General features: G+C 60.8%; 50 protein-coding genes and 3 pseudogenes (2 of these 53 cut by a window edge). 29 read left to right on the top strand and 24 right to left on the bottom strand.

The annotated features are described in order from the left end of the window. The 12 genes and pseudogenes from DNK50_RS05670 to DNK50_RS28755 all read right to left on the bottom strand — a co-directional run. Nucleotides 1-78, bottom strand: the 5' portion of a protein-coding gene (locus DNK50_RS05670; protein ID WP_099583781.1) for a cytochrome b/b6 domain-containing protein. It extends 501 nt beyond the left edge of the window; 78 of the gene's 579 nt are visible here — the first part of the coding sequence; the start codon lies at nt 76-78; the stop codon falls past the left edge of the window. A 195-nt stretch (nt 79-273) separates the two neighbouring features. Continuing rightward, entirely contained in the window at nt 274-1,341 is a 1,068-nt protein-coding gene (gene hemE / locus DNK50_RS05665; RefSeq protein WP_112193061.1) for a uroporphyrinogen decarboxylase, read from the bottom strand. A gap of 241 nt (nt 1,342-1,582) precedes the next feature. Next, entirely contained in the window at nt 1,583-3,001 is a 1,419-nt protein-coding gene (locus DNK50_RS05660; RefSeq protein ID WP_016979195.1) for an FAD-dependent oxidoreductase, read from the bottom strand. A gap of 32 nt (nt 3,002-3,033) precedes the next feature. Next, nucleotides 3,034-7,479 carry a glutamate synthase large subunit gene (gene gltB / locus DNK50_RS05655; RefSeq protein ID WP_112193060.1) on the bottom strand — a complete coding sequence of 1,482 codons (4,446 nt, stop codon included), beginning with the start codon at nt 7,477-7,479 and terminating at the stop codon, nt 3,034-3,036. 353 nt (nt 7,480-7,832) lie between these two features. Further along, entirely contained in the window at nt 7,833-9,395 is a 1,563-nt protein-coding gene (locus tag DNK50_RS05645) for an SPOR domain-containing protein (RefSeq protein WP_099583785.1), read from the bottom strand. 10 nt (nt 9,396-9,405) lie between these two features. Next, a complete protein-coding gene (gene aroB, locus DNK50_RS05640) occupies nt 9,406-10,506 on the bottom strand; it encodes a 3-dehydroquinate synthase (RefSeq protein WP_112193059.1) in 1,101 nt (366 codons plus the stop codon). A gap of 125 nt (nt 10,507-10,631) precedes the next feature. Then, complete coding sequence (gene aroK, locus DNK50_RS05635; protein WP_010213757.1) at nt 10,632-11,150, bottom strand: shikimate kinase AroK; 519 nt, start codon at nt 11,148-11,150, stop codon at nt 10,632-10,634. Between the two features lie 4 nt (nt 11,151-11,154). Further along, nucleotides 11,155-12,411 (bottom strand): annotated as a pseudogene (locus DNK50_RS05630) (type IV pilus secretin PilQ); the annotation flags it as partial. 138 nt (nt 12,412-12,549) lie between these two features. Further along, a complete protein-coding gene (locus DNK50_RS05625) occupies nt 12,550-13,521 on the bottom strand; it encodes a pilus assembly protein PilP (protein WP_112193057.1) in 972 nt (323 codons plus the stop codon). Further along, nucleotides 13,518-14,069 (bottom strand): PilN domain-containing protein, encoded by a 552-nt coding sequence (locus DNK50_RS05620; RefSeq protein WP_099583791.1) that lies wholly within the window; start codon nt 14,067-14,069, stop codon nt 13,518-13,520. The genes DNK50_RS05625 and DNK50_RS05620 overlap by 4 nt, the downstream gene beginning before the upstream one ends. Then, nucleotides 14,066-14,722, bottom strand: coding sequence for a type IV pilus biogenesis protein PilM (gene pilM, locus DNK50_RS05615; RefSeq protein ID WP_112196897.1), 657 nt, complete (start codon nt 14,720-14,722; stop codon nt 14,066-14,068). Before pilM ends, DNK50_RS05620 begins: the two co-directional genes overlap by 4 nt. Before the next feature lie 70 nt (nt 14,723-14,792). Beyond that, entirely contained in the window at nt 14,793-14,975 is a 183-nt protein-coding gene (locus DNK50_RS28755; protein ID WP_162633353.1) for a hypothetical protein, read from the bottom strand. Here DNK50_RS28755 and DNK50_RS05610 point away from each other — a divergent pair. Next, nucleotides 14,944-17,403: a penicillin-binding protein 1A gene (locus DNK50_RS05610; RefSeq protein ID WP_371929515.1), complete on the top strand. Its 2,460-nt coding sequence runs from the start codon at nt 14,944-14,946 to the stop codon at nt 17,401-17,403. The two genes, DNK50_RS28755 and DNK50_RS05610, sit on opposite strands and share 32 nt — an antisense overlap. Nucleotides 17,404-17,520: 117 nt before the next feature. On the opposite strand, the gene DNK50_RS05605 is transcribed toward DNK50_RS05610, so the two are convergent. The 3 genes from DNK50_RS05605 to rpmE all read right to left on the bottom strand — a co-directional run bounded on the left by DNK50_RS05605 (nt 17,521) and on the right by rpmE (nt 20,022). Continuing rightward, nucleotides 17,521-18,789, bottom strand: a complete 1,269-nt coding sequence (locus tag DNK50_RS05605; RefSeq protein WP_099583795.1) for a malic enzyme-like NAD(P)-binding protein — start codon at nt 18,787-18,789, stop codon at nt 17,521-17,523. A gap of 178 nt (nt 18,790-18,967) precedes the next feature. Continuing rightward, a complete protein-coding gene (locus DNK50_RS05600; protein WP_112193056.1) occupies nt 18,968-19,777 on the bottom strand; it encodes a thermonuclease family protein in 810 nt (269 codons plus the stop codon). Nucleotides 19,778-19,791: 14 nt separating this feature from the next. Then, entirely contained in the window at nt 19,792-20,022 is a 231-nt protein-coding gene (gene rpmE / locus DNK50_RS05595; RefSeq protein ID WP_049710411.1) for a 50S ribosomal protein L31, read from the bottom strand. A 223-nt stretch (nt 20,023-20,245) separates the two neighbouring features. Here rpmE and DNK50_RS05590 point away from each other — a divergent pair, with 223 nt between their 5' ends. From DNK50_RS05590 to DNK50_RS05545, 10 genes are all read left to right on the top strand, one after another. Continuing rightward, nucleotides 20,246-22,465 (top strand): primosomal protein N', encoded by a 2,220-nt coding sequence (locus DNK50_RS05590; RefSeq protein ID WP_112193055.1) that lies wholly within the window; start codon nt 20,246-20,248, stop codon nt 22,463-22,465. Between the two features lie 110 nt (nt 22,466-22,575). Beyond that, nucleotides 22,576-24,312 (top strand): arginine--tRNA ligase, encoded by a 1,737-nt coding sequence (gene argS / locus DNK50_RS05585; RefSeq protein ID WP_112193054.1) that lies wholly within the window; start codon nt 22,576-22,578, stop codon nt 24,310-24,312. Between the two features lies 1 nt (nt 24,313). Beyond that, nucleotides 24,314-25,015, top strand: coding sequence for an SPOR domain-containing protein (locus DNK50_RS05580; protein WP_112193053.1), 702 nt, complete (start codon nt 24,314-24,316; stop codon nt 25,013-25,015). A gap of 188 nt (nt 25,016-25,203) precedes the next feature. Continuing rightward, nucleotides 25,204-25,734 carry an ATP-dependent protease subunit HslV gene (gene hslV, locus DNK50_RS05575; protein WP_010563201.1) on the top strand — a complete coding sequence of 177 codons (531 nt, stop codon included), beginning with the start codon at nt 25,204-25,206 and terminating at the stop codon, nt 25,732-25,734. A gap of 37 nt (nt 25,735-25,771) precedes the next feature. Beyond that, nucleotides 25,772-27,109 (top strand): ATP-dependent protease ATPase subunit HslU, encoded by a 1,338-nt coding sequence (gene hslU / locus DNK50_RS05570; protein ID WP_112193052.1) that lies wholly within the window; start codon nt 25,772-25,774, stop codon nt 27,107-27,109. Nucleotides 27,110-27,257: 148 nt separating this feature from the next. Further along, nucleotides 27,258-27,635, top strand: a complete 378-nt coding sequence (locus DNK50_RS05565; protein ID WP_099583804.1) for a gamma-butyrobetaine hydroxylase-like domain-containing protein — start codon at nt 27,258-27,260, stop codon at nt 27,633-27,635. 248 nt (nt 27,636-27,883) lie between these two features. Then, the gene (gene phaC, locus DNK50_RS05560) at nt 27,884-29,563 is read left to right on the top strand and encodes a class II poly(R)-hydroxyalkanoic acid synthase (protein WP_112193051.1); all 1,680 of its coding nucleotides are present in this window, start codon (nt 27,884-27,886) and stop codon (nt 29,561-29,563) included. An 87-nt stretch (nt 29,564-29,650) separates the two neighbouring features. Continuing rightward, nucleotides 29,651-30,496 (top strand): poly(3-hydroxyalkanoate) depolymerase, encoded by an 846-nt coding sequence (gene phaZ, locus DNK50_RS05555; protein ID WP_017526534.1) that lies wholly within the window; start codon nt 29,651-29,653, stop codon nt 30,494-30,496. An 88-nt stretch (nt 30,497-30,584) separates the two neighbouring features. Beyond that, nucleotides 30,585-32,267 (top strand): class II poly(R)-hydroxyalkanoic acid synthase, encoded by a 1,683-nt coding sequence (phaC, locus tag DNK50_RS05550; RefSeq protein ID WP_112193050.1) that lies wholly within the window; start codon nt 30,585-30,587, stop codon nt 32,265-32,267. A gap of 27 nt (nt 32,268-32,294) precedes the next feature. Beyond that, on the top strand, nt 32,295-32,915 hold the full coding sequence (locus DNK50_RS05545; protein WP_112193049.1) for a TetR/AcrR family transcriptional regulator: 621 nt from the start codon (nt 32,295-32,297) through the stop codon (nt 32,913-32,915). Nucleotides 32,916-32,922: 7 nt separating this feature from the next. Here the strand turns inward: DNK50_RS05545 and DNK50_RS05540 are convergent, their stop codons facing one another. Then, nucleotides 32,923-33,585: a response regulator transcription factor gene (locus DNK50_RS05540; protein WP_112193048.1), complete on the bottom strand. Its 663-nt coding sequence runs from the start codon at nt 33,583-33,585 to the stop codon at nt 32,923-32,925. 370 nt (nt 33,586-33,955) lie between these two features. Here DNK50_RS05540 and DNK50_RS05535 point away from each other — a divergent pair, with 370 nt between their 5' ends. The 6 genes from DNK50_RS05535 (at nt 33,956) to DNK50_RS05510 (ending at nt 40,317) form a co-directional block, all read left to right on the top strand. After that, a complete protein-coding gene (locus tag DNK50_RS05535; protein WP_112193047.1) occupies nt 33,956-34,534 on the top strand; it encodes a fimbrial protein in 579 nt (192 codons plus the stop codon). A 52-nt stretch (nt 34,535-34,586) separates the two neighbouring features. Beyond that, nucleotides 34,587-35,357, top strand: coding sequence for a molecular chaperone (locus DNK50_RS05530; RefSeq protein ID WP_112193046.1), 771 nt, complete (start codon nt 34,587-34,589; stop codon nt 35,355-35,357). Nucleotides 35,358-35,365: 8 nt separating this feature from the next. Further along, nucleotides 35,366-36,133 (top strand): molecular chaperone, encoded by a 768-nt coding sequence (locus DNK50_RS05525; protein WP_112193045.1) that lies wholly within the window; start codon nt 35,366-35,368, stop codon nt 36,131-36,133. 159 nt (nt 36,134-36,292) lie between these two features. Continuing rightward, nucleotides 36,293-38,827, top strand: a complete 2,535-nt coding sequence (locus DNK50_RS05520; protein WP_112193044.1) for a fimbria/pilus outer membrane usher protein — start codon at nt 36,293-36,295, stop codon at nt 38,825-38,827. A gap of 2 nt (nt 38,828-38,829) precedes the next feature. Continuing rightward, nucleotides 38,830-39,771, top strand: coding sequence for a fimbrial protein (locus tag DNK50_RS05515; RefSeq protein WP_112193043.1), 942 nt, complete (start codon nt 38,830-38,832; stop codon nt 39,769-39,771). 18 nt (nt 39,772-39,789) lie between these two features. Then, nucleotides 39,790-40,317 (top strand): fimbrial protein, encoded by a 528-nt coding sequence (locus tag DNK50_RS05510; protein WP_112193042.1) that lies wholly within the window; start codon nt 39,790-39,792, stop codon nt 40,315-40,317. 70 nt (nt 40,318-40,387) lie between these two features. Here the strand turns inward: DNK50_RS05510 and DNK50_RS05505 are convergent, their stop codons facing one another. The 3 genes from DNK50_RS05505 to DNK50_RS05495 all read right to left on the bottom strand — a co-directional run bounded on the left by DNK50_RS05505 (nt 40,388) and on the right by DNK50_RS05495 (nt 42,132). Then, nucleotides 40,388-41,317, bottom strand: coding sequence for a phasin family protein (locus tag DNK50_RS05505; RefSeq protein ID WP_112193041.1), 930 nt, complete (start codon nt 41,315-41,317; stop codon nt 40,388-40,390). Between the two features lie 12 nt (nt 41,318-41,329). Further along, entirely contained in the window at nt 41,330-41,752 is a 423-nt protein-coding gene (locus tag DNK50_RS05500; RefSeq protein ID WP_099583819.1) for a phasin family protein, read from the bottom strand. A gap of 104 nt (nt 41,753-41,856) precedes the next feature. Further along, nucleotides 41,857-42,132: a polyhydroxyalkanoic acid system family protein gene (locus tag DNK50_RS05495; protein ID WP_099583821.1), complete on the bottom strand. Its 276-nt coding sequence runs from the start codon at nt 42,130-42,132 to the stop codon at nt 41,857-41,859. A gap of 144 nt (nt 42,133-42,276) precedes the next feature. On the opposite strand from DNK50_RS05495, the gene ubiE reads away from it, so the two are divergent. The 12 genes and pseudogenes from ubiE (at nt 42,277) to DNK50_RS05440 (ending at nt 52,365) form a co-directional block, all read left to right on the top strand. Next, complete coding sequence (gene ubiE / locus DNK50_RS05490) at nt 42,277-43,047, top strand: bifunctional demethylmenaquinone methyltransferase/2-methoxy-6-polyprenyl-1,4-benzoquinol methylase UbiE (RefSeq protein ID WP_003171186.1); 771 nt, start codon at nt 42,277-42,279, stop codon at nt 43,045-43,047. Beyond that, a complete protein-coding gene (locus DNK50_RS05485; protein ID WP_099583823.1) occupies nt 43,047-43,670 on the top strand; it encodes an SCP2 domain-containing protein in 624 nt (207 codons plus the stop codon). The genes ubiE and DNK50_RS05485 overlap by 1 nt, the downstream gene beginning before the upstream one ends. Then, nucleotides 43,667-45,271 carry a ubiquinone biosynthesis regulatory protein kinase UbiB gene (gene ubiB, locus DNK50_RS05480; protein ID WP_099583824.1) on the top strand — a complete coding sequence of 535 codons (1,605 nt, stop codon included), beginning with the start codon at nt 43,667-43,669 and terminating at the stop codon, nt 45,269-45,271. Before DNK50_RS05485 ends, ubiB begins: the two co-directional genes overlap by 4 nt. 41 nt (nt 45,272-45,312) lie before the next feature. Further along, nucleotides 45,313-45,705 carry a phosphoribosyl-AMP cyclohydrolase gene (hisI, locus tag DNK50_RS05475; RefSeq protein ID WP_012721796.1) on the top strand — a complete coding sequence of 131 codons (393 nt, stop codon included), beginning with the start codon at nt 45,313-45,315 and terminating at the stop codon, nt 45,703-45,705. A 2-nt stretch (nt 45,706-45,707) separates the two neighbouring features. Continuing rightward, on the top strand, nt 45,708-46,040 hold the full coding sequence (locus DNK50_RS05470; protein ID WP_003209299.1) for a phosphoribosyl-ATP diphosphatase: 333 nt from the start codon (nt 45,708-45,710) through the stop codon (nt 46,038-46,040). Nucleotides 46,041-46,066: 26 nt separating this feature from the next. Further along, complete coding sequence (locus tag DNK50_RS05465) at nt 46,067-46,345, top strand: twin-arginine translocase TatA/TatE family subunit (RefSeq protein ID WP_017738835.1); 279 nt, start codon at nt 46,067-46,069, stop codon at nt 46,343-46,345. Nucleotides 46,346-46,355: 10 nt separating this feature from the next. Beyond that, complete coding sequence (tatB, locus tag DNK50_RS05460; protein ID WP_099583826.1) at nt 46,356-46,766, top strand: Sec-independent protein translocase protein TatB; 411 nt, start codon at nt 46,356-46,358, stop codon at nt 46,764-46,766. After that, nucleotides 46,763-47,554 carry a twin-arginine translocase subunit TatC gene (tatC, locus tag DNK50_RS05455; RefSeq protein WP_049710428.1) on the top strand — a complete coding sequence of 264 codons (792 nt, stop codon included), beginning with the start codon at nt 46,763-46,765 and terminating at the stop codon, nt 47,552-47,554. The genes tatB and tatC overlap by 4 nt, the downstream gene beginning before the upstream one ends. Beyond that, a complete protein-coding gene (locus DNK50_RS05450) occupies nt 47,551-48,258 on the top strand; it encodes a 16S rRNA (uracil(1498)-N(3))-methyltransferase (RefSeq protein ID WP_099583827.1) in 708 nt (235 codons plus the stop codon). The genes tatC and DNK50_RS05450 overlap by 4 nt, the downstream gene beginning before the upstream one ends. 129 nt (nt 48,259-48,387) lie before the next feature. Next, nucleotides 48,388-49,398 (top strand): annotated as a pseudogene (locus DNK50_RS29415) (methyl-accepting chemotaxis protein); the annotation flags it as partial. Nucleotides 49,399-49,431: 33 nt separating this feature from the next. Further along, nucleotides 49,432-50,304, top strand: coding sequence for a methyl-accepting chemotaxis protein (locus tag DNK50_RS29410; RefSeq protein ID WP_371929514.1), 873 nt, complete (start codon nt 49,432-49,434; stop codon nt 50,302-50,304). Between the two features lie 153 nt (nt 50,305-50,457). Beyond that, a complete protein-coding gene (locus DNK50_RS05440; RefSeq protein ID WP_112193039.1) occupies nt 50,458-52,365 on the top strand; it encodes a methyl-accepting chemotaxis protein in 1,908 nt (635 codons plus the stop codon). An 11-nt stretch (nt 52,366-52,376) separates the two neighbouring features. On the opposite strand, the gene DNK50_RS05435 is transcribed toward DNK50_RS05440, so the two are convergent. From DNK50_RS05435 to mdoH, 5 genes and pseudogenes are all read right to left on the bottom strand, one after another. Continuing rightward, the gene (locus tag DNK50_RS05435; RefSeq protein ID WP_057724449.1) at nt 52,377-53,111 is read right to left on the bottom strand and encodes an amino acid ABC transporter ATP-binding protein; all 735 of its coding nucleotides are present in this window, start codon (nt 53,109-53,111) and stop codon (nt 52,377-52,379) included. Beyond that, nucleotides 53,104-54,063 carry an amino acid ABC transporter permease gene (locus tag DNK50_RS05430; protein ID WP_112193038.1) on the bottom strand — a complete coding sequence of 320 codons (960 nt, stop codon included), beginning with the start codon at nt 54,061-54,063 and terminating at the stop codon, nt 53,104-53,106. Before DNK50_RS05430 ends, DNK50_RS05435 begins: the two co-directional genes overlap by 8 nt. Before the next feature lie 146 nt (nt 54,064-54,209). Beyond that, nucleotides 54,210-55,007, bottom strand: coding sequence for a transporter substrate-binding domain-containing protein (locus DNK50_RS05425; RefSeq protein WP_053140467.1), 798 nt, complete (start codon nt 55,005-55,007; stop codon nt 54,210-54,212). Nucleotides 55,008-55,225: 218 nt separating this feature from the next. Beyond that, nucleotides 55,226-56,026 carry a transporter substrate-binding domain-containing protein gene (locus DNK50_RS05420; RefSeq protein WP_112193037.1) on the bottom strand — a complete coding sequence of 267 codons (801 nt, stop codon included), beginning with the start codon at nt 56,024-56,026 and terminating at the stop codon, nt 55,226-55,228. Between the two features lie 184 nt (nt 56,027-56,210). After that, nucleotides 56,211-57,671 (bottom strand): annotated as a pseudogene (gene mdoH / locus DNK50_RS05415) (glucans biosynthesis glucosyltransferase MdoH) (its annotated part continues 1,112 nt past the right edge of the window); the annotation flags it as partial.

Raw genomic sequence — 57,671 nt, 5'->3', positions numbered from 1 at the left:
CAACAACGCCCACAAAATGACGACGGCCGAGATCCAGTGCAGCAACTTCTGGCGTGTTGAGTAGGAAACGGTAGTCATCTGGAATCACCTGACAATTAACGCCAGTGGCTGGCGGGTGGAAGCGTCGGGTAGGATTTTTACCGAGACGAGTTACCGAGGCTGTAGGAAAAATCCCAAGTAACTCAAATTACCAAGACCGGGCTTAACGAACGCTGAAACGCAACGAGCCCCGCTTTGCCAGGCAAAACGGGGCTCGTTTTTCAGGAGGGAAGCTTACTCGTGGTATTGCGCGGACAGTTCATGCACCGCTCGCAGGAACGCGCCGGCATGCTCCGGGTTCACTTCCGGCGTAATGCCATGGCCGAGGTTGAACACGTGCCCGGTACCTTTGCCATAGCTGGCCAGGATGCGACCGACTTCGGCGCGGATCGCTTCCGGCTTGGCGTACAGCACGGTCGGGTCCATGTTGCCTTGCAGCGCGACGCGGTTGCCCACGCGCTGGCGGGCTTCGCCCAGGTCGCAGGTCCAGTCCAGGCCCAAAGCATCGGCACCGGCGTCGGCGATGCTTTCCAGCCATAGGCCGCCGCCTTTGGTGAACATGATCACCGGCACTTTGCGACCTTCGTGTTCGCGGATCAGGCCGCTGACGATTTTGCGCATATAGGCCAGGGAGAACTCCTGGTACGCCGCCGCCGACAGGTTGCCCCCCCAGGTATCGAAAATCTGTACCGCTTGCGCACCGGCCATGATCTGGCCATTGAGGTACGAGGTGACGGACTGTGCCAGCTTGTCCAGCAGCAGGTGCATGGCTTGCGGATTGTCGTAGAGCATGGCCTTGGTCTTGCGGAAGTCTTTCGACGAGCCGCCTTCGACCATATAGGTGGCCAGGGTCCATGGGCTGCCGGAGAAGCCGATCAGCGGCACGCGGCCGTTCAGCTCACGGCGGATGGTGCTCACGGCGTCCATCACGTAGCCGAGGTCTTTGTGTGGATCCGGGATCGGCAACGCTTCGATGTCGGCCAGGGTACTGACGACTTTCTTGAAGCGCGGGCCTTCGCCTGTCTCGAAGTACAGGCCTTGGCCCATGGCGTCGGGGATGGTGAGGATATCGGAGAAGAGGATGGCCGCATCCAGTTGTGGGTAGCGGTCCAGTGGCTGCATCGTGACTTCGCAGGCGAACTCCGGATTCATGCACAGGCTCATGAAATCGCCGGCTTGAGCGCGACTGGCGCGGTATTCCGGCAGGTAGCGACCGGCTTGACGCATCATCCACACAGGGGTGACGTCTACAGGTTGCTTGAGCAGGGCACGAAGGAAACGGTCGTTCTTGAGGGCAGTCATGTCGGCATCCGCAAAAAAAGTGCGGGCATTTTCTCAGAGCCAGACGCAAAAGGCACGGAGTGAGCCGTGCCTTTTGTCTATCGGGTCAATTTGTCGCGGACATGAAAGCGCTGCAAATCAAATGTGGGAGGGGGCTTGCCCCCGATTGCAGTGTGTCAGTCTCAGTATCTTTAACTGAACCACCGCTATCGGGGGCAAGCCCCCTCCCACACTTTGATCCCATTTCAACCTGGGATCGGGGTCAGACTTGCAGGTAATCCAGGATGCCTTCGGCGGCGTTGCGACCTTCGAAGATCGCGGTAACTACCAGGTCAGAGCCGCGCACCATATCGCCACCGGCGAAGATTTTCGGGTTACTGGTCTGGTGCTTGTACTGGCCTTGTTCCGGGGCCACAACGCGGCCCTGGCTGTCGGTCTGGATCTGGAACTGCTCGAACCACGGCGCCGGGCTTGGGCGGAACCCGAAGGCGATGACCACGGCGTCGGCCGGGATGATCTCTTCGGAACCAGGGATCGGCTCGGGGCTGCGACGGCCACGGGCGTCCGGCTCGCCGAGACGGGTCTCGACCACCTTCACGCCTTCGACGCGGTCTTCACCAACAATCGCGATCGGCTGGCGGTTGTAGAGGAATTTCACGCCTTCTTCCTTGGCGTTCTTCACCTCTTTGCGCGAGCCGGGCATGTTGGCTTCGTCACGACGATAGGCACAAGTCACCGATTTGGCGCCCTGGCGGATCGAGGTACGGTTGCAGTCCATCGCGGTGTCACCACCGCCCAGCACCACGACCTTCTTGCCTTTCATGTCGACGAAATCTTCCGGCGACTTTTCAAAGCCCAGGTTGCGGTTGACGTTGGCGATCAGGAAGTCGAGCGCGTCATACACGCCCGGCAGGTCCTCGCCGGCAAAGCCGCCCTTCATGTAGGTGTAGGTGCCCATGCCCATGAACACGGCATCGTATTCTTCGAGCAGTTGCTCCATGGTGATGTCTTTGCCGATTTCGGTATTGAGGCGGAACTCGATACCCATGCCGGTGAAGACTTCACGACGGTGGCTCAGCACGGTTTTTTCCAGCTTGAACTCCGGGATACCGAAGGTCAGCAGGCCACCGATTTCCGGGTTCTTGTCGAACACCACCGGGGTCACGCCGCCACGCACCAGCACGTCGGCACAGCCCAGGCCCGCCGGACCCGCACCGATGATGGCGACGCGCTTGCCGGTCGGCTTGACCTTGGACATGTCCGGACGCCAGCCCATGGCGAAGGCGGTGTCGGTGATGTACTTCTCCACCGAACCGATGGTCACCGCGCCGAAACCGTCGTTAAGGGTACACGCGCCCTCGCACAGACGGTCCTGCGGGCACACCCGGCCGCACACTTCCGGCAGGGTGTTGGTCTGGTGCGACAGCTCGGCGGCGGCGAGGATGTTGCCCTCGGCCACCAATTTCAGCCAGTTGGGAATGAAGTTGTGCACCGGGCACTTCCATTCGCAATACGGGTTACCGCACCCCAGGCAGCGGTGGGCCTGGTCGGCCGAGTGCTGGGGTTTGAAGGGTTCGTAGATTTCCACGAACTCTTTCTTGCGTTGACGCAACAGTTTCTTCTTCGGATCTTTGCGCCCGACATCGATGAACTGGAAGTCGTTATTCAGACGTTCAGCCATGTTAAAACCTCATCAAACTCTTCAGGCGCATATCACTGCGGATTGGCACGGATGCTGGAAAGCAACGATTTCAGGTTGGCAGCCTTGGGCTTGACCAGCCAGAAACGACGCAGGTAATCATCGAGGTTTTCGGCGAGGTTACGACCCCATTCGCTGCCGGTTTCCTCAACGTACTCGTCCAGCACGTGCTGCAAGTGGTTCCGGTAGGACTCCATGGCTTCGCCGCTGATCCGCTGGATCTCGACCAACTCGTGGTTGACCTTGTCGACGAAGGTGTTGTCCTGGTCGAGCACGTAGGCGAAACCGCCGGTCATGCCCGAACCGAAGTTGTAGCCGGTCTTGCCCAGTACCGCGACAAAGCCCCCGGTCATGTACTCGCAGCAGTGATCGCCAGTGCCTTCCACCACGGTGTGGGCACCGGAGTTACGCACGGCGAAACGCTCACCGGCAGTACCGGCGGCGAACAGCTTGCCACCCGTTGCGCCGTACAGGCAGGTGTTGCCGATGATGGCACTTTCCTGACTCTTGTAGACGCTGCCTTTTGGAGGAACGATCACCAGCTTACCGCCGGTCATGCCCTTGCCTACGTAGTCGTTGGCGTCGCCTTCCAGGTACATGTGCAGGCCGCCTGCGTTCCACACGCCAAAGCTCTGACCCGCAGTGCCCTTGAAGCGGAAGGTGATCGGCGCTTTAGCCATCCCTTGGTTGCCGTGCTTGCGTGCGATTTCGCCGGAGATGCGTGCGCCGATGGAACGGTCGCAGTTGCAGATATCCAGGGCGAACTCGCCACCGCTGGCGTCGCTGATCGAGGAACCGGCCATGTCGACCATCTTCTCGGCCAGCAGGCCTTTATCGAACGGCGGGTTGCGCTCTACGCCGCAGAACTGCGGTTTATCGGCCGGGATGTGATCGCTGCCCAACAGGGGCGTCAGGTCCAAGTGGTGCTGCTTGGCGGTCTGGCCCTGCAGGATTTCCAGCAGGTCGGTACGCCCGATCAGCTCTTCCAGCGAACGCACGCCCAGCTTGGCCAGCCACTCACGGGTCTCTTCGGCGACGTAGGTGAAGAAATTCACCACCATGTCGACGGTGCCGATGTAGTGATCCTTGCGCAGTTTCTCGTTCTGCGTAGCGACGCCGGTGGCGCAGTTGTTCAGGTGGCAGATGCGCAGGTATTTGCAACCCAGGGCAATCATCGGTGCAGTGCCGAAGCCGAAGCTTTCAGCGCCGAGGATTGCAGCCTTGATCACATCGAGACCGGTTTTCAGGCCGCCGTCGGTCTGGACACGGACCTTGCCGCGCAGGTCGTTGCCACGCAGGGTCTGGTGGGTTTCGGCCAGGCCGAGTTCCCATGGCGCGCCGGCGTACTTGATCGAGGTCAGCGGCGATGCGCCGGTACCGCCGTCGTAGCCGGAGATGGTGATCAGGTCGGCATAGGCCTTGGCCACACCGGCGGCAATGGTGCCCACGCCGGCTTCCGCTACCAGTTTCACCGACACCAGGGCCTTCGGGTTGACTTGCTTGAGGTCGAAAATCAGCTGCGACAAGTCTTCAATCGAATAGATGTCGTGGTGCGGCGGTGGCGAAATCAGGGTCACGCCTGGCACTGCATAACGCAGCTTGGCGATCAGACCGTTGACCTTGCCCCCTGGCAGTTGCCCGCCTTCACCGGGCTTGGCGCCCTGGGCAACCTTGATCTGCAGCACTTCTGCGTTAACCAGGTATTCCGGGGTCACACCGAAACGACCAGTGGCCACTTGCTTGATTTTCGAGCTCTTGATAGTGCCGTAGCGCGCCGGGTCTTCGCCGCCTTCGCCGGAGTTGGAACGCGCACCCAGGCGGTTCATGGCTTCGGCCAGGGCTTCGTGCGCCTCAGGCGACAAGGCGCCCAGGGAGATACCGGCGGAGTCGAAGCGCTTGAGGATCGATTCCAGCGGCTCGACTTCACTGATGTCCATCGGCGTGTCCAGGGTCTTCACCTTGAACAGGTCGCGAATCATCGACACCGGGCGGTTATCCACCAGCGAGGTGTATTCCTTGAACTTGGCGTAGTCGCCCTGCTGCACGGCGGCTTGCAGGGTGCTGACCACGTCCGGGTTGTACGCGTGGTATTCGCCACCGTGCACGAACTTTAGCAGGCCGCCTTGCTGGATCGGCTTGCGCGCGCTCCAGGCTTCGGCTGCCAGGGCTTTCTGTTCGGCTTCGATGTCGACGAAACGCGCACCCTTGATGCGGCTTGGCACGCCACGGAAGCTCAGGTCGCAGACTTCTTCGGACAGGCCGATGGCTTCGAACAATTGAGCGCCGCGATAAGACGTGACAGTGGAGATGCCCATCTTCGACAGGATCTTCAGCAGGCCTTTGGTGATGCCTTTACGGTAGTTCTTGAACACCTCATAGAGGTCGCCCAGTACTTCACCGGTACGGATCAGGTCGCCCAGCACTTCGTAAGCCAGGAACGGGTACACCGCCGAGGCGCCGAAGCCGATCAACACCGCGAAGTGATGCGGGTCGCGGGCGGTGGCGGTTTCCACGAGGATGTTGGAGTCGCAGCGCAGGCCTTTTTCGGTCAGCCGGTGGTGCACTGCACCGGTGGCCAGTGAAGCGTGGATCGGCAGCTTGCCCGGCGCGATATGGCGGTCGGTCAGCACGATCTGGGTACGACCGGCGCGCACGGCTTCTTCGGCCTGGTCGGCGACGTTGCGCACAGCGGCTTCAAGGCCGAGGGCTTCGTCGTAGTTCAGGTCGATGATCTGGCGGTCGAAGCCCGGGCGATCCAGGGTCATCAACGAACGCCACTTGGCCGGCGAAATCACAGGCGAGCTGAGGATCACGCGGGAGGCGTGCTCAGGCGATTCCTGGAAGATGTTGCGCTCGGCACCGAGGCACACTTCCAGGGACATCACGATGGCTTCGCGCAGCGGGTCGATCGGTGGGTTGGTCACCTGGGCGAACTGCTGGCGGAAATAGTCGTACGGCGTGCGCACGCGCTGGGACAGCACGGCCATCGGCGTGTCATCGCCCATGGAACCGACCGCCTCGTAGCCTTGCTCGCCGAGTGGACGCAGCACCTGGTCGCGCTCTTCGAACGTGACCTGGTACATCTTCATGTACTGCTTGAGCTGGTCGACGTCGTAGAAAGCCGAACCGTGATCGTTGTCTTCCATGGTCGCCTGGATGCGCAGGGCGTTCTTGCGCAGCCATTGCTTGTACGGGTGACGGGACTTCAAGCGGTTGTCGATGGCGTCGGTGTCGAGGATCTGCCCGGTTTCGGTGTCCACGGCCAGGATCTGGCCAGGGCCTACGCGGCCTTTGGCAATGACGTCTTGCGGCTTGTAGTTCCACACGCCAATTTCCGACGCGAGGGTAATGAAGCCGTTGGTGGTGGTGACCCAACGCGCCGGGCGCAGACCGTTACGGTCGAGCAGGCATACCGCGTAGCGGCCGTCGGTCATGACCACGCCGGCCGGGCCGTCCCACGGCTCCATGTGCATCGAGTTGTACTCGTAGAATGCACGCAGGTCCGGGTCCATGGTTTCGACGTTCTGCCACGCAGGCGGAATGATCATGCGCACGCCACGGAACAGGTCGATGCCGCCGGTGACCATCAGTTCGAGCATGTTGTCCATGCTGGAGGAGTCGGAACCGACGCGGTTGACCAGCGGGCCGAGTTCTTCCAGGTCCATCAGGTCATTGGCGAACTTGGTGCGACGGGCCACGGCCCAGTTGCGGTTGCCGGTGATGGTGTTGATCTCGCCGTTGTGGGCGAGGAAGCGGAACGGCTGGGCCAGCGGCCATTTCGGCAGGGTGTTGGTGGAGAAGCGCTGGTGGAACACGCAGATCGCGGTTTGCAGGCGCTCATCGCTCAGGTCTGGATAGAAGGCGGTCAAGTCCGCCGGCATCATCAGGCCTTTATAAATGATGGTCTTGTGGGAAAAGCTGCAGATGTAGTGGTCGGTATCGGCGGCGTTAAGCACCGACGAGCGGCGACGGGACGTGAACAGCTTGATCGCCATGTCCTGGTCGCTCAGGCCGTCACCTGCGATGAACACTTGTTCGATCTGCGGCAGGCGCTCCAGGGCCAGGCGGCCGAGCACGCTGGTGTCGATGGGCACTTTGCGCCAGCCGACAAGCTGCAGTCCGGCAGCGGCAATCTCGCGGTTCATGTTCTCGCGAGCAGCTTCGGCTTTGACCGGGTCCTGGTTGAAAAACACCATGCCCACGGCGTACTGCTTGGGCAGGTCGACCGCAAAATGCTCTTTGGCGACAGCGCGCAGGAATTGGTCGGGCTTTTGAATCAGCAAGCCGCAACCGTCACCGGTCTTGCCGTCAGCGTTGATCCCACCGCGGTGGGTCATGCAGGTCAGGGCCTCGATGGCCGTTTGCAAAAGGGTATGACTGGGCTCGCCCTGCATGTGGGCTATCAGGCCGAAACCGCAGTTATCCTTGAATTCATCGGGTTGGTACAGACCTGCTTTCATAGACACTTTCTCACCAGGCTGCCTCTTATACCGAGGCAAATTTCTTTTCAATTCAACCGGTTACCTTCCACGCCGAACGTACGCCGGCTTAGCGGGGGCAAAAGGGAGGTCATTGTACACACCGACACAGACGCTCACAAATTTAGCGACGAAATGTCGCAAATCTATGTCGCATTTATGAAAGGTTTAAAGCGATATGCTGTGCTAGTCAAAACTTTTTTAATTCTGACCGCTACGACTCAAAAGCCACTGTGACGCAGACACCACAAAGCGCGCGGCCTTGAGGGCAGCACGCACTTGCGGTTTTAATTTTGAGGTGCCGGGAGGGCGGCCTGGGTAAGGCCGCCGGATCTTCAGCGAGTTGTTGCGAGTTCTTGTTGAACGCTGGCAACAGTGCGAGGCCAAGGTTTACCAGCCTGAACCTTCGCTGGCAAGGTTTTGATCGCAGAATCAGCTGCGGCACGGCTTGCGAAGTTGCCGTAGGTGATCACGTAGAGAGGCTTGCCGTTGAGCACTTTCTTGAAATAACGGTACTCGCCGCCCTGCTCTTTCACGAACGCCTGGGCGTTGGCTTCGGAGCTGGTGCCGAGGATCTGCACCACGAAGTTGCCGGTCGGCTGGCTGGCGTACCAACTGCTGCCGGCGGCGCCTGCCTTGGCGACGGTGGCAGGTTTTTCCACAGGCTTGGTCACTGGCGCAGGCTTGGCTGCCGGAGCGGGCGCTACGGGCTTGGTGACAGGTGCAGGCTTGGCAGTTGCGATGGTTGGCGCCGGTGTCGGCACGGCGGCTGGCTTGGTGGCAGGCTGACCCGCTGGCACGCCCGCAGGTGGCGCGGTGGTCGTGACGGTCGGTGGTGTGGCGCTGGAGCCCTCTACCGGTACGCCGTCGTCGCCTTCGGAGATCCCACCGGCCTCTTCGGCGAGCGGGCCGCGCATCACAGGCTGACCCACCATTGGCAGGTTGGTCGGTTGGCCGGAGTTGGCGAACTCGACATTCGGCGTAGGCTTGCCCAGTGGCAACTGCGCCTGTTCGGTTGGCGCGCTGGCGGTGGTCGGCGCCTTGTTGCGACCCGGGATCAACCAGGCGGCGGCAACAGCGACCACGACAACGGCAGAAATCGCCAGTACGTGCTTCTTAGGCATAGTGAACCCCATCTTTGGACGCTTGACCGCGGAGCGGCTGGCAATCATGGCTTCGATCATTGCATCGCGGGCAACCTGGTTGATGGTGCCAGGCCAGCCGTCGGAGCTTTCGTGAATATCAGAGATCTGATTTGCCGTGAAAAGTTCGATACCGGCCCCGGCGCCTTCGAGGCGTTGAGCCAGGTATTCGCGGGTTTCCTCTTCTTCGTACGGCTGCAATTCGATGACGTGGAACAGCTCCTGATCACCGCTGATCTGCTCCAGATCGGCGATCAGCGACGACTCACCGAACAGGAACACATGGGGACGACCTTCCGGCGTACCAGCCGCCAGCGCCAACAGCGCTTCCAGGGCAGATTCGTCGAGCTGCTCGGCGTCATCCACCAGCAGGTAGACTTCCTGGCCGGTGAGGCCCAGTTGCACGATCTGCTTGAGGATCGCGCTCGGTTCGGCAGTGGACACGTCCAGGGACTGTGCAACCTGGCGCAGCACGCCGGCCGCATCGCCGTTGCCACGGGCCGACACCACCACACTTTGCACCGATTGCTTGTTGGTACTGGCAACCAGGGCTTGGCGCAGCAAGGTTTTGCCGCTACCCAACGGGCCGGTTACAACCAACAGCAACTGGCTGTAGCGTGCGAGGTGGTGCAGTTGCCCGAGCACCGGCTTGCGCTGGGCCGGAAAGAATTTGAAACCAGGCACCCGCGGAGCAAAAGGGTCGTGGCTTAAGTGGTAATGGCCGAGGAACGCCTCGTCGGCATGCAAACTAGTCATCGGGATCTTATTAACCTTTAAGCTGGGCCAGGGCGCGGTAATCCGCTCCCAGCGTGGCCTGTAAAATCTCTTTCGGATAATCGTCGGTCACCACCGCTTCACCCATGTGGCGCAGCAGTACCAGTCGCAGTCGACCGTCGATCACTTTCTTGTCTATCGCCATATGTTCGAGGAAGTCCGCCTCGGTCATTTCCTCAGGCGGAATCACCGGCAGGCCGGCGCGCTGGAACAGGCGGATACCGCGATCACGCTCCTGGGCGCTGATCCAGCCCAGGCGTTGCGACATCTCAAGTGCCATTACCGTGCCAGCCGCTACGGCTTCACCATGCAACCACACACCATAGCCCATGTGCGTTTCGATCGCATGGCCGAAGGTATGGCCCAGGTTCAGGGTAGCCCGTACACCGGACTCCCGTTCGTCAGCATTGACCACCAACGCCTTGGCGGCGCAGGAGCGGGAAATAGCTTCGGTCAGTGCGACCTGGTCGAGGCCGCGCAGGGCGTCCACGTGTTCTTCCAGCCAGGTCAGGAACGGCTCATCGCAGATCAGCCCGTACTTGATGACTTCCGCCAGGCCCGCAGACAGCTCGCGCGGCGGCAAGGTGTTGAGGGTCGCGGTGTCGATCAGTACGGCCTGGGGCTGGTAGAACGCGCCGACCATATTCTTGCCCAGCGGGTGATTGATGCCGGTCTTGCCGCCCACCGACGAATCGACCTGGGACAACAGGGTGGTCGGCACCTGGATGAAGTCCACACCACGCTGGTAGCAGGCTGCTGCAAAGCCCGCCATGTCGCCGATCACACCGCCGCCCAGGGCAATGACGGTGGTGCGGCGATCATGGCGTGCGGTGAGCAGGCCATCAAAAATCAGTTGCAGGGTTTCCCAGTTCTTATGGGCTTCGCCGTCGGGCAGAATCACGGAGATCACTGAGTACGCCGCCAGGCTGCGGCTCAGACGCTCAAGATACAGCGGCGCGACCGTTTCGTTGGAGATGATCGCCACTTGCCGCCCGGCAATATGCGGTGCGAGCAACTCGGGCTGGTCCAGCAGACCTTCGCCAATATGGATCGGGTAGCTGCGCTCGCCTAGATCGACCTTAAGTGTCTGCATGTGTCCCCGCGTTGAAGATGTGTTGACGATCGGCAGCGTCGAGATCCGACACCGCCTGATGGCTCTACGCCACACCCTGCAGGGTGATAGCGCGCCGCCGAGAATAGCGCATTTCGAGCTTGTCTTTAACGGGGTGGCAGCCGTTGCAGGCGCTCAAGAATGTCGAGGACCACCATCCGCGGAGGCCGCTCATCGGTTTCCACCACCAGATCGGCGATTTCCCGATACAGCGGATCGCGGAGCGTGAGCAGGTCGCGCAAGGTTTTTTCCGGGTTGGCCGTGCGCAGCAACGGGCGATTTCGATCACGGGCGGTGCGGCCCACCTGCTGCTCAACCGACGCATGCAGATAGACCACCCGACCACCGGCATGCAGCGCACGACGGTTTTCATCGCGCATCACCGCGCCACCGCCGGTGGCCAATACCACGCCATCGCAGCCGCAAAGCTCGGCGATCATCGCCTGCTCACGGTCACGAAAGCCCAACTCGCCTTCCTTATCGAAGATCCATGGGATATTGGCACCCGTGCGCAATTCAATTTCCTTGTCGGAATCTTTGAATGGCAGGCGCAGCTCTTTGGCCAGCAAACGGCCGATGGTGCTTTTTCCAGCCCCCATCGGTCCTACAAGAATCAAATTTCGCACAGAATCAACGACTCACAGCAATCGCCTGGTTATTCATAATACGCGGAGTCAGGAATACCAGCAGCTCGGATTTTTTATCCGCCACCACATCGCGCCGGAAAAGGCGGCCAAGATACGGCACATCGCCCAAAAATGGCACTTTATCTACCACTTTGCTTTGGGTATTGGAGAAAACCCCGCCAATGACGATGGTCTCGCCATCCTTGACCAGCACCTTGGCGTTGACCTCGTTTTTCTTGATCGGCGGTACGTCGTTGAGTTTGTTGAGGTAGTCGGGCTCATCCTTGGTGACCTTGACCACCATGATCACGTGATCATCGGGGGTGATTTGCGGGGTGACCTCCAATGACAGGGAGGCCTCCTTGAACGACACTGACGTAGCACCCTGGGAGGTGGATTCCTGGTAGGGAATTTCGGTGCCCTTCAAAATTCGTGCGGTTTCCTTGTCGGAGGTGACCACCTTGGGCTGCGAGACGATTTCGCCATTACCGGTTTTCTCCATGGCGGTCAGCTCCAGGTCCAGTAGCAGGTTGTCGGTGATATACGCGATACCAAGACCTGAGGTACCCGTGAGCGAGCCCAGATCTACAAACGGCGAGCTGGGCGGATTTTCCGGGGCTTGGGCTCCGTCCGGAAGAGGCTTCTGGATACCTCCGGCAGCCCAATTGCCTCGATTGAGTCGCCCGCCCCAGCGCGCACCCAGGCTTTTGTCGTAATCGACATTGGCCTCGACAATCCGCGCCTCGATCATCACCTGGCGTACCGGGATGTCCAATTGCGCGACGATCCGCCTTAGCTCTTCCAGCCGCTCACCGGTCTGGTAGGCAATGATGTTATTGGTGCGATCATCCACGGCGACTGAACCGCGCTCATCCGTCGTGCCTTCAAAGCCGCTCACCGACTGGAAAAGCTTGGCCAGGTCTGACGCCTTGGCGTAGTTGACCTGCAACAACTCACGGCGCAGCGGCGCCAGGTCGGCCATCTGCTTACGCGACTCCAGCGTCAGCAGTTCACGAGCAGCCAGTTCCTCAGCGGGCGCCACCAGCAGGACGCCGGCCTTTATGCGCTTGTCCAAGCCTTTGGTTTGCAGCACCAGATCCAATGCCTGATCCCAAGGCACGTCCCTAAGGCGCAGGGTGATGGAGCCCTGCACGTCGTCGCTGGCCACCAGATTGAGGCCTGCCACGTCTGCGATTTGCTGCAATACAGCGCGCAGGCCGATGTCCTGGAAGTTGAGACTCAGCTTGTCACCTGTATAGGCACCCGACAGCGCATTGCCGGGGGGCGGTAGCTGGATGAGATCCACACGATTGGGCACAGCAGCAGCCATCGGTGCCGTGAACGCTATCCATAGCGCCACACCGAAGGACGAGAAAGTCCTTTTCATTGTTTGATTCCGTTATGTGTTGAGGTTTAGTACGAGGGTTCGCGGGCGCTCCAGCCATGCACCCTGTTCATCGGGGAACAACTCCACCAATTCTATGTGGCCGTCATGAATCGCCGTGATCCGACCGTGATCCGGCCCCAGGAAATCCCCGACCGCCAGGCGATGCACCGTCGACGCCTGGCGCAGCAGGACGAAGAGCTGCGGCCCACGAGACAATGTGCCGACCATGCTGAACTGATCCACTGCGAGGCTTTCCAGAACACCACGCGGGCGAGCGGGGTCTGGGGCGACAGCTGCCCGGCCAGGTGCATGATCGACATGCAAGGCAAGGGGCTGGAACGGATCACGAAGACCGGAGGCGTTATAGACAAAGGATTGCCCTTGCATGGCAGGCGCACGTCGTTTAACGCCTTGCTGCCTGTGCCAATAGCTCTTAACCACCAGATCAAGGCTCAGCAGCTTGCCATCTCGTCGCAGCGCAACATCATGCACCGTGGCGAAACGTGACAGGCCACTCAGGGCACTCACAAACGTCGCGAGGTCGTGATAGGCGCCGGTGACACCGAGTTGAACGGGCTGCTCGTTATAGACCGGCCGAGGCTGCTCATCCAACGGCGCAATGCTCTCTATCACCAACCCGTTGGCCAATGCCAACCGCGCAACATCCTCCAGCAAACCGGGCATTTCGGACTCACCAGGCAATTGCTGCAAAAGCCCACTGACCTGCTCCTGCATCAGTTGGAACTGGCGAGCCTGCTCTTTAAGGCTGTTGGCCAAGACGGTTTTTTCCGCGTGTTGCTGCTGCAAGGCAGCTTCCTGCACCTCGACCTGATGCAGCCGCTCCCGCGACGGGCCCAGGTATACAAGGTCGCCCACCGCCAGTACCACAGCGGCCAGCGCACAGCCCAGCAGAACCCTGCCAGATAAGGGCCATTTTGCAGCGTGGTGAGTCAGCACGGAAAATTCGAGCCTGGGCAGGCTCATGGCTGGGCCTCGGAGGATTCTCCCTGGCGCACCATCAACTGGAATTCATTGTTACCGCGAGTGCCCTCGGTTCGCACATGCTGCAGGCGTGTGGAATGAGCGCCTTCGGAGGCTTCAAGGCGACGCATCAACTGGGCAATGTCCTGGCTGGACTCGGCACTGCCGCTGATACTCACGGTATCGCCCTTGGCCACAACCTCATGCAAGTGCACGCCATCAGGCACCGCACGGGCCAGTTGATCCAGCAACTGTGCGCCGGCAGAGCGATTATCGTGCAGGTCCTGCACAACCTTCATGCGTTCTGCCAGTTGCTGGCTTTGCATCTGCAGGTCGTCAATGGTCTTGATGCGCGAGTCCAGGACGGCGACGTCCTTGGCCGCATGATTGTTTCGTGTCACCTGCCGGTCGATGGCCTGGTCGATCACCTGATCCGCCAGCCACACCGCTGCGAGCGCCACGCAGGCAAACGCCGCCAGCAGCATCAGGAAATATTTACGCCGCCGTTCCGCCAGCGCCTGGCGCCAAGGCAAAAGATTGATTCGTGTCATCCAGCGAAACTCCTCAGGGCCAACCCGCAAGCGACTCCCATCACTGGGGCATCCACGACCCACTGTTTACCATCGACTCGATGGCCCGGTGTGAAGCTGGCGAAATCCTGACTGCAAGCGCGCGCCAATGCAAACCCTTCGACATCGACCACACCGGCAACCAGCCCCGCCAGGGCCAAAACTGCTTCACGGGCCTCGACATGCTCCTTCAGACATGCCGCCAGCAATACTTCGACCCGAGTCGGATCCTGCTCCGACATCCCCTGCACCTGAAAGTCCAGCGCCACCTCCTCCAGCGGGTAAGGGATGTATTGATCCGCCTCCGCTTGAATCCTGCGCGCCATTTCGTCGTCGTCGAGCCCCGCCTGCACTTCGATTACCCGCGTAATGACCGAAGGGCCCGCCACGGCAACCGCCGCCTGCCTGGCAGACGTATGCAGCCTGGACACAGCCAGGTGCAGCGCCTGCCCTATGCCTTCCAGGTCCAGCAAGGTGCCGTCGACTACCGCATGAGCCGGCAGCCCTTGTGTGGCGTAGCCTTTCACGGTGTAACCGCTGGCTGAACGGCTCAATTCAACCACTTTGATCGCCGTTTCATTGATGTCGACACCCAGGACGGTGTCGACTTTTCGCCTGAAAAATCCCTTTCCCATAAAACTCCCTAAAACTTTGCCTGTCATACCGCCTGATTGCTGTTGTACACCCTGCATTCGGTCGACTTGTTCAAGCGCCGCGAATGACGCCCCAAGGCGAAAAATGCTTTAATGCCCAGCGTTTTTCCCCGCTTTTTATCTGCAGCTCGGGTTGATCCATCGTTTGCCATGCATGCCCCGACGCGTAACCCATTCTTTTCTCTGGAAATCCAAAAGCCTTGATTCGTCTGCTGAAGTTTTTCGGGTACTCCATTGTCGCGATCGTCTGCGGGCTGCTGCTCGTACTCAGCGGGGCCTACCTCTACCTTAGTCCGGGTTTGCCCTCCGTAGAGGCACTCAGAAGTATCCAGTTGCAGATTCCTTTGCGGGTCTACAGCAGCGATGAAAAACTGATCGCGGAGTTCGGCGAAATGCGCCGCACACCGATCCGTTTTGCCGACATTCCGCCCAATTTCATCAGCGCCCTGCTGTCTGCCGAAGACGATAATTTTGCCAATCACTATGGCGTCGACCCCAGCAGCCTGGTGCGCGCCGCCACGCAATTGGTAAAAAGCGGACACATTCAATCGGGTGGCAGCACGATCACCATGCAGGTGGCGAAGAATTTCTTCCTCACCAGCGAACGCAGCTTTTCGCGCAAAGCCACCGAGATCCTGCTGGCATTGCAGATCGAACGTCAGCTGACCAAGGACGAGATCCTTGAGCTGTACGTCAACAAGATCTACCTGGGCAACCGCGCCTACGGCATCGAAGCCGCGTCCCAGGTGTACTACGGCAAGTCCATTCGCGACGCCAGCCTGGCGCAGATGGCGATGATTGCCGGCCTGCCCAAGGCGCCTTCGCGCTTCAACCCCCTGGCCAACCCGGCGCGCAGCAAAGAGCGCCGCGACTGGATCCTGGGGCGCATGTACAAACTGGGCAAGATCGACCAAGCCGCTTATGAGAACGCGATAGCCGAGCCGCTGAACGCCAGCTATCACGTGCCGACGCCGGAAGTGAACGCCCCCTATATTGCTGAAATGGCGCGTGCCGAGATGGTCGGCCGTTATGGCAGCGAGGCCTACACCGAAGGTTTCCGCGTGACCACGACGGTTCCGAGCGACTTGCAGGACATCGCCAATGACGCAGTGCATTCGGGCCTGATCACCTACGACCAGCGCCACGGCTACCGTGGCCCTGAATCGCGCCTGCCGGGCAAAACCCTGAGCGCCTGGACCACCGAGCTGGGCAAACAACGCGCAATCAGTGGCCTGGAGCCGGCCATCGTGACCCAGGTGAAGAAAGACGGCGTGCAAGTATTGACCCGTGCCGGCGAAGCCCATGTCGCCTGGGACAGCATGAAGTGGGCGCGCCCATTCCTGAATACCAACAGCATGGGGCCGATGCCCAAGCAGCCGTCGGACGTGGCCCAAGTGGGTGACCTGATCCGCGTGTTACGCCAAAAAGACGACAGCCTGAAATTCAGCCAGGTACCGCTGGCCCAAGGCGCGCTGGTCTCGCTGGACCCGCAGAACGGCGCAATCCGCGCCCTGGTGGGTGGCTTCGCCTTCGAGCAGAGCAACTACAACCGCGCCACACAGGCCAAGCGTCAGCCGGGCTCAAGTTTCAAGCCGTTCATCTACAGCGCCGCACTGGATAACGGCTACACCGCTGCCAGCCTGGTCAACGACGCGCCGATCGTATTTGTCGACGAGTACCTGGACAAGGTCTGGCGCCCGAAGAACGACACCAACACCTTCCTCGGCCCGATCCGTATCCGCGAGGCGCTGTACAAGTCGCGCAACCTGGTATCGATCCGCTTGCTGCAGGCGATGGGCGTTGGCAAGACCATCGACTACATCACGCGCTTTGGCTTCAACAAGTCGGACCTGCCGCCGAACCTGTCCCTGGCCCTCGGCACCGCGACGCTCACACCGATGGAAATCGCTACCGGCTGGAGCACGTTTGCCAACGGCGGCTACAAGATCACGCCGTACCTGATCGACAAGATCGAAAGCCGCAATGGCGATACCCTGTTCACCGCCAACCCGCCGCGAGTGCCGGGCGATGTGGTCAACGGTGTGGCAGCCACTGACGGGCTGGCAGCGCCGAGCAATGGCGGCATCACCATTGAGCCAACCCCAGGCGCTGCGCCAGCCGCAAATGCTGCTGCACCGGAGCCGCAGGCACCCGCCGTGGCCGAGCGCATCGTGGATGGCCGGACCACGTACATCCTTAACAGCATCCTCGAAGACGTGATCAAAAAAGGCACCGGCCGCCGTGCCCTGGCCCTGGGCCGTGCGGACATTGCGGGCAAGACCGGTACCACCAACGAATCCAAGGATGCCTGGTTCTCCGGCTATAACGCCGACTACGTGACCACCGTGTGGACCGGTTACGACCAGCCGGAAAGCCTCGGTCGTCGCGAGTTCGGCGGCACGGTCGCGCTGCCGATCTGGATGAGCTACATGGGCGCGGCGCTGAAGGACAAGCCGCTGCATACCCAGCCGGAGCCGGAAGGCATCCTCAGCCTGCGGATCGACCCGGTGAGTGGCCGTGCGGCATCGCCAAGCACGCCGAACGCGTACTTCGAACTGTTCAAGAGCGAAGACACGCCGCCTTCGGTCAATGAACTGGGTAACGGCGTTGCACCGGGCAGCCCGCTGCCGGCGGACGAGGCGGCGCCGATCGACCTGTTCTAACCTGGACCTCAAGCCCCCTCCCACATTCAGATATTCACAAGGCTCAAATTAATTACCACACAGCAAAAAGCCCCGACTCTCACGAGCCGGGGCTTTTTGTTGGTGCGCTACAACGGCTTAGCCGTTGAACACATCATCCACGCTTTGCAGCGGGTAGTTCTTCGGATACGGCAGGGTGGCCACACCGGTCTCGATGGCGGCTTTGGCCACGGCATCGGAGATCAGGGTGATCAGGCGCTTGTCCATTGGTTTCGGAATGATGTACTCACGGCCGAATTCCAGCTTGGCGCCGCCGTAGGCGTCGCACACGTCCTGAGGCACTGGCAGTTTGGCCAGTTCACGCAGGGCGTTGGCGGCAGCCACTTTCATCTCTTCGTTGATGCGTTTGGCGCGAACGTCCAGGGCACCACGGAAGATGAACGGGAAGCCCAGAACGTTGTTGACCTGGTTCGGGTAGTCCGAACGGCCGGTGGCCATGATCACGTCGCTACGGGTGGCGTGAGCCAGTTCCGGAGCGATTTCCGGATCAGGGTTGGAGCAGGCGAACACGATCGGGTTGGCCGCCATGGACTTCAGGCCTTCAGCGCTCAGCAGGTTCGGGCCGGACAGGCCAACGAACACGTCTGCACCGTCAAGGGCGTCAGCCAGGGTGCGCTTGGAGGACGGGTGGGCAAACATCGCCTTGTATTGGTTCAGGTCGGTACGCTCGGACTGGATCACGCCCTTGCTGTCGACCATGTAGATGTTTTCCAGCTTGGCGCCCATGCTCACGATCAGCTTCATGCAGGAGATGGCCGCAGCACCGGCGCCCAGGCAGACGATCTTGGCGTCGGACAGGGTTTTGCCAGCGATTTCCAGGGCGTTGATCATGCCGGCCGCGGTAACGATCGCGGTGCCGTGCTGGTCATCGTGGAATACCGGAATGTCACACTGCTCGATCAGGGCCTTTTCGATCTCGAAGCACTCAGGTGCCTTGATGTCTTCCAGGTTGATGCCACCGAAAGTGATGGAGATGCGCTTGACGGTGTCGATGAAGGCCTGCGGGCTTTCGGAGTCGACTTCGATGTCGAAAACGTCAATACCGGCGAAGCGCTTGAACAGCACGCCCTTACCTTCCATCACTGGCTTGGATGCCAATGGGCCGAGGTTGCCCAGGCCGAGAATCGCGGTGCCATCGGAAATCACTGCAACCAGGTTGCCCTTGCCGGTGTACTTGTAAGCCAGCTCAGGGTCACGAGCGATTTCACGTACGGGCTCAGCCACGCCAGGGCTGTAGGCCAACGACAGATCGCGGGCAGTGGCAGTGGCTTTGGTGAGCTCTACACTCAGCTTTCCTGGACGAGGATGGGCATGATATTCGAGAGCGGCAGTTTTCAAATCAGACATATCGGCATTCCGCTTTTACTGTTGGTCGACGGACCGCCGAGGATACTCGTGTCGTAAAGCCCCTACAAGACTGGGCAGTCACGGGTGTCAAGGCCCCGCAGCGACGTACTTTAGTCTAAAGCCACGGGATACAAGGGCTAGACTGTTCACAATCGACTTAAAAAATGTCTACAATTATTTATTCAAACGTCGTTTTAATCATGCCGGAATCGGTCAGCGGCAACAGCCAGCGCGCCTGACCGCGTTTCAGGCCGCCGCGCCTGGCGCGATTCTGCACCCAGCCACGCGCCTCGACTGTCTTGCCTTGCAGACCATTGAGCAAGCTGCTGTCGAATTGACGGGCCAGATCGGGTGCAATGCGTAATACCAGTGAACCCTGCAATTCGATCCAGACACCGCCGCGATTGCGCTCGATCTTGTTCACCCGACCACTGACCAAGGCAAAGCCGGATTGCTTGAGCTGTGCCACGGGCTGCACCGGCGATTGCCGCCAGAGGCCCAGACGTGCCTGACGGGCGCTGTTTTCCGCAGCCTGCTGGCAGGCGACGAGATCCACATTGGGCGCGACCCCCACTTGGAATCCCAGGCCCTCAGCCAGCAATTGCGCCTCCAGGTTCTCGCCGTCGGCACCATAAAGGTGGGCCAGGGTACGACCGTAATGGTCTTTGGGTTCACGCCCCGGTACCAGGCCAACGCGGCCGCCGCTGGCAGCCACCAATGCCTGCAGACGCTGGCGTGCGGCCACAGCATACGGCTCGTCGGTGCGCCCCCTTTTACCCGTCTCCGGCGCATTGAGGCCGATCATCCGCACGCTCCGGCCATCCTTGAGACGCACCGTATCGCCATCCACTACACGCTGCACGTCGACCTGGGCCGCAGACGTCGGTACAGGGCAAAACACCTGCGCGTGGGCGGCCGACAGCCAAATCCCAGGCATAAAAAAGGCGCCCGCAAGGGACGCCTTTTTTAACAGCTGGCAAAAGCCCATAAGGCTCTTGAGCCTTACTCTGCTGGAGTAGCAGGCTTCTTGCCGAAAGCACCAAAGCGATCTGCGAAGCGCTGTACGCGGCCGCCGGTGTCCAGAGTCTTCTGCTTACCGGTGTAGAACGGGTGGCACTCGTTGCATACGTCAGTACCCAGTGGCTTGCACAGGTTCGAGCGAGTTTCGAACTTGTTGCCGCAGCTGCAGGTTACTTCGATGGTTTCGTACGCTGGATGGATATCGGCTTTCATGGCACTTCCTCGGGCTAGCGTGCCGCCACTCGACACTATTGTCGAATACCGCACGTAATTAGGCCGCGGATTCTACCAGACCTTTTTAAACGCGCAAGCGGACCTTACGGCCGATTCCCCACATAAAAGCCCCTTTCATCAGAAAACCGTGGCATACCCAAGCCTTCCCCCGTCTGCTAGGCTCCCGCCCTTGCTCATCACCCTCCTTACTATGGAACCCCGCGTGCCCGACGCCATTTTGCGCCTAGCCCTGCCCTCGCCCCTGCGCCGCCTGTTCGACTACCGGGCCCCGGCCGGGGTGCTGCGAGCGCAATTGCAGCCAGGCATGCGCGTGCGCGTACCTTTTGGCCGACGGGAAATGATCGGCGTCCTGATAGAAGTCGCCGATCACAGCGAAGTCCCCGCCGAGAAGCTCAAACCGGCCCTGGCGATCCTGGACGCCACCGCGCCATTGCCACCCGCACTGTTCAAGCTGTGCCTGTGGACCGCCCAGTATTACCAGCACAGCCTGGGCGACACCCTGAGCTGGGCGCTGCCGGTGCTGTTGCGCCAGGGCGAGTTGGCTGAAGCACGCCAGGAACGATTCTGGTCGACAGTGCCCGGTGCACGCCTCGACGACCCGCGCATCGCCCGCGCCCCGCGCCAACGTGAAGCCCTGGCCACGCTGGCGCAGCATCCCCACGGCGTGGCGCATCAGCTCTTGAGCAAGCTGATGCTGAGCAAGGACAGCCTCGACCTGCTGCTCGCCAAAGGCCTGGTGCAGGTGGAAATCCGCAAGCACACCCCCGATCCGCGCCACGAACACTGGCTGGCCCAGCCGGAATTGCCGCTCAACCCCGAGCAACGCGCAGCGTATGAAGCGATTCGCGCAGGTTTCGACAGTTTCCATGCGTTCCTGCTGGCCGGCGTCACCGGCAGCGGCAAGACCGAAGTCTATTTGCAGTTGATCCGCGAAACCCTGCAAGCCGGCAAGCAGGCGCTGGTATTGATCCCGGAGATCAACCTCGGCCCGCAAACCCTGGCGCGTTTCGAGCAGCGCTTCAATGCGCGCATCGCCCTGGTGCACTCGGCGGTCAACGACCGTGAGCGCCTGGAGTCCTGGCTGGCGGCGCGGGATGGCGAGGCCGACATTATTATCGGCACCCGCTCGGCGCTGTTCACGCCGATGAAGAACCCGGGCCTGATCATCATCGACGAAGAGCACGACGGCTCCTATAAACAGCAGGAAGGCCTGCGCTACCACGCCCGCGACCTGGCGCTGGTGCGCGCACGCCAGGAAGGCATTCCGATTGTGCTCGGTTCTGCCACCCCGTCCCTGGAAAGCCTGCACAACGCCTACACCGGTCGGTATGGCCTCCTACGCCTGAATGAGCGTGCCGGCGGCGCCAAGCAACCACGATTCCTGCGCCTGGACGTCAAAAGCCGTCCGCTGGACAGCGGTATTTCAGGGCCGATGCAGCAAGCCATCGGCCAGACCCTCGCCGCCGGCCAGCAGGTTTTGGTATTTCTCAACCGCCGGGGCTTTGCACCGACGCTGCTGTGCCATGACTGCGGCTGGATGTCTGAATGCGAGCGCTGCGACGCACGCATGACCGTGCACCAACGCCACGGCGAACTGCGCTGCCACCACTGCGGCCATGTAGAACGGGTGCCCCGCCACTGTCCGCAGTGCGGCAAAGTCGACCTGCGACCAGTGGGCGCAGGCACCGAACGTGCCGAAGAACGCCTGGGCATTCTGTTCCCGGATTACCCGGTACTGCGGGTCGACCGCGACAGCACGTCGCGCAAGGACGCGATGAATCAGCTGTTCGCCACCATTCAGAAAGGCCAGCCGTGCATCCTGGTGGGTACGCAGATGCTCGCCAAAGGCCACCACTTTCCACGGGTGACCCTGGTGTCGATCCTCGACGCCGACGGCGGTTTGTTCTCCGGCGACTTCCGCGCCAGCGAGCGCATGGCGCAGTTGATCGTGCAGGTCGCGGGTCGCGCCGGGCGCGCAGAGGAGCCGGGCAAGGTGATTATCCAGACGCACCTGGCTGACCACCCTTTGCTGATCCAACTGACCGAGCAGGGCTATTTCGCCTTCGCCGAGCAGGCACTGAGCGAACGCCGTTCCGCCGGCCTGCCGCCGTTTGCACACTTGGCGCTGCTGCGCGCCGAAGCCCACAAACCGGGCCAGGCTGAAGGTTTTCTGGATGAAGCCTGCAGCATCGCCGAGGGTTTGCTCGGCGAACTGGGCCTCACCGGCATCGAACTGCTCGGCCCGGTGCCCGCGCCCATGGAGCGCCGTGCCGGACGGTATCGCGCTCAACTACTCTTGCAGGCAACGTCTCGCGCACCGCTGCATCGACTATTAAGTAGCTGGTTGCTTGCCCTGGAGCAAATGCCCAGCGGCCGACAGGTGCGATGGTCGTTGGATGTAGACCCGGTAGATTTGTATTAACCCACGCCACAGGTCCCGCGAAGGTTGGCAAGCCCGCCCTCGCCACGGATAATGCCCAGTTTTTCCACCTGCGCATCGCGCGCCGCCGCTTGCGGTCGAAAGAGAACACCATGAAAGACACCATTCGCCAGCTGATCCAACAAGCCCTCACCCAACTCGTCAACGAAGGTGTGTTGCCTGAAGGCCTGACGCCGGCGATCCAGGTGGAAAACACCCGCGACAAGACCCACGGCGACTTCGCCAGCAACATCGCGATGATGCTGTCCAAGCCGGCCGGCATGAAGCCACGCGACCTGGCGGAGAAAATCATCGCCGCACTGCCGGTCGACGAGAGCGTGACCAAGGCCGAAATCGCCGGCCCTGGGTTCATCAACTTCTTCCAGAACACCCAGGCATTGGCTTCGCGCCTCGATGCCGCCCTGGCCGACGCCAAGATCGGCGTGCGCAAGGCAGGTCCCGTTCAGCGCGTGGCCATCGACCTGTCGGCACCCAACCTTGCCAAAGAGATGCACGTCGGCCACTTGCGTTCGACCATCATTGGCGATGGCGTGGCACGGGTCCTGGAATTCCTCGGCGACACCGTGATCCGTCAGAACCACGTGGGCGACTGGGGCACCCAGTTCGGCATGCTGATGGCCTACCTGCAGGAAAACCCGATCACCAGCAACGAGCTGTCGGACCTGGAAAACTTCTACCGCGCCGCCAAAAAGCGCTTCGACGAGTCCGAAGAATTCGCCGACCGCGCCCGTGGCCTGGTGGTGAAACTGCAGGCCGGAGACCAGGAATGCCTGGCGCTGTGGGGTCGCTTCCGGGACATCTCGCTGTCCCACTGCCAGGAAATCTACGAACTGCTCAACGTCAAGCTGACCATGGCGGACGTGATGGGCGAAAGCGCCTACAACGACGACCTGATCAATGTAGTCAACGACCTCAAGGCCAAGGGCCTGCTGGTCGAGAGCAACGGCGCGCAGTGCGTGTTCCTCGAAGAATTCAAGACTGCCGACGGCGAGCCGCTGCCGGTGATCATCGTCAAGGCCGATGGCGGCTATCTCTATGCCACCACCGACCTGGCGGCCGTGCGCTACCGCAGTGGCGTGCTCAAGGCCGATCGAGCGCTGTATTTCGTCGACCAGCGCCAGGCGCTGCACTTCCAGCAGGTGTTCGAAGTGGCGCGCCGTGCGGGCTTCGTCACTCACCCGATGCTCATGGAACACATGGGCTTCGGTACCATGAACGGCGCCGATGGCCGTCCGTTCAAGACCCGCGACGGCGGCACCGTAAAGCTGATCGACCTGCTCAACGAAGCCCAGGACCGCGCCTACAACCTGGTGAAGGAAAAGAACCCGGAACTGGCCGAAGCTGACCTGCGCAACATCGCCCGCGTGGTGGGCATTGGCGCAGTGAAATACGCCGACCTGTCCAAACACCGCACCAGCGACTACAGCTTCAACTTCGAGCTGATGCTCAACTTCGAAGGCAACACCGCGCCGTACCTGCTGTACGCCTACACCCGCGTGGCCGGCGTATTCCGCAAGCTGGGCAAGGACTTCAGCGAAGTCGAAGGCCGGATCGTGCTGGACGCACCCCACGAACAGGAACTGGCCGCCAAACTGGCGCAATTGGGCGAAGTGCTGAACAGCGTCGGCGAAAAAGGCACGCCGCATATCCTGTGCACCTACCTGTATGAAGTCGCCGGCCTGTTCTCCAGCTTCTATGAGAACTGCCCGATCCTCAGCGCCGACGACGAAGCCCAGAAGCAAAGCCGCCTGCGCCTTGCCGCATTGGCCGGACGGACCCTCAAGCAAGGCCTGGAGCTGTTGGGCCTGGAAACTCTGGAGCGTATGTAAGTTGGCCGCCAAGAAAAAACCTGCACCCAAGCGCGGCGCCAGCCGCTACCAGGCCCCGGCAAAGAAGCCGATTCCGGGCTGGTTGTGGATGGCCATCGGCCTTTCGGTCGGTGCGTTTATCGTGTTCCTGATGAAGCTGGATCCTGGCCAGGGCGATGACGTCAAACGGGTCAAACAGGAGCAGCAGAAGGCCACCAAAATGGCCGAAGCCAATAAGACGGCGCCGAGCCCGACCGCACCCGTGAAGCCGAAATATGACTTCTATACCCTGCTGCCCGAATCGGAAGTGATCGTACCGCCCGACGCCGTGCCGGAGAAAACCCTGCCGACGCCACAAGTGCCGACCACTCCGGTTACGCCGGCTGAAGCCGCGAAGATCGACACCGCCCGCGCTCAAGCGGCACTGGCCGGCATCACCCCGCCGCCAGCGCCGCCAGTTGCCGAGACCAAAGCGGCGCCGGTGACCAAATTCTTCCTGCAAGCGGGCTCGTTCCCGAAACAGGCGGATGCGGATCGCGTACGTGCGCAGATCATTCTGCTGGGGCAAACGGTGACGGTGGAATCCGGCACGGTGAAGGACGCGACCTGGTATCGCGTGTTGGTAGGGCCGTTCAGCAACCGCGAACAATTGACCGTAGCGCAGAAGCAATTGGCTGGCGCCGGCTTTAGCAACCTGTTGTTACAACAACGCCAGAGCCGCTGATTCAGGCTCAACAGGGGTCAAATGTGGGAGGGCCCCCTCCCACATTGGTTTCTCGGTGTTCGCGAAAGTGTGTCAGACCAATAGACACCATTCGTCCGCCCTAACCACCCAAGGTTGAAATCACCCCCACCACCCCCATATCAGTTTCCATCAGGGCATTTTCGCCCCGCTGCGTGGAGACTCTCCCCTTGACCACCATCGTTTCAGTACGTCGCCACGGCAAAGTCGTCATGGGCGGCGACGGCCAGGTTTCCCTGGGTAATACCGTGATGAAAGGCAACGCGAAGAAAGTCCGTCGCCTGTACCACGGCCAGGTTCTTGCCGGTTTTGCTGGCGCTACCGCCGACGCCTTCACCCTCTTCGAACGCTTCGAAGGCCAGTTGGAAAAACACCAGGGCCACCTCGTACGCGCCGCTGTCGAACTCGCCAAAGAATGGCGCACCGACCGCTCCCTCAGCCGCCTGGAAGCCATGCTGGCTGTAGCCAACAAAGACGCGTCCCTGATCATCACCGGTAACGGCGATGTGGTTGAACCCGAGCACGGGCTGATCGCCATGGGTTCCGGTGGTGGCTACGCTCAAGCCGCGGCCAGCGCACTGTTGAAGAAAACCGATTTGTCGGCCCGCGAAATCGTCGAGACTGCCTTGGGTATCGCCGGTGACATCTGCGTGTTCACCAACCACAACTTCACCATTGAGGAGCAGGACCTCGCCGAGTAAGCCGTAGGCTTGTTCCCGCTTGAGGCCGCCAAACACTATGTCCATGACTCCCCGCGAAATCGTCCACGAACTCAACCGCCATATCATCGGCCAGGACGATGCCAAGCGCGCCGTTGCCATCGCGCTGCGTAACCGCTGGCGCCGGATGCAACTGCCCGAAGAACTGCGCGTTGAAGTGACGCCCAAGAACATCCTGATGATCGGCCCGACCGGTGTCGGTAAAACCGAAATCGCCCGGCGCCTGGCCAAGCTGGCCAATGCCCCGTTCATCAAGGTCGAAGCGACCAAGTTCACCGAAGTCGGTTATGTGGGCCGTGACGTCGAATCGATCATCCGTGATCTGGCCGACGCTGCCCTGAAGATGCTGCGCGAGCAGGAAGTGACCAAGGTCAGCCACCGCGCCGAAGACGCTGCCGAAGAACGCATCCTCGATGCCCTGCTGCCTCCTGCGCGCATGGGTTTCAATGAAGACGCGGCGCCGTCGTCCGATTCCAACACCCGTCAGCTGTTCCGCAAGCGCCTGCGCGAAGGTCAGTTGGATGACAAGGAAATCGAGATTGAAGTCGCCGAAGTCTCCGGCGTCGACATCTCGGCACCGCCTGGCATGGAAGAAATGACCAGCCAGTTGCAGAACCTGTTTGCCAACATGGGCAAGGGCAAGAAGAAAAGCCGCAAGCTCAAGGTGAAGGAAGCCTTGAAACTGGTGCGCGACGAAGAAGCCGGGCGCCTGGTGAATGAGGAAGAACTCAAGGCCAAGGCCCTGGAAGCGGTCGAGCAGCACGGCATCGTGTTTATCGACGAAATCGACAAGGTGGCCAAGCGCGGCAACTCTGGCGGCGTCGATGTGTCCCGCGAAGGCGTACAGCGCGACCTGCTGCCGTTGATCGAAGGCTGCACCGTGAACACCAAGCTGGGCATGGTCAAGACCGACCACATCCTGTTTATCGCCTCCGGTGCGTTCCACCTGAGCAAGCCAAGCGACCTGGTGCCGGAGCTGCAAGGCCGACTGCCGATTCGCGTGGAACTCAAGGCACTGACCCCTGGCGACTTCGAACGCATCCTCAGCGAACCGCACGCCTCACTCACCGAGCAGTACCGTGAGCTGTTGAAAACCGAAGGGCTGGGCATCGAGTTCCAGGCGGACGGCATCAAGCGCCTGGCGGAGATCGCCTGGCAGGTCAACGAGAAGACCGAGAACATCGGTGCTCGCCGCCTGCACACGCTGCTGGAGCGCCTGCTGGAAGAAGTGTCCTTCAGCGCCGGTGACCTGGCCGGTGCGCAGAACGGCGAGGTGATCAAGATCGACGCGGATTACGTTAACAGCCACCTGGGTGAATTGGCGCAGAACGAAGACTTGTCGCGCTATATTCTGTAAGCCTCACACACAACTGCTTTGCTTCAATGTGGGAGGGGGCTTGCCCCCGATGGCGGTCTGTCAGATAGATGTATGCTGACTGACACATGGCTATCGGGGGCAAGCCCCCTCCCACATTTTTAAGCCGGTTTATTCAGGATCACCTCATATGGCTAAGTTTCCTACTGCTGTAAACCTGCACAAAACCTCCAACACTCTCGGCCTCACCTATGGGCCCGATGAGGTGTACCAACTTCCCGCCGAGTTGCTGCGCACCCACTCGCCTTCCGCTGAAGTCCAGGGCCACGGCAAACCCATCCTGCAATTCGGCAAGCTCAACGTTAAGTTGATCAAGGTAGAACCGGCCGGTCAGTACGCACTGAAATTGACCTTCGACGACGGCCATGACAGCGGACTGTTCACCTGGGACTACCTCTATCAGTTGGCCGTGCGTCAGGACGCGCTGTGGGCTGATTATCTCGCCGAGCTCAAAGCCGCCGGCAAAACCCGCGACCCGAGTGAGTCGGTCGTGCGGCTGATGCTCTAGTCCAGGCCTCTCGCTCTTTAGAGGGCATTTTCTAATTTCATCTGTTTGAATGCCCTGTCGCGTGGTCAATGATTGGCCCGCTTGCGAAAAAAATTAAACTCGGGTAACCAATGGAACTGGCAAGTTCCCTGCATTTGACGATGCGGTATCAACGGTCACCCGAGTCGCAGTACCAGGCTTGTGTTGTGTATCGAAGGTGGTGCACAGCGGTACCCGGTACTCGTCTTTCGGACAATGGAGCGTCGTAGATGAGTAACAAGAACAACGATGACTTGAAACGCCAGGCCTCGGAAAACACCTTGGGGCTGAACCCGATCATCGCGTTACGCAAAAAGGATTTATTGGCCTCAGCGAAGATGGTGCTGACCCAAGCCATCAAGCAACCGTTGCACAGCGTCAAGCACGTCGCGCATTTTGGCATTGAGTTAAAAAATGTGATGTTCGGCAAATCCGAGCTGGTACCTGAGAGCGATGACCGTCGCTTCCACGACCCGGCCTGGAGCCAGAACCCGCTCTACAAGCGCTACCTGCAAACCTACCTGGCGTGGCGCAAGGAACTGCACGACTGGATCGGCGACAGCAACCTGTCGGACCAGGACATCAGCCGTGGCCACTTCGTGATCAACCTGATGACCGAAGCCATGGCCCCCACCAACAGCGCGGCCAACCCGGCGGCGGTCAAACGCTTTTTTGAAACCGGCGGCAAGAGCCTGCTCGATGGCTTGTCGCACCTGGCCAAGGACATGGTGCACAACGGCGGCATGCCGAGCCAGGTCAACATGGGCGCCTTTGAAGTGGGCAAGTCCCTGGGCACCACTGAAGGCGCGGTGGTGTTTCGCAACGATGTGCTGGAGCTGATCCAGTACAAGCCGATTACCGAACAGGTGCATGAACGCCCGCTGCTGGTGGTGCCGCCGCAGATCAACAAATTCTACGTATTCGACCTGAGCCCGGATAAGAGCCTGGCGCGTTTCTGCCTGCGCAACGGCCAGCAGACGTTTATCGTCAGTTGGCGCAACCCGACCAAGGCCCAGCGCGAATGGGGCCTGTCGACCTATATCGAGGCGCTCAAGGAAGCGGTCGATGTGGTCACGGCGATTACCGGCAGCAAAGACATCAACATGCTCGGCGCCTGCTCCGGCGGCATTACCTGCACCGCCCTGCTCGGCCACTACGCCGCGCTGGGGGAGAAAAAGGTCAACGCCCTGACCCTGCTGGTCAGTGTGCTGGACACCACACTGGATACCCAGGTGGCGCTGTTCGTCGACGAGCAGACGCTGGAAGCGGCCAAGCGCCATTCCTACCAGGCCGGCGTGCTCGAAGGCCGCGACATGGCCAAGGTATTTGCCTGGATGCGGCCCAACGACCTGATCTGGAACTACTGGGTCAATAACTACCTGCTGGGCAACGAACCGCCGGTGTTCGACATCCTGTTCTGGAACAACGACACCACGCGCTTGCCGGCCGCCTTCCACGGCGACCTGATCGAGTTGTTCAAGAACAACCCACTCGTGCGGGCCAATGCACTGGAAGTGTGCGGCACGCCGATCGATCTCAAGCAGGTTACCGCCGACATCTACTCCCTGGCCGGCACCAATGACCACATCACCCCGTGGCAGTCCTGCTACAAATCGGCGCAGTTGTTTGGCGGCAAGGTGGAGTTTGTGTTGTCCAGCAGCGGGCATATCCAGAGCATTCTCAACCCACCGGGCAACCCCAAGGCGCGCTACCAGACCAGCGACAGCCTCGCGGGCAAGCCACTGGAATGGCAGGAGAACGCGACCAAGCACACTGATTCGTGGTGGTTGCATTGGCAGGCGTGGCAGGCGGAACGGGCGGGCAAGCTGAAGAAGGCACCGACGACATTAGGCAATAAAACCTACGCCGCAGCCGAAGCGGCACCGGGCACCTATGTACACGAACGCTAAATTGAAATGCGGTCAAGTGTGAGAGGGGGCAAGCCCCCTCCCACATTTGGCCTGCATTCCAACCGTCACATCTCACAGGGCTTGAGCATGCCGCAACCGTTCATCTTTCGTACCATCGACCTGGATGGCCAGACCATCCGTACGGCGGTACGCCCAGGCAAGCCTCATTTGACGCCATTGCTGATTTTCAACGGCATCGGCGCCAACCTTGAGTTGGTGTTTCCGTTCGTCCAGGCATTGGACCCGGACCTGGAAGTGATCGCCTTCGATGTACCGGGCGTGGGCGGTTCGTCGACGCCCAAGCGGCCCTATCGCTTTCCCGGCCTGGCCAAGCTCACCGCACGCATGCTCGATTACCTGGACTACGGCCAGGTGAATGCCGTGGGGGTGTCCTGGGGCGGTGCGTTGGCGCAGCAGTTCGCCTACGACTACCCGGAACGCTGCAAGAAACTGATCCTGGCCGCCACCGCCGCCGGGGCCTTTATGGTGCCCGGCAAGCCGAAGGTGTTGTGGCTGATGGCGAGCCCGAGACGATACATTCAACCCTCCCACGTGGTGCGAATTGCGCCAATGATCTACGGCGGCTCGTTCCGCCGCGATTCCAAGCTGGCCGCCGAACACGCCAGCAAAGTGCGCTCGGCCGGCAAGCTGGGTTACTACTGGCAGCTGTTTGCGGGGCTGGGATGGACCAGCATTCACTGGCTGCACAAGATCCGCCAGCCAACGCTGGTGCTGGCCGGGGACGACGACCCGCTGATCCCGCTGGTCAACATGCGCATGCTCGCCTGGCGCATTCCCAACGCGCAGTTGCACATCATCGATGACGGCCACCTATTCCTGATCACCCGGGCCGAAGCCGTGGCGCCGATCATCATGAAGTTTCTGGAGGAGGAGCGCCTGCGCGCTGTGATTCATCCGCGACCGGCAGTGTAAGGACCGCACCGCCGCGCAACTTGCCAGGAACCGACTATGGTTCTGAATTGGCGTGCCTGTTGATGGCTTGACGAAGGAGTGTTGGCTCATGCGAGAAAGACCCGTGACGAACCCGGCGCCCACACCCGCCGCGTTCATCAACGCCCAAAGTGCGATCACCGGCCTGCGCGGTCGGGACTTGCTCTCCACACTGCGCAGCGTCGCTGCCCATGGCTTGCGCAACCCGGTGCATACCGCCCGGCATGCCCTGGCACTGGGCGGTCAACTCGGGCGCGTGCTGATGGGCGAGACGGTGCACGAGCCCAACCCAAGGGACAGCCGCTTCGTCGATCCGACCTGGACGCTCAACCCGTTCTATCGGCGCAGCCTGCAAGCCTACCTGAGCTGGCAGAAACAGACCCGCCACTGGATCGACGACAGCTCCCTGAACGCCGATGACCGCGCCCGTGCGCACTTCGCCTTCGCTTTGCTCAACGATGCGGTATCACCCTCCAACACCCTGCTCAACCCGCTGGCGATCAAGGAGTTGCTCAACTCCGGCGGCAACAGCGTGGTGCGCGGCGTGAGCAACCTGTTTGAAGATTTGCTGCACAACAACGGCCTGCCGCGCCAGGTCAGCAAACACGCCTTTGAAGTGGGCAAGACCGTCGCCACTACCCCAGGCTCAGTGGTGTTTCGCAATGAGCTGCTGGAGCTGATCCAGTACAAGCCCATGAGCGAAAAACAGTACGCCAAGCCGCTGCTGATCGTGCCGCCGCAGATCAACAAGTACTACATCTTCGACCTGAGCCCGGCCAACAGCTTTGTGCAGTACGCCCTCAAAAATGGCCTGCAGACCTTTATGGTCAGCTGGCGCAACCCGGATGTGCGCCACCGCGAATGGGGCCTGTCCACCTATGTGGCGGCGCTGGAAGAAGCGCTCAACGTCTGCCGCGCGATCACCGGCGCCCGCGAGGTCAACCTGATGGGCGCCTGCGCCGGTGGCCTGACCATCGCCGCCCTGCAAGGCCACTTGCAGGCCAAGCGCCAACTGCGCCGCATCTCCAGCGCCAGCTACCTGGTGAGCCTGCTGGACAGCCAGATCGACAGCCCCGCCATGCTGTTCGCCGACGAGCAAACCCTTGAAGCCGCCAAGCGTCGTTCCTACCAGCAAGGTGTGCTGGACGGCCGCGACATGGCCAGGGTCTTTGCGTGGATGCGCCCCAACGACCTGATCTGGAATTACTGGATCAACAATTACCTGCTGGGCAAGGAACCACCTGCCTTCGACATCCTGTACTGGAACAACGACAACACGCGCCTGCCCGCCGCGCTGCACGGCGACTTGCTGGACTTCTTCAAACACAACCCCCTGAGCCATCCCGGCGGCCTGGAGGTGTGCGGCACGCCCATCGACTTGCAGAAGGTGACAGTGGACAGCTTCAGCGTGGCCGGGATCAACGACCACATCACGCCGTGGGACGCGGTGTACCGCTCCACGCAATTGCTGGGCGGCGATCGGCGTTTCGTGCTGTCCAACAGCGGGCATATCCAGAGCATCCTCAACCCGCCGGGCAACCCCAAGGCCAACTACGTCGAAAACCTCAAGCTGAGCAGCGATCCACGCGCCTGGTACTACGACGCCAGTCATGTCGAAGGCAGTTGGTGGCCCCAGTGGCTGGAGTGGATCCAACAGCGCTCGGGCGTGCCGCGCGAAACCCTCACCGCCCTGGGCAACCAGAATTACCCACCGATGGAAGCGGCACCGGGCACCTATGTGCGGGTGCGCTGAGCTCAACGATCACATTAAGAAGACTGGATGAAGACCCGCGACCGAATCCTTGAATGTGCCCTGCAATTGTTCAACCACAAGGGCGAGCCGAATGTATCGACCATGGAGGTGGCCAATGAAATGGGGATCAGCCCAGGCAACCTCTACTACCACTTCCATGGCAAGGAGCCGCTGGTCATTGGCCTGTTCGAACGCTTTCAATGTGAGCTGGCACCGTTGCTGGACCCGCCCGCAGACGCACAACTGAAGGCGGAGGATTACTGGCTGTTCCTGCACCTGATCGTCGAGCGCATGGCCCACTACCGGTTTCTGTTCCAGGACTTGTCCAACCTGGCAGGACGCCTGCCGAAACTGGCCAAGGGCATTCGCAGCCTGCTCACGGCACTCAAACGCACACTGGCCTCATTGCTGGCTCGATTGAAGGCCGCGGGGCAGGTGGTCAGTGACACCCAGGCGCTGGGCCAGTTGGTGGAGCAGATCACCATGACGTTGCTGTTCTCGCTGGATTACCAGCGGATACTTGATCGCGAAGGTGAGGTAGGGGTGGTGGTGTATCAAATCATGATGCTGGTAGCGCCGCATTTGCTGTTACCGGCCCGGCTGGCGACAGAGCGGCTGGCATTGCGTTATCTGGAAGACACGGTTTGAAAACCCGTCAGCCAGGTTCGCCGAACTGCTGGGTAAACTTGAATAGTTCACTGTCGTTCTTGATGCCCAACTTTCGATAGGCCGATTGTTTTTGCGTACTGATGGTACTTGCACTGCGCGAAAACTTTGCTGCAATGGAATTCACCGACATCCCATCCAGAAAACACCGCAGTACTTCCTGTTCTTTGGGCGTGAGACACACATTCAACTGCATCGGCGTTGATACATCCTGCTTCGACTTCATATTCGCAACATGGGCAAAGGACTGCATGCCTTGCAACGCCGGCACCATACAAGGCTGCAAGTAAATGCGCCCTTGGGCGACCGTTCGGATAGCGGTAATCAGCTCAGTCAGATTCTGGGTTTTACCCAGAACGCCCCAGCAGCCTGCCTTCAAAGACAGCGATACCGTTGCAGGCGTGTAATGGGAACAGACAATCAAAGGCCTGCATTGGCGGAAGCGTCTATTCAACGCCTGGATCAGGCTGAGGCCATCGCTTTGCGACGGTGCCAGGATAAAGTCCATCACCACGACATCCGCCGGCCGCCGGCCCAGGGCGTCCAGCAGATCCCTGCCGGTCCCGAAGGAACCGATCACCTCAAGATCGGGCTCCATATTCAGGCTCAACTCGATGCCCTGGCGAACCATTTCATGGTCATCCAGCAACATCACGGTACACGTATTGCCTTTTGAAGTTGGCATTCCAGACTCCCGCATAAGCAAATACAGCGCCGCACACAGCCTGTTTATTACCTGAGCCAAACACAGGCTTCAATACTGCACAGCAATATATAGCGCTGCATCTTACAGAGTTCCCTTACAGAACTTTCTTATAACAACTTTTATGCCACGCCATGCCCTCGTAAAATTTTTAAATAAAACAATACACTTTCGAACTATCTCGAACCAAAACTCGATACATCTCTATAGATGAAATTCACTTTTCGATACAAATTATGTCACCCACCACATGCCAAGCATTCAGAACACCGCGCTTTACCGGTGGCAATTACCCAAGTCATTCACAACTGGACACTCCATGAAACTCATCGCTTTATCCCACGTTGCCGCAGCTCTGACCTTGGCTGGCGCTGTCTCACACTCTGCGCATGCCGCTGATGGCGTTATCAACTTCAGCGGCCTGGTGACGGATGTGACCTGCACGGTCGAAGGGGCTGAACCGGGCGCGGGCAAGGTGGTCAAGGACGTCAACCTGGGTGGCGTGTCTGCCGCACGCCTGGCGACGGCGGGGAATCGCGCCAACCTGACGGGCTTCACCCTTCGTATTGGCGCGCCCGGCGAGGGCAGCTGCACCAACAGCCGCACCGCCATGGTTGCCTTTGACCCGACCAGCCCGGCCATCGACGTGGCCACCGGGCGCTTGAACATCGACGGTTACGACGACCCGTCCGACACCACCCACGCCAAGAATGTGCAGGTCGAAGTGACTAACCGTGATGGCTCGCCCATTAATGTCTACACCGAGAAATCGGCAGGCGTGGTGATCGCCGACAACCAGGCCGTTATCCCGCTGGCCGCGCAAATATACGCAAGCGGGCCCGCTAGCGAAGGCAAGGTCAGCACCCGCGTTGGCTTTACGATCGAATACGCCGAGTAAGGCCGGGCAAGCCTGTGTATGCATGCCGCCTTATGCCATGAGACTTCAGACGATGAAAAAAACAGCCTGGCTTGCTGCCTTTGCGTTTGGCGTGTTGTTGCCACTGGCGCTGCCCTCCCATGCCAGCGTAATTATTCACGGCACGCGAGTGATCTACCCTGTCGGACAACCGGAGGTCGTGGTGCGCCTGGAAAACAAGGGAAGCCGCCCCGCACTGGTACAACCCTGGCTGGACAGGGGCGACCGGCACTCCACACCGGCGACTACACAGGTGCCGTTCACGCTGTCGCCATCAATCTTCCGGATCGAGCCCTACCAGCAACAGGCGCTGCGCCTGCGCTACACCGGCGAACCACTGCCCAACGACCGCGAAAGCCTGTTCTGGCTGAACATCCTGGAAGTACCACCGCGCGCGCTGGATGCGGCGCAAAAAAACCAGATCGAACTGTCATTTCGCACCCGTTTGCGCGTGTTCCTCAGGCCACAGGCACTGCCCTATACCGTTGGCAACGCCCCGGAAAAATTGCAGTGGGCACTGGTGGCCCACGAACAAGGCTTTGCCCTGCAGGCTACCAACCCCACGCCCTACCATATTTCACTGGCCTCACTCGACTTGCTGAGCGACGGCAAACGGTTCAGCAAGGCGCCCAGCAAGGACGCCAACGACGGCCTGTTGCTCCCGGCCGGTGACGTGAAACTGTTTGTGCTGCCGCTGCTGCGCAATCGCCCCCGTGGCGCAAGCAGCATCGAATTCACCACCGTCAGTGACTTTGGTGCCCGGGTACGCCACTCGGCGAATCTGTGCACCTCTTGCGCAGGATGACTTTTCGCATGAAGACCGCTTCCCTTTCACACCGGCTGGCCAAGCTGCTGACAGCGGTGGTTGTGCTGTTCGCCAGCCACGCCCCGTATGCGAGCGTCGTGATCCACAGCACCCGAATTGTCTACCCGCAGGCCGCCAGGGAGGTCACCGTCAGGCTCGACAGCAAGAACCAGACACCGGTACTGGTGCAGACCTGGCTGGACGATGGAAACGAATACTCGACGCCGGACCTGGCCGGCATCCCCTTTGTGGTCACGCCGCCGATCTTTCGGATGGAGCCCGGAAAACAACAGGTTGTGCGCCTGGCCTACACCGGAGCAACGCTTGCGGCGGCGCAGGAAAGCCTGTTCTGGTTCAACCTGCTGGAAGTGCCCTCGCAGTCGCCAGACGCCCAACAAGGCAATCAGTTGCAGTTGGCTTTTCGCTCCCGGATCAAGCTGCTTTATCGTCCATCGACCCTGCCTTACGACGTCAACGCCGCGCCTGGAAAACTGCAGTGGCGCGTCGTATCCACGGGGCAAAACCAGGCATTGGAAGTCTATAACCCAAGCCCCTACCACATGACCTTCGAGCAGATTGAAGTGCAGGTAGCCGGGCAGCGTCATCCCCGCGAAACATCGGCTTCAAGTGCCGCAAACATGGTGATTCCGGGCGGGCGCAATCGCTTTGAGCTGCCCAGCCTCAAGACTCCGCCGAGCAGCGCTGCGACCGTAGCGTTCGAAACGCTCGACGATTTTGGGGTCAAGGTCCAGCACAACGCCAAGGTCTTGCCATGACGATGTAGACAGGCGGCCTTCACCGTAGCTTCCCGACGTTCAGCCATCCGGCTGGCCAGGCCACGCGCTTCATCACACACCTTCTGCTGACGCCCATTTGATGGGGCAGGGACGCCCCATGCCGCCGGTTGGACAGCGGCTGTTTTTGAGAACGTAAACATGAGTTTTAAACTTACAGCGCACTGCCTGCTGCTGGTGAGTGGCGCGCACGCCATGGGTGCCCACGGGGCTGAGCCTGTGGAATTCAACCCCGCCTTCTTTGCAACGGATGCGACCGGGGTGCGGGTTGACGTATCAAAGTTCAACCAAGGCAATGTCACCCTGCCCGGCAACTATCGCACCGACGTGCACCTCAACGGCCAGTGGACAGGCCGTGAAACCCTGCACTTCGTCGCCGTGAACGGTCAGAAGGCCGCACAACTGTGCCTGGAGCGCGATGCACTGCTCAGGTTTGGCATCAACCTGGACACGGTCGCACAGCGGCCTGTCGAAGCCGGTCAGACACCGGCCGCCCCGTTTGCCCGCTGCGCGGATATTGCGACTTACCTGCCCGGCGCCAGCAGCGAGTTCGACTCCGGCGAAAACCGCCTGGACCTGCAGGTTCCGCAGGTTTACCTGGCGCGCAAGGCACGGGGCTATGTCGACCCGCAGCAATGGGACCACGGGATCAATGCCGCCTTTGTACGCTACAACGCCAACACCTTTGCCACCCAGACGAATGGCCGCTCCATCAGCTCCCAGTATCTGGGCCTCAACACCGGGCTCAACCTGGGCGACTGGCACTGGCGCCACAACGGCAGCTACAGCCGCTCCACGCTCGGTTCCGGTTATCAAAGCAACGCCACTTACGTGCAGCGCGAATGGAGCACGTTGCGCTCACAGTTGATCGCGGGCGAGATCTACACCCCCGGCGAACTGTTCGACAGCGTGCGCCTGCGCGGCGCCAGCCTGTTCAGCGATGACCGCATGCTGCCCGACTCCCAGACCGGATTTGCGCCCGTGGTACGCGGCGTTGCCGAGACAAATGCGCGCGTCACGGTGCGCCAGCGCGGCGTGCTATTGGACGAAGTGTCGGTAGCGCCTGGCCCCTTCGTGCTCAACGACTTGTTCCCCACCGGGTACGGTGGCGACCTGAACGTCACGATCACCGAGGCCGATGGGCGCCAGCGTGAATTCATCGTGCCGTTCGCCGCCAATGCCCACCTGCTGCGCCCAGGTTTCAGCCGCTACTCGTTGAGTCTCGGGCGGCTGGATGAGATCGGCCTGCGCCACCCGCCAATGCTGGCGCAGGCCACTTATCAGCAGGGTCTGAGCAACCTGCTGACCGGGTACACCGGCGGGGTGATGGGCGATGACTACCGCTCACAGTTGCTGGGCACCGCCTTCAATACGCCGCTGGGCGCACTCTCGCTAGACCTGACCTATTCCGACGCCCACTTGCCGGGGCATGGATCACGTAAGGGGCAAAGCCTGCAACTGCGCTACAGCAAGAATTTCGCCGATACCGGCACCCACTTTGCCCTCGGCGCGTACCGTTATTCCACCGAGGGCTTCCTGAACGTGGGCGATGCGGCACGCATCCGCGACTTCGCCCTCGACGGGGTGCGCCTGGACAACGTATCGCGACTGCGCGACCGAATGGACATCAGCCTCAACCAGAGCCTGAAGCAAGGCGCGGTTTACCTGACGGGCTCATCACAGAACTACTGGAACCGTAAAAGCGGCAACCTGACGTTTACCGCCGGGTACAGCGGCACCTGGAGGCGACTGCACTACACCGTGAGTGCGCAGCGCAACCGGGACCTGCTGAGTGAGCGGGTCGACCAGCAAGTAGACTTCACCCTGAGCCTGCCGCTGGGCAGCGACGCGCACGCGCCAACCTTGACCACCACGGCCTACCGCGGCGATCAAAGCAGCGGCGAACGCCTCAGCCTGGGCGGTAGTCTCGGCGAGCGCAGTGAACTCAGTTACGGCCTGGGGGCCAGCCGAACGCTCGGCAGCGGTAACGCCACAAGCGCAGACGTGAAATACCAGGCGAACCCAGGGGTGCTGTCCGCCAGCTACGGCCAGAGCAACACGTATCGCACAACCTCGTTTGGCATGACCGGCGGTCTTGTCGCCCACCCGGACGGCGTGACCTTCGCCCCAGAACTGGGCGACACCATCGGCATCGTCCAGGCACCCGACGCCCTGGGCGCGCGGATCAACGGCAACCACAGTGCACAGGTCGGCAAAAGCGGCTTCGCCGTGGTACCTCACCTCACGCCTTATCGCCAGAACGTCGTTGAACTGGACCCCAGGGATCTGTCCGTCGACGTCGAACTCAAGACCGCCGCGCAAAACGTCGCGCCTCGCGCCGGGTCGGTGGTGAAGGTGCAGTTTGAAACCGTCAGCGGCCAGGCCCTCTTGATTACGGCGCGGCGCGAGGATGGCAGCCCGTTACCGTTCGGCGCGGATGTATTCGATGAAGACGACGCCAGCGTCGGCGTGGTCGGCCAGGGCGGCAAGGCCTTTGTCCGCGTGCCTCGCACGCAGGGGCAGTTGACGGTCAGGTGGGGATCCAGCCCCCGCGCCACCTGCAGGCTGCGCTACCACCTCGACGTTCAACCAAGCACCGAGGGCGCCAACCGATTGCGGCAATTGGACTCTGGCACTTGCCGGGCCGACAAGGCCTATTCCTCACTGCGAGACTGACGATGAAACACTCCCTGCAATTTATCTCCACACTCCTGGCCCTCGTTCTGCCGATCGCCGCTCATGCAGACTGTGACCGGTATATGAACAGCACGCTCACCCTCAATCTGCCTGACACGATCACCGTCCCGGCCGATCTACCTATAGGCGGGGAAATCATCAGTCGCGCATTCAGCGGAACCGCACCTGCCTTTTTCGCGGTCTGCAGGGACGCGCACCTGAGGATTACCGGGCGATTCCTCAACATGCCTCCGGTCCCCCCGTTCCATCGCACCGAAGCGCCAGGTGTAGGTGCACGTCTGCGCATCACCAGTGCCGGGGGATTCACCAATTTTTTTGGAATGCACACTCAACCAGGCGCGCCCTCAAGTGGAACAGCCCCCAGCCTCACCGCCGCAGAATTGAAGCTCTACAAAATCGCAGCTGTCGCCGATGGGGTGGTACCAGCCGGAGAAATCTGGTCAGCCAAAAGGGACGGACGCCCAGACGGTTTTACCCTGCGCCTGGGTAACTCTGTTCGTTTTGTCACCCCTGGCGCCACCTGTGACCTGGCGACCGGTGACGTCAACCGTACGATCTCGCTCGACCCGATCAAAGTCAGCGCCCTTCAAAACGCCACCTATACCGGCGAACGCCAATTCGATCTCACCGCCCACTGCACCAACGCATCCAATGTCACCTTTCGCTTTTCAGGCACACCCGCGCCAGGGCATGAAGCGCTTTTTGCCAATACCGGCACTGCTCGCGGAGTAGATGTGTGGCTTTACTCCCGCATAGGTGGAGGGATCCAAAATATCGGCGCCAACGGCGATAACAACACGCGCACGGTGGTGGTTGATAGCAACCGCGCCGTCTTGCCGCTGGGCGCTGCTTATCACAAAAACGGCACAGTCACCCCGGGCACTCTTGTCAGTACCGCCACCGTCAACATTACCTATAACTGAAACCCCGAGACCCCTTTGATGAGCATTCGAACACTCACCCTGCTGCTGGCAATCACGGCGAGCCTGATAACCCATACTGCACAGGCCGAGACCACGGGCACCTTGACCTTTATCGGGCAAGTCAACGCCGGCACATGCAACCTGGCCGCCGGCGATGAGAACCGCAACATCACGCTGCCGACGGTCAAGGTCTCTGACTTCGATGCAACCCCCAGTACGGGCGCGTTTGATTTCGAGGTCTCTGCCGACTGCGAGTCGGATATACGTAACGTGACGTTTCTGTTCGCAGGAAAAGCCTCCGCCGGCAACGCCGAGCTTTTTTCCAACACAGGGACCTCCAAGGGGACCGCCCTTCAACTGGTACACCGCGTCTCCCCAGCTTTTGTCATTCCCGCCAACGGCACCCCCGCCCAGCGCAGCCGCAAGGTGGCAACGAGCAGCCACAAAGCGGTGATCCCCCTCACAGCGGCGTACCACAAAACCGGTGCGGCGATCACCCAAGGCACCCTGGCCAGCGCGGTGACCGTTTCGATCACCTACAACTGAACAGAGGCTGGAATCACGCGCAAAAAAAAGCCCGACCTTTGCAGGCCGGGCATTTTTTGTCCCGAAAGGATCAGGACTGACTGGATGGCGTCGGGGTTGCCGGCGTTGCAGTCGGGGCGGCAGCAGGTGCTGGCGCGGACACCGAGTTGGCTGTCGAAGCGGTTGGCGCTGGCGTTGCAGGCTTGGCGGCTACGGCCGGCTTTGGCGCTGCTGGTTTTTTCGCGACTGCTGGCTTCTTCGCGGCCGCTGGCTTCTTCGCAGCTGCTGGTTTTGCAGCAGGCTTGGCCACCGCCGGTTTGGCAGCAGCTGGTTTAGCGGCTGGCTTGGCGGCTGCGGTTTTAGCAGCAGGTTTGGCTGCCGGTTTGGCGACGGCCTTCACTGCAGGTTTAGCCGCAGGCTTGGCAGCGGCTTTGGCAGCCACTGGTTTGGCTTTGGCGGCTGGCTTGGCAGCGGCCTTAGCTGGCGCCTTGGCCGCAGGTTTTGCAGCTGGCTTGGCGGCGGCTTTTACCAGAGGCTTGGCGGCAGTTTTAGCGGCGGGTTTGGCAGCAGCCGTTTTAGCGACTGGCTTGGCAGCCGGCTTAGCCGCAGCGGCTTTAGCCGGGGCGACTTTGGCACCGGTGAGTTTTTCGATTTGCTTGGTCAGGGTATCGACCTTGCTGTGCAGCGTTTTCAGCTCGGCCTTGCTCGGCACACCCAGTCGCGAAATGGCACTGTTCAGACGCTTGTCGAAAGTCTCTTCCAACTTGCCCCAAGTGTCAGAAATACTCGACTTGGCAGAACCGGCAGTTGCCTTGGCCGCTTCAACTTTTTTACCAACCGTGGTTTTGGTCAACTTCTCGGCTTTCTCGCCGTCCTTGACCAAAGTCTCGAAGTACTTGCCGCCGTCACTGCTAACCTTCGAGTACACGCCTAAACCAGCAAGCCAGATCTTACGGGAATATTTTTCAACTTCCCCGACCCACGAGCTGCCTTCTTTCTGAGTAGTCTTTTTAACAGCCATCCCGATGTCTCCTTAGTGTTTACGCGCGACACGTTCGAGCAATGCCGTCAGCTCTTCGAGCTTAGCAGAGAGTGTCTCCACGTCATGTTTAGACGCAATGCCGATTCGATTCAAGGCACTGGCTACACGAGTATCAAAAGCTTTTTCAACTTTATCCAGCTGAACTTCTACCAGACCTTTGACGGCAGAGACATTACTCTTTACTTGGTCAATCTGACTGTTGGCGGCATCAAGTTGTTCAACTGCAACTTTTTTGCCTTTGCTTTCAACATGTTGACCGCTCTTTACGAGCTCTTTGAAGTACTCGCCACCCTCACTGCCGACCTTCGCATAAGCACCGAGACCGGCCAGCCAGATCTTGCGGGCGTAGGTTTTAACGTCAGTCAGGACACCGGTCTGAACGTCGATTTTTTTCTTCAGGATAACTTTGGCCATGGTGCACCTCACGCAGATCGGGGGAGAGGAACGGCCCACAGGAGTTGAGGGCCTGGGCACAAAGTAGGCTGGAAAATTAGAATCGGCACCCTAAGAACAATCGGTCAGGCCAGCGCCTTATCCAGGGCTTTCTCGATTTCAGACTTGATCGTGCCGCTCATGGCCGACATCAACAGCCCCAACTCCACATCGATACGCAGCGAATCATCCGCCACTAATACAGTGCCTTTAACCCCGGAACGCTTGAGGTTCAAGGTGTCGCCGGACCACGAAGGCTCCAGGCCATATTGTTCCTTGAGTTTGAGCGCCAACTTCTCGGCCTTTGCCCGTGCGCCTTCTTTACCCAGGGAATGTGCACGCTCAACGGTGATACGGGCCATTGCAATGACTCCTCTTTATAGGGATTTGCCTGCCTTCAATGCGGCAAAAGGTCTCGGTGGGCACCTATCTTACCTGCAGCCTTGCCAAGACAAAGCAGGCCTTGGGGATTATCATGTCCCGCATTCTCTTTTGGTGACAGCGATATGACTGATCAGCGCAAAGGCAGCGATGCCGAACCCACCACTCACTTCGGCTTCAAGAACGTCCCGGAAAGCCAGAAAGCGGAAAAAGTCGCAGAGGTGTTTCACTCCGTCGCCGCCAAGTACGACCTGATGAACGACGTGCTCTCCGGCGGCATGCACCGCCTGTGGAAGCGTTTCACCATCGAGTTGTCGGGCGTACGCACCGGCAACCGCGTGCTGGACATCGCCGGCGGTACGGGCGACCTAGCGGCCAAGTTCTCCAAGCTCGTCGGCCCGACGGGTCAGGTGGTACTGGCGGACATCAACGGCTCGATGCTCAAGGTTGGCCGTGACCGCCTGCTCGACAAGGGCGTGGCCGGGAATATTGAATTCGTCCAGGCCGACGCTGAAAAGCTGCCGTTCCCCGACAACCATTTCGACTGCGTGACCATCGCCTTCGGCCTGCGCAACGTGACGCACAAGGAAGACGCGATCCGCTCGATGCTGCGCGTCCTCAAGCCGGGTGGCCGCCTGTTGGTGCTGGAGTTCTCCAAGCCGACCAACGCGCTGATGTCCAAGGTCTACGACACCTATTCCTTCGCCTTCATGCCATTGATGGGCAAGCTGATCACCAACGACGCCGAGAGCTACCGCTACCTGGCCGAGTCGATCCGCATGCACCCCGACCAGGAAACCCTGAAGTCGATGATGGTAGAGGCCGGTTTCGACCGCGTGACCTACCACAACATGACCTCGGGCATCGTCGCCCTGCACCGCGGCATCAAGCCCTGATGCTGTTCGCAGGCCTGCTCGCCAGCGTCGAACACGGCCTCAACCGTGTGCTGCGCCTGGACAGTACCGCCCTGGCGCGGCTCGCGCATTTGAATGGCAAGGTGATTGCCGTCGATTGCACCAGCCCCGCCTTGCAGCTGTTTATCCTGCCCAGCGACGAAGGCCTGCTGCTCGCCAGCCAATGGGCCGCCGACGCCGACTGCACCCTGCGTGCGCCGGCATCGAGCCTGTTGCACCTGGCCTTGAGCCGCAACAAGACCGCCATCCTGCACAGCCCGGAAGTGGCGTTGGAAGGCGACAGCGCGGTGCTGATGGACCTGGCCGCCGTGCTGCAAGACCTGGAGCTGGATTGGGAATACGAGCTGTCACGCTGGATCGGCCCCGTGGCCACCCAACTGATCAGCGGGCACCTGCGCAGCCGCACGCGCTGGTACCAGCAAGGGTTCGCCAGCCTCAACCAGAACCTTGCCGAATACCTGAGCGAAGAATCGCGCACCCTGGTCGGAGAACGGGAAGCGCAAGCGCGCTTTCGCGAACTCGACAAGGCCAAAATCGACCTGGAACGCCTTGAGGCCCGCTTCGAGCGCCTGAGCCGTTCCCTTGATCCAAGCGATAACGCATGAAGCTGCTCGCCGTCCGCCGTTTGTTTCGTATCCAGCGCGTCGTAATCCGCTACCGCCTTGATGACCTGCTGTTCGCCCTGCCACTCCCGTGGTTCCTGCTGGCGGTGCGCTATGTGCTGCCGTGGCGCTGGTTCCCGCGCAAGCAACTGGAGCTGAGCCGGGGTGCGCGTCTGCGTCTGGCGCTACAGGACCTGGGGCCGATCTTTATCAAGTTCGGGCAGATCCTCTCGACGCGCCGCGATCTGCTGCCCGAAGACATCGCCGACGAACTGATGCTGTTGCAGGACCGCGTGCCGCCGTTCGACTCCAAGCAATCGATGGCGTTGATCGAAGAACAGCTGGGCAAGAAGATCAGCGACGTCTTTACCCGCTTCGACGTCGAGCCGCTGGCCTCAGCCTCCGTGGCACAAGTCCACGCCGCGCAGCTCAAGACCGGCGAAGAAGTGGTCGTGAAGGTAATTCGCCCCGGTCTCAAGCCGATCATCGGCCAGGACCTGGCATGGCTGTTCATCCTCGCCCGCGCCGCCGAACGTTTCTCTGCCGATGCGCGCCTGCTGCACCCGGTGGACGTGGTCGCCGACTACGAAAAAACCATCTACGACGAACTCGACCTGCTACGCGAAGCTGCCAACGCCAGCCAGCTCAAACGTAACTTCGAAGGCTCGCCGCTGCTGTACGTGCCGCAGGTGTATTGGGACTGGTGCCGCCCCAAGGTGCTGGTGATGGAGCGCATCTACGGCGTGCAGGTCACCGACCTCGCGACCCTGGCCGACCAGCGTACCGACATGAAGATGCTCGCCGAACGCGGCGTGGAGATCTTCTTCACCCAGGTGTTCCGCGACAGCTTCTTCCACGCCGACATGCACCCCGGCAACATCTTTGTCAGCACCGTCAACCCGTGGAGCCCGCAGTATATTGCGATCGACTGCGGCATCGTCGGCAGCCTGACGCCGGAAGACCAGGACTACCTGGCGCGCAACCTGTTCGCCTTCTTCAAGCGTGACTACCGCCGAGTGGCGCAGTTGCACATTGATTCAGGTTGGGTTCCGGCGGAAACCAAACTCAACGAGTTCGAAGCCGCTATCCGCACCGTATGCGAACCGATCTTTGAAAAACCGTTAAAAGATATCTCCTTTGGCCAGGTGCTGATGCGCCTGTTCCAGACGGCGCGGCGCTTCAATATGGAAGTGCAGCCGCAGTTGGTCCTGCTGCAAAAAACCTTGCTCAACATCGAAGGCCTGGGCCGTCAGTTGTACCCGGACCTCGACCTGTGGAACACCGCCCAGCCGTTCCTGGAACGCTGGATGCGCGAGCGCATGAGCCCGAAAACCGTGCTGGGCAACCTGCACAGCCAGATGGAGCAACTGCCGCACCTGGCCAACATGACCCGCGACCTGCTGGAACGCATGTCCCAGCCCCACGCCAAGGACCCGGAACCACCATGGCGCAAGCGCAAGGACGACTGGTTCCTGCGCCTGCTCGGCGCGGCGCACCTGGTGGGCGGGGTGATGCTGGCGATTGGCGGGCCGTTGAATCAATTGGGCCACTGGCCAGCGGGGATCATGGTCGCCGTGGGTGTTTATCTGATCGTGCGTCGATAGCCAATCCGGTTATACACTGTCGCAAATTGCCGGAGCCGAACATGAAAGACTGGCTGGACGAGATCAAGTGGGACAGTGACGGCCTGGTGCCGGCCATTGCCCAGGACTACAAGACCGGGCGCGTGCTGATGATGGCCTGGATGAACCGCGAGGCCCTGAGCCTCACCGCCACTGAGCAGCGCGCCATTTACTGGTCACGTTCGCGTGGCAAACTGTGGCGCAAGGGCGAAGAGTCCGGGCACGTGCAGACCCTGCACGAGATGCGCATCGACTGTGACGCCGACGTGGTGATCCTCAAGGTCGAGCAGATTGGCGATATCGCCTGCCACACCGGCCGTCACAGCTGCTTCTACCGCGTATTCGAGAACGGCGAATGGAAGGTTGTAGAGCCGGTGCTCAAAGACCCGCACGCCATTTACTCCGCAGGACACTGATCATGAGCGATACCCTGAACCGCGTGGCCCAGGTGCTGGAAGACCGCAAAGGTGCGGACGCCGACAGCTCCTACGTCGCCAGCCTGTACCACAAGGGCCTGAACAAGATTCTGGAAAAGCTCGGCGAAGAGTCCGTCGAGACGATCATCGCCGCCAAGGACGCACAAATCAGCGGCGACTGCAGCGATGTCATCTATGAGACCGCTGACTTGTGGTTCCATAGCCTGGTCATGCTCGCCCAACTGGGGCAGCATCCACAGGCCGTACTGGATGAACTGGACCGTCGCTTCGGCTTGTCCGGGCATGCCGAAAAGGCCTCGCGCCCGTCCGCTTGAATAACTAAGACTAGAGGATTTGCAGCATGGGCATTTTTGACTGGAAGCACTGGATCGTCATTCTGGTGGTCGTGGTACTGGTGTTCGGCACCAAGAAACTCAAGAACCTGGGCACCGACGTGGGCGAGTCGATCAAGGGCTTTCGCAAAGCCATGAACGACGACGAAAAGCCTGCCGACCCAGCCGCCAATCCGGTGCCGCCGGCCCAGCCGGTGCATCCGCAGGCCGCCCAGCCGATCACCGAGCGTCGCACCTTCGACGTGCAGGCTGAGAAAGTCGAAGAGCCGACCCGCAAAGACTCGTGAGCACTGACTAATGTTTGGTATCAGCTTCTCTGAACTGCTGCTCGTCGGCCTCGTGGCCCTGTTGGTACTGGGTCCGGAACGCCTGCCCGGTGCCGCGCGCACGGCCGGCCTGTGGATCGGGCGCCTGAAACGCAGTTTCAACGCGATCAAACAGGAAGTTGAACGGGAAATCGGCGCCGACGAGATCCGCCGGCAACTGCACAACGAGCACATTCTGTCGCTGGAGCAGGAAGCCCGGAAGATTCTGTCCCCCGTCCAGGAACCCGCCAGACCGGTGGAACCCGTGGCCGAGCACAGCATCGCGCCCGCCGTTGAGCCTGCGCCCGCTGCCCCGATTCCGACCGCGCCAACCGAGCCTGCGCCGACGCCTGCCGCGTCGCCCGCGCCCCATGACCCTACATTGCCGCCGCGAGCCCCATGAGCGCTGATAAACCGGAAAACGACCAGCACATGCCGCTGGTCTCGCACCTCACCGAGTTGCGTACCCGCCTGCTGCGTTGCGTAGCGGCCATCTTCATCATCTTTGCCGGGCTGTTCGCCTTTACCCAGCAGATCTACACCTTCGTCTCCACGCCTTTGCGCCAGTACCTGCCGGCCGGCGCGACGATGATCGCCACCGACGTGTCATCGCCGTTCCTCACGCCGCTGAAACTGACGATGATGGTCTCGCTGTTCCTGGCGATCCCGGTGATCCTGCATCAGATCTGGGGCTTTATTGCGCCGGGCCTGTACAAGCACGAAAAACGCATCGCCGTGCCGCTGCTGGTGTCGAGCATCCTGTTGTTCTACACCGGCATGGCGTTCGCCTACTTCCTGGTGTTCCCGTTGATCTTCAAGTTCTTCGCCGCTGCCACTCCGGCCGGCGTGGAGATGATGACCGACATCACCAGCTACCTCGACTTCGTGATGACGCTGTTCTTCGCCTTTGGCGTGGCCTTCGAAATCCCGGTGGCCGTGGTGCTGCTGGTGTGGATCGGCGTGGTCAACGTGGCCTATCTGAAGAAGATCCGCCCGTACGTGATCATCGGCTGCTTCGTGGTCGGCATGATCCTGACGCCGCCGGACATCTTCTCCCAGACCCTGCTGGCCGTGCCGATGTGGATGCTGTTCGAGATCGGCATCCTGTTCAGCGGTTTGATCAGCAAGCGTGGCGAACACCCGGATGACCAACCCGCCGACGACGACCAGCCGCCAGCGACCCAGCCGTGAACCTGCTGCTGCTTGAAGAGGCCGACTTTATCGCGGCCGACCGGGTGATCCTGCGTGATCGACGCCTGGTGCATATGCAGGAAGTCCACCGCGCCGCCGTCGGCGACAGCCTGCGCGTGGGGCGCATCGGCGGGTTGATGGGCGCCGCGCAATTGCTGCGCCTGGAAGCCAGTGAAGCCGAACTGCAAGTGAGCTTCGACCAACCGCCGCCGACCAAGCTGCCCCTGACCCTGCTGCTGGCCCTGCCGCGCCCGAAAATGCTGCGCCGGGTGCTGCAAACCGTGGCCGCCATGGGTGTGCCGAAGGTGGTGCTGGTCAACAGCTACCGGGTGGAAAAGAGCTTCTGGCAAACCCCGTTCCTGGAGCCCGAAGCGATTCGCGAGCAACTGATCCTCGGCCTGGAACAGGCGCGGGACACGGTGTTGCCCGAGATCATCATCGAAAAACGCTTCAAGCCGTTCGTCGAAGACCGCCTGCCGGCCCTGACCGAAGGCACCCTGGGCCTGATTGGCCATCCCGGTGATTATCCAGCGTGCCCCCGCGGGCTGGATGAGCCGGTGACCCTCGCCATCGGCCCCGAAGGCGGTTGGATTCCCTACGAAGTCGACCTGCTGGCCAAGGCCGGCTTGCAGCCGGTGCAACTTGGCGCCCGGATCCTGCGGGTCGAAACCGCCGTGACGGCCCTCCTCGCCCGCCTGTTCTAAACACACCACACATCCAATGTGGGAGAGGGCTTGCCCCCCTCCCACATTGGTCTGCATCGCTACAGAATCCCGGAACCGTGCCGATAACTCCTGAATAAGTCCAAGCCTTGTTCCACGGGAGTTCGCAGCATGTATCGTTGGTTAGCCGAAAAGCTGGGGAATGTCAGCGTCAAAACCAAACTGGGCGTAGGCTTCGGCCTGGTATTACTGCTCACAGTAATGATCACCCTCACCGGCTGGAAAGGCTTGGGCGATGTGATCAGTCGCGGTGACAAGCTGGGCTTTATCTCCAGCCTCAATGGGTTGACCAAGGACTTGCGTCTCGCACGCCTGGACTATGACATGCGTCGTGGCGAACAAGGCCCGGGCGCGGTCAGCGAGTTACTGAACAAGCTCGACAGCGGCCTCAAGACCGCCCGCACGCTGATTGAACAACCCGCCGACACGGCCCTGGTCGATGAACAGTTGGCCGCTGTGGACCAGTACAAGCGCGCTTTCAGCGACATGGTGCAGGCTGGCGCCAACCGCGAAAACGCCCGCAGCAAGCTGGGCGATACCGCCGACAATGCGGTCGTCAAAATCAACGAGATCGAAAAGTCGTTGCTGCAAGGCGACAGCGTCAGCCTGTTCAACAGCGTGGTGGACGTGAGCAAGCTGATCCAGCAGGCGCGCTTCCAGGTGCGCGGCTACACCTACAGCGGCAAGGTCGAAGCCGAGCAGCCGGCACTGGATGCCATCGACAACGCCCTGAAAAAAATCGCCAGCCTCAACGGCCAACTGCCTGATCAATATTCGACCAATCTGCAACAGGCCAGCGTTTCGCTGCAAGCCTACCGCGCCGCTGTCAGCCAGTACCGTGACTCGCAGGTGGCCAACGCAGCTGCCCTCAAGATCATGACCGCACAAGGCGATCTGCTGCTGGGTCACAGCGACAAGCTGACCATTTCCCAAACGGTGGTGCGCGATACCGACGCCGCACAAGCCAAGTACCTTCTGCTGCTGGCTACCGTGCTGGCGTTGATCTTTGGCCTGGTGGCTGCCTGGGCGATCACCCGTCAGATCATCATCCCGTTGGACCAGACCCTCCAGGTCGCCGAGCGCGTTGCCTCAGGCGACCTGAGCCATAACCTGACCTCGTTGCGCCAGGACGAACTCGGCCAGTTGCAACGGGCCATGCAGAGCATGACCGTAGGCCTGCGCGAGCTGATCGGCGGCATCAGCGAAGGCGTGACCCAGATCGCCAGCGCTGCCGAGCAACTGTCGGCCGTCACCGAACAGACCAGCGCCGGGGTCAACAGCCAGAAAGTCGAGACCGACCAGGTGGCCACCGCGATGAACGAGATGGCCGCCACCGTGCAGGAAGTCGCACGCAATGCCGAAGAAGCCTCCGAAGCCGCCGCAGCAGCTGACCAGCAGGCCCGCGAAGGCGACAAGGTGGTCGGTGAAGCCATCGCCCAGATCGAGCGCCTGGCCACTGAGGTTGGCAACTCCACGGTCGCCATGGGCGACCTGAAACGCGAAAGCGACAAGATCGGCAGCGTGCTCGACGTGATCAAGTCCGTGGCCCAGCAAACCAACCTGCTGGCGCTCAACGCGGCGATTGAAGCCGCCCGCGCCGGTGAAGCCGGACGTGGCTTCGCCGTGGTGGCCGATGAAGTGCGCAGCCTGGCCCAGCGCACCCAGAAGTCCACCGAAGAGATCGAAGAGCTGATTGCCGGCCTGCAGAGCGGCACGCAACAGGTCGCGACCATCATGGACAACAGCCGCAACCTCACCGACAGCAGCGTCGAACTGACCCGCCGCGCCGGCAGCGCGCTGGAGAACATCACCCGTACCGTCTCGACCATCCAGGCGATGAACTCCCAGATCGCCACCGCCGCCGAACAGCAAAGCGCCGTGGCGGAAGAGATCAACCGCAGTGTGCTGAACGTGCGCGACGTCTCGGAGCAGACGGCTGCAGCCAGTGAAGAAACCGCCGCGTCGAGCACCGAACTGGCGCGCCTGGGCACCCACCTGCAAGCACTGGTCGGTCGCTTCCGCGTCTGACCCACCTCCCCGCGCGGCGACCTGCCCTGGGTCGCCGCCTGCAATCTGTGAAATTTCCTACACGTTTTTCAGGCCCACCCGACCTTCAAAGTCACTAGCGTTCAAGTGAGTTCATCGAACTACACCCGTTAGCTCGCTTGTCGGAGGTCAATCATGTTTGGTCGAATGACTCACCTGCTGGGTAACGCCAGTGTCACCCTCAAACTGGTCCTGGGTTTCGCCCTGGTACTGGCCCTGAGCCTTGTCATTGCCGTGACCGGCTGGCAAGCATTGGCAGCGTCCCTTTACCGCTCACAAACCTTGACCGTGCTGGCGCAACTGGCGGTGTCTGGCGAAGAACTGCGTGCCGACAGAATTCTCTACCGCACTCTGGACGAGGCCAACAGCCTCAGTCGATTGAGCGCCAGCATGGAGAAAGTCGACGGGGCCCTGACGGAGCTGTCCAACCGACTCAAGGTGCCAAAGTCCCTTCAATACTTGCAGGAGATGACGCGGATTTCCGCCACCTTCAAATCCACCCTCAAGGGCGTGCCTGCGCTGGTGGAAAAACGCGAAAATGCCCGCGGACAACTGACGCAGAGCACCACTCGTGCTGGCGATGTCCTGGCACAGCTGACCAGCGACTTGCCTGATCAGGACGATGAAAAAGCCCTGGAGGCCGTCGAAAACCTGCGCCAGGCCATGGAGCAGGCAGAAGACCGTGCCAAGAGTCCAGCCTGGGCGTCCAGCTCACTGGATGCCTATGACCAAGCCGTGGTTGACGCTGAGCGAAGCCTTGAACTCGCCCAAGCTGACGTGGCGAAGCTGTCGGTCGACAGCGTGGCGCTCAAAAATGCCGTACTGAGCGTGCGCACCCACCTGACCCGGCTCAAGGACATCCAACTCACGACCGAACGTGCACATAACCAGTTGGAGCAGCAGTTGGATCAGTTGCTCACACAAAGTGACCTCTTGAGCCAGGATCAGACCCAACGACGCGACCGCGAAGCCGAACAAGCGCGCATTCAGACCTTGGGCATCGCCGCGGCCGCCCTGCTCCTCGGCGCCCTGGCCGCCTGGGTGATCGCCGGGCAAATCGTGCACCCGCTGCGCAAGGCGCTGTCGCTGGCCAATCGCATTGCCGAGGGCGATCTGAGCCACGATGTGCAGACACAGCGTCGCGACGAGCTGGGCCAGCTACAACGCAGCATGAGCCAAATGACGCTGAACCTGCGTGGGCTGATCGGCAACATCAGCGACAACGCGCGGCAAATCGCCAGCGCCGCCGAGGAACTCTCCACCGTCACCGAACAGACCCGCGCCGGAGTGAATAACCAGCGCGATGAAACCGAGCAGGTGGCGACGGCCATGAACCAGATGCTGGCCACCGCCCAGGAAGTCGCGCGCCACGCCGAGCAAGCGTCGATCGCCGCCAGCCAGGCCACTCAACAGGCGGAACTGGGCGATCAGGTGGTGATGGATGCCGTGGCGCAAATTGAACACCTGGCCCACGAGATGGCCCGTTCCAGCGAAGCCATGCTGGGCCTGCAACGCGAAAGCCAGAAGATCGGCAGCGTGCTGGATGTGATCAAGTCGGTGTCGCAGCAGACCAACCTGTTGGCGCTCAACGCCGCGATAGAAGCGGCACGGGCCGGTGAAGCCGGCCAAGGCTTCGCGGTGGTCGCCGATGAGGTGCGCAGCCTCGCCCAGCGGACCCAGCAGTCGGCTGAGGAAATCGAAGAGTTGATTGGCGGCTTGCACAGCGGCACGCAGCAGGCTGCCGACATCATGGACTACAGCCGAACGCTCACTGACAACAGCGTCGGCCTGACCCGTAACGCCGGGGACGCCCTGACGGAGATCGCCCGCACCGTGGCGCTCATCCAGGAAATGAACCCGCAGATTGCCGCAGCGGCCGAGGAGCAAAGCCTGGTCGCCGAAGAGATCAATCGCAGCGTATTGAAAGTGCGCGACGTCTCGGAACAAACCGCTGCCGCCAGTGAGCAAACGGCGGCAGCGAGTATCGAGTTGGCGCGACTGGGAACGGATCTGCAGCAGTGTGTAGGAAGGTTCAAGGTCTGAACGGCGTGTGCCTACAGAACCTGACGCAGGAACGCCTGGGCACGTGGGTCTTTCGGTGCATCAAAGAACTCGGCCGGTGCTGCATCTTCCAGCAACTTGCCATGATCGAAGAACAGCACGCGGTCCGCTACCTCGCGGGCAAAGCCCATCTCGTGGGTGACGCAGACCATGGTCATGCCTTCCAGGGCCAGGGTCTTCATCACGTCCAGCACTTCGCCGACCATTTCCGGGTCCAGGGCCGAGGTGGGCTCGTCGAACAGCATCACCTTGGGTTCCATCGCCAACGCCCGGGCAATCGCCACGCGCTGTTGCTGGCCGCCGGAAAGCCGGGATGGGAATTCGTTGGCCTTTTGCGCAATGCCGACCTTTTCCAGCAGGGCCAGGGCCTTGGCTTCACGCTCCTGCTTGCCGCGCTTGCGCACGACTTTTTGCGCCAGGCACAGGTTTTCCAAGACCGTCATGTGGGGGAACAGATTGAAGTGCTGGAACACCATGCCGACTTCACGGCGATAGGCGTTCACGTCGGTTTTCGGATCGGCCAACTGCAGGCCGTCGATGCTCACCGAACCCGAGTCGAACTCCTCCAGGCCATTGAGGCAGCGCAGGAAGGTGGACTTGCCAGAGCCGGACGGGCCGATCACCACCAGCACTTCGCCCTTGGCCACCTGGGTGGTCACGTGGTCCACCGCGCGTACCACATGGCCACGGGTGTCGAAGACTTTTACCAGATCGCGGACTTCAATCACTTTGGGCGAGCCTCCGCTCAAGCCGGCTGGCCATTTTCGACAGCGGCAGGTTGATCAGCAGGTACAGGCCTGCGACGCAGAACAGGATTTCAAACGGCGAGAACGAGGTAGTGATTACCTCACGACCGCTCTTGAGCAGTTCGGTAATGGCGATCACCGAGACCAGCGAAGTGTCTTTCACCAGGCTGATGAATTGCCCTGCCAGGGGCGGCAGTACGCGCTTGAAGGCTTGCGGCAGCACCACATGGCGCATCGACTGGCCGGCACTCAGGCCGAGCGAGCGTGCGGCTTCGTTCTGGCCACGGGTGATGGACTGCACACCCGCACGAACGATTTCCGCCACATAGGCGCCGGTGAACAACGAGAGCGCGGCGATCCCGGCAAATTCACGGGACAGGTTGAGCACCGTGCCGATAAAGAAATAGAAAATGAAGATCTGCACCAACAATGGGGTGCCGCGTACCAGTTCGACGTAGATCGTCGACAGATCACGCAAGGTCGGGTTGTTCGAAAGTCGGCACAAACCGGTAGCAAGGCCAATCGCCAAACCGAGAATCCCGGAGACAATCGACAGCCACAGCGTGGTCCACAAACCCCACATCAGCGGGCCCAGGGCCCAATGACGATTCACACCAATAACATCACCTTCGGCGACATCGTCGCCGCGTGACACTTGCAGGCTGTTGTCGGCGACCGTCACTTTCTGCTCGGCGCCTGCGTCGTTGCGCAGGGTCACTTCGGCCACGTCACCTTTGCGGACCAGGTCAATGACGGTGGAGATATCCGCTGCCCGCTGGGCTTCTTCGGCCTGGTACGCGAAGTATTGCGGCACGCGGTTCCAGCGCCATTCGTAGGACATCAGCGAAGTGGCGTAGTACAAAGCGCCGGCCAGACCGACCAGCACGACTACGGTCAGCAGGTGCCACGGCCATTGGGCTTTTTTCTGTTTCATTTCAGGTTCCGGGTTATGTGTCGCCTGGCAGGCCGTCATCGGGGGCAAGCCCCCTCCCACATTTTGACCGCATTCTCATGTTGGAACTCGGTCACATGTGGGAGCGGGCTTGCTCGCGAAGGGCGCGACTCGGTACTTCGCCGAACTTATTCCATGTCCTTGAGCCACTCGGAGCTCTTGAACCACTTGTCATGGATGCGATCGTAGGTGCCGTCGTTCTTGATCTGGTGCAGGAAGTTGTTGATGAAGTTGATGCTGTCGTAATCGCCTTTCTTCAGGCCAAACGCCAAGGGTTCGAAGGTGAAGGGTTCGTCCAGGAACACCAGCTTGCCGTTGCCGACTTTCTTCTCGGCAACCACGTTGTACGGTGCGTCATACACAAAGGCATCGGCCTTGCCGTTGACCACGTCCAGCACGCCTTCCTGCTCATTGTCATAGCCGTGGTACTTGGCTTTGGAAATCAGCTTCTTGGCGACCATCTCACCGGTAGTGCCCAGCTTGGAGGTCAGGCGGTATTTTTCGTCGTTCAGGTCTTTGTAGGACTTGATGGTGCCTTCCAATTCCTTGCGGATCAGCAGGGTCTGGCCGACCACGATGAAGGGTTCGCTGAAGTTCAGACGCAGGTTGCGCTCCTGGGTCAGGGTCATCCCGCTACCGATCATGTCGAACTTGCCGGTGAGGAAGGCCGGGATAATGCCGTCATAGCCAGTGGAAACCAGCTCCAGCTTGACGCCCATGGACTTGGCCATGGCCTTGAGGATGTCGACTTCGAAGCCGATGATTTCACCGCGCTTGTCCGTCATTTCGAACGGCATGTAAGTCGGGTCCATGCCGACTTTCAGCGTGCCGCGCTTGACCGCATCATCAATGGCACCGGCCTGGGCCGCATTGGCAGCGACCAGCGCCGTGACGCCAAGCAGCAGCATCGATAGATACTTTTTCATCATCAAGTCCCCAAAACGATTCTTATAAGGTCGGCGCGCAAAACGGCTGCACCATTTCGGGGTGCGATCCTACCCCACTCGTTGCCTGTCACAAAGGTTTCACCAGTAATTGTTATCGGCGTATGTCGGATAAGCCCTACAGGCAGCAGTGAAGCGCTGGGATAGACAGGTGCGTGGGCCGTTTCACCAACGGATTGATGTGTAAGAAGGTATGACTTTCAGTCGATGTCCTCCACCCAGGCCGTGTCTTTGAACCACCGGTCATGCAGACGATCGTACGTCCCGTCCTGAGCAACCTGATTGAGGAAATGGTTGATCCAGTTGAGGCTGTCGAAGTCGCCTTTTCTCATACCAAACGCCAGGGGTTCAAAGGTAAACGGCTGCTCCAGGGACAGCAGCGCGCTGTTCTCGGGCCGGCTCAATGCGATCAGGTTGTAGGGCGCATCATGGATAAAGGCATCGGCCACGCCGTCTACCACCTGGCGTACGCCTTCTTCCGGCGTCGCAAAGCTGCTCAGCCGAGCAGCCCCCAGAAACCTCCGCGCTGCAGCCTCGCCGGTGGTGCCTTCGGTGGTAGCGATCCTGTAGCTGGCATCGTCCAGGTCCTCAACGCTGGTGACCTTGCCTGCCAAGCTCGGGTGCAGCAGCACGGTCTGGCCCACCACGATGAAGGAGTCGCTGAAATTCAGCGTCAGATTGCGCTGCTGGGTGACCGTCATGCCACTGCCTATCAAGTCGAATTTTTTCGCCTTCAACCCCGGCAACAGCGCGGTATAGGGCACTGAGACCAACTCAAGCTCCACCCCCAGCGCCTGGCTCATGACCTTGAGCAAGTCGATTTCAAAACCGACGATGCGCCCCTGTTTATCGGTCATTTCAAAGGGGATGTAGGTGGGCGTGGTGCCGACTTTCAGCACGCCACGCCGGACTGCGTCGTCAATTGCGCCCGCGTGTAACTGGCTGATGTGAATCAATGCGGCAGCGCCTATCAGCAATGCCGAACAATACCTTTTGAGCATGAATCCCCCGTGGCCGAGACATATTTGGGGGGCGATCCTAACCCAGTCGCGGGCACGCAAAAACGCCTCGAACGAGGGTCTTTTGTTTCGAAATAACAAGGGGTTAGAAAGACAAAGAAGATACGAAAAACGCTGTAGGACCAGCGTTTGAAACACCCCCGAGGTGTGCCCTCGGGGGTGTCTGAATCAGGCCGGTTGGGCCTGGGACGACAGCGGTTGCAGCGGTAGCAACGGCGCGTGCGGGTCGGCCTTGATCGAGTCACGCCAAGCGGCGAGCCACTCGGCATGCCCTTCGCTCCAGACCTGCTCGTGCAGGCGGGCCAAGGCCACCGGGTCACTGAGCAACGCCAGGCGCTCGCCGTTGTTGAGGCCGGCAGGGCCGACTTTCAACGCATGACGAACACGTTCGGTACGCAGGTACTCGATCGGCTCGGCCTCACGGTGACGCGAGGTCGCCAAGGCACAGGCCAGGGCGTTCTGCTGCGGGTCGACCACCGACCGCACAAACCCGTCATTGAGGGCGTGCCAGCGGTTTTCGTGGGTGTACTTCTCCGTCGACAGCAGCGCTTGCGGCGGGTTGTACTCCTCAGGGATCAGGAACAGGCTCTCGTCGCGGGACTTGAGGCCCAGCTTGACCCGGCTGGAGATCACCGACACCGGGATCGACAGCATCAGCGAACCCACGATCGGCACCAGCCACCACAGGAAGCTCGGGTTCAACCACACCACCAGCAGCGCCCACAGGAAGCCCAGCACAGTTTGCGGACCGTGGCGCTTGACCGCTTCGCTCCATGGCGTGGAGTCGTCGTCACGCTGCGGCGAGTTCCAGGTCGCAGCCCAGCCGAGGAACGCGGCAAGGACGAAACGGGTGTGGAAGATCATCCGCACCGGCGCCAGCAGCATGGAGAACAGCATCTCCAGCAGCATCGACAGGGTCACCTTGAACTTGCCGCCGAACTCTTTCGCGCCCTTGGCCCAGATCAGGATGATGCTCAGCAATTTGGGCAGGAACAGCAGCACGATGGTGGTGGAGAACAGCGCCACCGCCTTGTCCGGATGCCATTGCGGCCACAGTGGGTACAACTGGCGCGGTGCCATGAAGTACTGCGGCTCCATCAGTGTATTCACCGCCAGCAAGGCCGTGGACAGCACCAGGAACAGGAACCACAACGGCGCTGACAGGTACGACATCACCCCCGTCAGGAACACCGCGCGGTGCACCGGGTGCATGCCCTTGACCAGGAACAGGCGGAAGTTCATCAGGTTACCGTGGCACCAGCGACGGTCACGCTTGAGTTCGTCCAGCAGGTTCGGCGGCAGTTCTTCGTAGCTGCCCGGCAGGTCATAGGCAATCCACACGCCCCAGCCGGCACGGCGCATCAGCGCGGCTTCAACGAAGTCGTGGGACAGGATCGAACCGGCGAACGCACCTTTACCCGGCAACGGCGCCAGGGCGCAGTGCTCGATGAACGGCTTCATGCGGATGATCGCGTTGTGGCCCCAGTAGTGGGATTCACCCAACTGCCAGAAGTGCAGGCCGGCGGTGAACAGCGGGCCGTACACGCGGGTTGCGAACTGCTGCATACGCGCATACAGGGTGTCCATGCCCGACGCACGCGGCGCGGTCTGGATAATCCCGGCATCC

Origin of the sequence: Pseudomonas sp. LG1E9, from assembly GCF_003290225.1 — a bacterium.
Classification (GTDB): domain Bacteria; phylum Pseudomonadota; class Gammaproteobacteria; order Pseudomonadales; family Pseudomonadaceae; genus Aquipseudomonas; species Aquipseudomonas cyclaminis.
This window is presented reverse-complemented; position numbering and strand designations above follow the sequence as displayed.

Excerpts from the sequence above, each read along its gene's own strand:
- DNK50_RS05545 (WP_112193049.1), top strand. The coding sequence starts at position 32,295 with ATGAAGACCCGCGACCGAATCCTTGAATGTGCCCTGCAATTGTTCAAC.
- hisI (WP_012721796.1), top strand. The coding sequence starts at position 45,313 with ATGAAAGACTGGCTGGACGAGATCAAGTGGGACAGTGACGGCCTGGTG.
- DNK50_RS28755 (WP_162633353.1), bottom strand. The coding sequence starts at position 14,975 with ATGGAGTACCCGAAAAACTTCAGCAGACGAATCAAGGCTTTTGGATTT.
- argS (WP_112193054.1), top strand. The coding sequence starts at position 22,576 with ATGAAAGACACCATTCGCCAGCTGATCCAACAAGCCCTCACCCAACTC.
- DNK50_RS05510 (WP_112193042.1), top strand. The coding sequence starts at position 39,790 with ATGAGCATTCGAACACTCACCCTGCTGCTGGCAATCACGGCGAGCCTG.
- DNK50_RS29410 (WP_371929514.1), top strand. The coding sequence starts at position 49,432 with ATGCAGAGCATGACCGTAGGCCTGCGCGAGCTGATCGGCGGCATCAGC.
- DNK50_RS05470 (WP_003209299.1), top strand. The coding sequence starts at position 45,708 with ATGAGCGATACCCTGAACCGCGTGGCCCAGGTGCTGGAAGACCGCAAA.
- DNK50_RS05540 (WP_112193048.1), bottom strand. The coding sequence starts at position 33,585 with ATGTTGCTGGATGACCATGAAATGGTTCGCCAGGGCATCGAGTTGAGC.
- DNK50_RS05600 (WP_112193056.1), bottom strand. The coding sequence starts at position 19,777 with ATGGGCTTTTGCCAGCTGTTAAAAAAGGCGTCCCTTGCGGGCGCCTTT.
- ubiB (WP_099583824.1), top strand. The coding sequence starts at position 43,667 with ATGAAGCTGCTCGCCGTCCGCCGTTTGTTTCGTATCCAGCGCGTCGTA.
- ubiE (WP_003171186.1), top strand. The coding sequence starts at position 42,277 with ATGACTGATCAGCGCAAAGGCAGCGATGCCGAACCCACCACTCACTTC.
- hslU (WP_112193052.1), top strand. The coding sequence starts at position 25,772 with ATGTCCATGACTCCCCGCGAAATCGTCCACGAACTCAACCGCCATATC.
- pilM (WP_112196897.1), bottom strand. The coding sequence starts at position 14,722 with ATGGGAAAGGGATTTTTCAGGCGAAAAGTCGACACCGTCCTGGGTGTC.
- aroB (WP_112193059.1), bottom strand. The coding sequence starts at position 10,506 with ATGCAGACACTTAAGGTCGATCTAGGCGAGCGCAGCTACCCGATCCAT.
- DNK50_RS05465 (WP_017738835.1), top strand. The coding sequence starts at position 46,067 with ATGGGCATTTTTGACTGGAAGCACTGGATCGTCATTCTGGTGGTCGTG.
- DNK50_RS05515 (WP_112193043.1), top strand. The coding sequence starts at position 38,830 with ATGAAACACTCCCTGCAATTTATCTCCACACTCCTGGCCCTCGTTCTG.
- phaZ (WP_017526534.1), top strand. The coding sequence starts at position 29,651 with ATGCCGCAACCGTTCATCTTTCGTACCATCGACCTGGATGGCCAGACC.
- DNK50_RS05625 (WP_112193057.1), bottom strand. The coding sequence starts at position 13,521 with ATGAGCCTGCCCAGGCTCGAATTTTCCGTGCTGACTCACCACGCTGCA.
- DNK50_RS05440 (WP_112193039.1), top strand. The coding sequence starts at position 50,458 with ATGTTTGGTCGAATGACTCACCTGCTGGGTAACGCCAGTGTCACCCTC.
- phaC (WP_112193050.1), top strand. The coding sequence starts at position 30,585 with ATGCGAGAAAGACCCGTGACGAACCCGGCGCCCACACCCGCCGCGTTC.
- DNK50_RS05495 (WP_099583821.1), bottom strand. The coding sequence starts at position 42,132 with ATGGCCCGTATCACCGTTGAGCGTGCACATTCCCTGGGTAAAGAAGGC.
- DNK50_RS05565 (WP_099583804.1), top strand. The coding sequence starts at position 27,258 with ATGGCTAAGTTTCCTACTGCTGTAAACCTGCACAAAACCTCCAACACT.
- DNK50_RS05505 (WP_112193041.1), bottom strand. The coding sequence starts at position 41,317 with ATGGCTGTTAAAAAGACTACTCAGAAAGAAGGCAGCTCGTGGGTCGGG.
- DNK50_RS05420 (WP_112193037.1), bottom strand. The coding sequence starts at position 56,026 with ATGCTCAAAAGGTATTGTTCGGCATTGCTGATAGGCGCTGCCGCATTG.
- phaC (WP_112193051.1), top strand. The coding sequence starts at position 27,884 with ATGAGTAACAAGAACAACGATGACTTGAAACGCCAGGCCTCGGAAAAC.
- hemE (WP_112193061.1), bottom strand. The coding sequence starts at position 1,341 with ATGACTGCCCTCAAGAACGACCGTTTCCTTCGTGCCCTGCTCAAGCAA.
- DNK50_RS05530 (WP_112193046.1), top strand. The coding sequence starts at position 34,587 with ATGAAAAAAACAGCCTGGCTTGCTGCCTTTGCGTTTGGCGTGTTGTTG.
- DNK50_RS05430 (WP_112193038.1), bottom strand. The coding sequence starts at position 54,063 with ATGAAACAGAAAAAAGCCCAATGGCCGTGGCACCTGCTGACCGTAGTC.
- DNK50_RS05500 (WP_099583819.1), bottom strand. The coding sequence starts at position 41,752 with ATGGCCAAAGTTATCCTGAAGAAAAAAATCGACGTTCAGACCGGTGTC.
- DNK50_RS05660 (WP_016979195.1), bottom strand. The coding sequence starts at position 3,001 with ATGGCTGAACGTCTGAATAACGACTTCCAGTTCATCGATGTCGGGCGC.
- tatC (WP_049710428.1), top strand. The coding sequence starts at position 46,763 with ATGAGCGCTGATAAACCGGAAAACGACCAGCACATGCCGCTGGTCTCG.
- DNK50_RS05605 (WP_099583795.1), bottom strand. The coding sequence starts at position 18,789 with ATGTCTGATTTGAAAACTGCCGCTCTCGAATATCATGCCCATCCTCGT.
- DNK50_RS05425 (WP_053140467.1), bottom strand. The coding sequence starts at position 55,007 with ATGAAAAAGTATCTATCGATGCTGCTGCTTGGCGTCACGGCGCTGGTC.
- DNK50_RS05520 (WP_112193044.1), top strand. The coding sequence starts at position 36,293 with ATGAGTTTTAAACTTACAGCGCACTGCCTGCTGCTGGTGAGTGGCGCG.
- DNK50_RS05535 (WP_112193047.1), top strand. The coding sequence starts at position 33,956 with ATGAAACTCATCGCTTTATCCCACGTTGCCGCAGCTCTGACCTTGGCT.
- DNK50_RS05645 (WP_099583785.1), bottom strand. The coding sequence starts at position 9,395 with ATGACTAGTTTGCATGCCGACGAGGCGTTCCTCGGCCATTACCACTTA.
- DNK50_RS05620 (WP_099583791.1), bottom strand. The coding sequence starts at position 14,069 with ATGACACGAATCAATCTTTTGCCTTGGCGCCAGGCGCTGGCGGAACGG.
- rpmE (WP_049710411.1), bottom strand. The coding sequence starts at position 20,022 with ATGAAAGCCGATATCCATCCAGCGTACGAAACCATCGAAGTAACCTGC.
- DNK50_RS05525 (WP_112193045.1), top strand. The coding sequence starts at position 35,366 with ATGAAGACCGCTTCCCTTTCACACCGGCTGGCCAAGCTGCTGACAGCG.
- DNK50_RS05485 (WP_099583823.1), top strand. The coding sequence starts at position 43,047 with ATGCTGTTCGCAGGCCTGCTCGCCAGCGTCGAACACGGCCTCAACCGT.
- gltB (WP_112193060.1), bottom strand. The coding sequence starts at position 7,479 with ATGAAAGCAGGTCTGTACCAACCCGATGAATTCAAGGATAACTGCGGT.
- tatB (WP_099583826.1), top strand. The coding sequence starts at position 46,356 with ATGTTTGGTATCAGCTTCTCTGAACTGCTGCTCGTCGGCCTCGTGGCC.